The following is a 55155-nucleotide window of genomic DNA, read 5'->3' as shown; positions in this document are numbered from 1 at the left end:
CAGTCGTCCCAGTCGTCCTCTGCAGGGCAGCAGGCTCCCGCAGCATCAGTGCCTTCCCGCGACGCCGCACCTGCCCCGCAGGGCCAAGCCCCGCAAACCCGTGAGGGTGTGGCACCGTCCGGGGCTCCCGCGGCAGCTTCCCAGCCGGGCACTGCAGCAGCAGGTCAGCCCGGCCAGGCAGCCGCACCTCAGCCGGGTCAGGCAGCAGCAGGTCAGCCCGGCCAGCCCGGTCAGCCTGCTCCGCAGGAGGCCAGCCGCACCGGCGGCGGCGGACAGATTGAAATGATCCGGCGGGCTTGGCCGGAGATCATGGATGCCCTCACCAGCATCCGCCGTGCGACCTGGCTGAACGTCAGCAAGAACGCCTCGCCGCGGGCCTTCGACGGCCGGGTCCTGGAACTCGCGTTCTCGAACCCCGGCGCGGCAACAAACTTCAACCGGCCCGATCACCTGGAGAATCTCCGCAAGGCCATCCACCAGGTCCTTGGAGTGGATTGCCAGGTCAACGCGGTCCACGACAGCACCGCGGCAGCGGGTGAACCCGGCCCAAAAGCTGGTAGCCGGCCTCACCAGCCGGCACAGGTTCCGGCACCGGCTCCCCAGCAGTCCGCGACAGGAGCCACCGCACCTGTGTCCGCAGGCGCGCCTGCGCCCACGTCCGAGGTGTCCCCGGCGCAGCGCGGCGCATCGTCTGCCCCTGTTCCGGCAGGCCACAGCAGCGCGCCTGCAGCTCAGGAGCGGCAGGAATCAGCCGACACATCCCGGGCTGCCGGGCAGACCGGTCAGCAGGGGGCGCAATCCCCGCAGGCTGAAACGGGCCAGCGCCCGCCTCAGTCCAGCGTTCCTGCCGATCACCCCACCCGGCAGACGGGTCGGGTGTCCAATCCGGGCACCCCATCCGTTCCCTCCTCACAGGAGACGGGTCAGCAGGTATCACAGCCCGGCTCCCCATCCGGCCAGCCCACGTCCCAGCCGGGACCGCCCCGGGGATCGAACGGACAGCCGGCGGCCGAAGCCGGTGCTGCGGCCAGCCGCGCTGCTGCACGCCCCGCCCAGTCACAGGCGGCGGATCGTCCCGACGTCCAGCGCGCGCCGGGTACCTCCAGCGCGCAGAGCGACCCGAGTGCTCCAGAAGCACAGCGCACGCCGGGTAGTTTCAGCGCGCCGAGCGCTCCGGCAGCGCAGCAGGCGCCGGACGTTTCCGCCGCACAGCCCGCCACAGTTTCTGCAACGGTTCAACCCGCCACAGCCCCGCCAGCCACGGAGCCGGCCCCGGCCCGCGCTGCTGCGGGGGGCCCCGCGGCATCCCGTCCCAAGGCAGCCCGCCCCGCGGCGCCGCTGCCCGATGATTGGCCGCAGGAGCCCTCCGATCCGGCGGATATGCCGGAGAGCAACGCCTGGGAGACTGCTGCACCGCCTGAGGACATCCACGTCAGCAGTGCAGTCAGCGACGATGAGTGGGCCAACACCAACTGGGCCGGAACCACTTCCACGCGTCCCGCGGCGCAGGCCGCCGGGTCCTGGGGACAGGCTTCAGCCCGCCCGGGGACCGGGCAAGGCGCTCCGGCGGGCTCTTCTGCCGGGACCCCCGCCGGGTCGCCCGGAAGCGCCGCGCCGGGATCCTCAGCGCAGGCGTCCTCAGCACAGGGATCCTCAGCGCAGGCGTCCTCAGCACAGGGATCCTCAGCACAGGGTTCCACAGCGCAGAGTTCCACAGCACAGGGTTCCACAGCACCGGGATCTTCAACACACCGATCCGGCGCGCAGACGATGCAGGCGCCCGCTCGGACAGCACCGCAGCCGGCCCGGGCCCAGACAGCAGAAGCACCGGCAGCTCCGGCCGGGAACCAAGGTAACCGCCCGCTCAGCCGGTACCAGAAACTGCTGAATGAAGCTGCCCAGCGCAATGGCACGGCGCAGCCTGCCGCAGGACGGGGCAACGTAGACTTGGGCTACATCGAAGACGTGCCAAGCGCCGACGATGTGACTCTCGAGGACTCGGGTTTGGTGGGCCGCAAGGCCATCGAACGCATCCTGGGCGGCCGGCTGATCGAGGAACGCAGCCTCGACGGACAAGACATGCGCCGCTGACCGGTCCAACAACTATTCCCTAAGAAGGCCAAGTGTACGAAGGTGCGGTTCAGGAACTGATCGACGAGTTGGGACGCCTCCCCGGCGTGGGTCCCAAGTCGGCGCAGCGGATCGCTTTCCACATTCTGGAATCGGATCCCGAGGATATGTCCCGGCTGGCTTCCGCGATCACCACGGTCAAGGAGAAGGTGAAGTTCTGCCAGGTGTGCGGCAACGTCACCGAGCAGGAGACCTGCAACATCTGCCGGGACCCGCGCCGCGATCCCACCATGATCTGCGTGGTGGAAGAGTCCAAGGACGTCATCGCCGTGGAACGGACCCGTTCCTTCCGGGGGCGGTACCACGTGCTCGGCGGGGCCATTAACCCGATTGCCGGCATCGGTCCGGACCAGCTGCGTATCCGCGAACTGCTCAGCCGGCTCTCCGACGAGAAGATCGCCGAAATCATCATCGCCACGGACCCCAACCTCGAAGGGGAAGCCACAGCGACGTACCTGGTGCGCATGCTCAAGACCCTGGGCATCAACGTCACCCGCCTTGCCTCCGGGCTCCCGGTGGGAGGCGACCTCGAATACGCCGACGAAATTACCCTCGGCCGCGCCTTCGAAGGCCGCCGCAGCCTCACCTAAGGCTCAGCCCGCCCAGGCGCAACTCACCTAAGCAGCAGCCGCCCCGACGGTGAAGGCGCTCCCCGGCGCCGCGTAGTCAATGACGCCGTCGTACCGGTCCGCCGCCCGCGCCACCGCCTCGGCCGGGCTGAGGAACGGGCCAAGGTGCGTAAGGATCAACCGTCCAGCGCCGCCTGCGAGCGCAGTGGCACCGGCGTCCTCGGGCGTGTGGTGCACCTTCTCCCCGTCCCCGGGAGCGCCGGCGCTGTCCGCCTCGCAGAGCAGCGCATCACAGCCGCGGGCAAGCTGCGCCAACGCCGGGCACGGAGCGGTGTCCCCGGAATAGACCAGCGAGCCGCCGTCGGCTTCCACCCGCAGGGCGAACGCCGGCATACCGTGCTCCACGGCCCGGCTGGTCAGCCGCAGCGAACCGACACCCGCCTGGTGCCCGTCGTACAGTTCCGTGATCTGGAACGCGGACTCAACCGGGCTGCGGTGCGCGGGCTGGGTGGAAGAGGCGTTGGTCAGGAATCCGGCCAGCCGCCCGGCAGCGCCCACGGGCGCAAACAGCGGCAGCGGGGTGGAGCGCCGAACGTCCGCAAACAGCAGGCCGTAATACGCAGTCAAAAGGTCAGCGCAGTGATCGGCGTGCAGATGCGAAATCCAGACGGCGTCCAGTTCCGCCAGCCCGACGTGCTGCTGCAGCGGCCCCAGCGTGCCGCTGCCCGCATCCACCCAAATCCGGGTACCGCGGTGGGACACCAGATAGCCGGAGCACGGATTCTCCGCACTGGGATACGGGGAAGCGGAACCCAGGACGGTCAACCGAAGCGGCTCAGCCGTCACTACGCGATCCGCGTACCCGAGGCGAGCCGGCGGGCCGGGGTCACCAGCCGCCGTCGTGCCAGGGCCAGCAGCAGTGCGGCACCGGCGAACTGCACACCCAGGCCCAGCGGCCAGATGGGGAACGACGCCGGGAGCTCACGGTCTTCCCGCACCTCACCGTTGATGCACTGCGGTCCGCTGAACTCCGGCCCGGCCTGTGCATACCTGACGGACGAGCTGATGCCTTCCATCGGCCCGCCGGCACCTTCCCGCGGACCGTACGGCAGGGCGTCAGCCAGGACCACGAAGGGATTGGCGGCCAGCAGCCACGCTGAGCGTTCGGTATGGCTGACCTCCATTTCCATCAGCGGTCCGGTGCATGTGTAGCTGCTGTTGAAGGTTTCGTCCGGCGCCGTGTAGGGCTGGTACGGCTCATACTGCGCGAAATTCGCCTGCACCGTCCCCTTGACCAGCGGCATGCTCAGCGCAAAAGCGATCAGCGTTCCGATGGAGAGCAGCGCCACCAGCATGTAGGTCACCACAATGGAGAAAAGCGGGCGGTTCGCCAGCGCGGACACCGCGACGCCCAGGGCACAGACCACGCCCAGTTCAATGCCCAGCATCAGTAGGGACACCACAGCCACACCCGGGCGGACACCGCCCAGGGCAAGCGCCCACAGCAGGAAGGGCACGCTGGCCACCAGGAACCCCAGCGACGCCACCCAGGAGGCCAGCCATTTGCCGGCCAGGAGCTGTCCGGGGCGCAGCAGGGTCACCTGCAGCACCGCCAGGGTGCCGGCCGAACGGTCCCCGTTAATGGCATTGGCAGACAACGCCGGGGCCAGCAGGAGGCCGAAGAACAGCACAAAGCTGATCATCAGCTCGAAGAGGGCCTGCCCGGCGTCGGGCGTCTCACCGGACACCCACGTGGTGAACGCTGCCACCAGCCCGATCACCACGAACCACACACCGAGCAGCACGTACCAGCCGCGTGAACGTACCCGTTGCCTCATCTCCAGCGCGAAGACCGTACTGATGCCCTTCCAGTACCCCAGGCGGGCCGTCCGCGGAGAAGCTTCTGCCACACTCATGACTTGTCCGCCTCCAGGCTCATGTAGGTTTCTTCGAGCGCCCCGGTGGCCGGTGCGAAGGCCGAGACGTCGACGCCGCCCAGCACCAGGTCCCGCAGCAGGGCCGCCGCCTGGTCTTCGCCGGCGAGCTGGACCCGCACCTGGCCGCGGCGTGGACCGTCGCCGGCCTGATGTGAAAGCCCGTGGGCGTCGAGGGCACGCAGGAGGTCACCCGTGCGTCCAGCCCGGATGGCATACCACCGCAGCTGGCTCCCGGCCTCGTCCAGGGTTTGGGTTTTGACCGTCTTCCCGCCGGAAACAAACACCGCGCGGTCGGCCATTTCGTCCAGTTCGGACAGCACGTGGGAGGAGACCAGGATGGTTTTGCCGTCCGCGGCCAGGCGGCGCAGGAGCAGGCGCAGCTCCACCCGGGAGCCCGGATCCAGGCCGGAGGCCGGTTCATCGAGCAGCAGCACGGACGGGTCGTGGATCAGTGCCCGGGCCAGGCTCAGGCGCTGCTGCTGTCCCCGGGAAAGCACCCGGGCCGGCTGCTCAGCGAACGCGGAGAGCCGGACCTCGGCCAGCAGCTCAGCGGCCCGGGCAGCTGCTGCCGCCGGGGCCATACCGTACAGCTTTCCCACGGTGACCAGGATTTCAGTGGCCGTCAGCGAATCCCAGACACCTAGTGTGTCCGGCATCCAGCCGACGGCGCGGCGGACGGCCTGCGGCTGGGTCAGCGGGTCGGCACCGTTGATCCGGACCGTGCCAGCATCCGGTGCCAGCAGGGACGCGAGAATCAGCAGCAGGGTGGTCTTGCCGGAACCGTTGGGCCCTATCAGGGCAGTGACAGAACCGGGCGGAGCGGTGAAATCCATTCCCCGGACGGCCTGGACCGTTCCAAAACTGCGCTGCACGCCCTCCGCGGTAATACCGCCCGGCTCTGTTGTCCCCATGCGGCCAGACTATACGGGCGGGCCAGGCCAACCGGTGTTTCCGCCTCAGCACTGCCCCGGTGAGTTGCGGCCGGAACATGCCTGCACGGTTAGCCGGCAGCATGAGATCGTTAAGGAGAGATTGAGCGGCATTTCGGTGGCATTTCGGCGCCGCCGCAGGGCCGCTATAGACTTTTGAACATCGGCCGCCCGGGGCGGCCTTTTCCACGGATAGTGCCGTTGCGGCGCAGCGCCGCCGGGCAGCAACGAAGAAGAGTTCCAGAGAGCGTGTACGCATGAGCCTGATAGTGCAGAAATTCGGCGGTTCCTCCGTTTCGGACGCCGAAGGCATTAAGCGCGTCGCCAAGCGCGTCGTGGACACCCAAAGCGCAGGGAACGACGTCGTCGTTGTCGTTTCCGCCATGGGCGACAGCACCGATGAGCTGCTGGACCTGGCCGGCCAGATCACCACCGGCACCCACCCGCGTGAAATGGACATGCTGCTCAGCTCGGGCGAACGCATCTCCATGGCGCTGCTGGCCATGGCCATCAACGAGCTCGGTGCCTCCGCGCAGTCCTTCACCGGCAGCCAGGCCGGCATGATTACCGATGCCATCCACGGCCGCGCCAGGATCATCGACGTCTCCCCGCACCGCATTAAGACCGCGATCGACAAGGGCGACGTCGCCATTGTTGCCGGCTTCCAGGGCATGAGCCGGGACAGCCACGACATCACCACCCTGGGCCGCGGCGGCTCCGACACCACCGCCGTCGCCCTCGCGGCAGCCCTCGACGCCGATGTCTGCGAGATCTACACGGACGTAGACGGCATTTACACGGCCGACCCCCGCGTGGCGCACAACGCGCAGAAGATCGACAAGATCTCCAGCGAGGAAATGCTGGAAATGGCAGCCTCCGGCGCCAAGATCCTGCACCTGCGCTGCGTGGAATACGCCCGGCGCTTCGGCGTTCCGCTGCATGTGCGGTCCTCTTTCAGCCAGCACGAAGGGACCTGGGTACTGCCCAGCCCGGACGACAAGATCAAGATTCAAGAGGGAGAACCCTTGGAACAGCCCATCATCTCCGGCGTTGCACATGACCGCTCCGAAGCGAAGCTCACGGTTGTGGGTGTCCCGGACATTCCCGGCAAGGCTGCGGAGATCTTCGGGATCGTCGCCGGTGCGAACACCAACATCGACATGATCGTCCAGAACGTCTCCACCCAGGGGTCCGGGAAGACGGACATCTCCTTCACCCTGCCGATGGTGGACGGGCAGGCCGCCATGGATGTGCTCAACGCCGCCAAGGCCACCATTGGCTTCGACGCCATCGACTACGACGAGCAGATCGGCAAGCTCTCGCTGATCGGCGCGGGCATGCGTTCCAACCCGGGCGTCTCGCACAAGTTCTTCGAGGCGCTGCACCTGGCGGGCGTGAACATCGACATGATTTCGACGTCGGAAATCCGCATCTCCGTCGTCACCAGCGCAGCACTGCTGGATGACGCGGTCCGCGCGGTGCATGCCGCGTTCGGGCTCGACGGCGAGGCCGAGGCTACCGTGTACGGCGGCACCGGCCGCTAAGCAGCAGGCTCAAACCAGAGGGGGCGTCCGGCGGGCCGGGCGCCCTTTGCTGTGCCCTGCTGGGCCCTAACGGGCCTAGTACACGTGTTCGCGGAAAACCGGGGCGTGGAAGTAGTCCTGGTAGATCACCGGCTCGGCCGGTTCACGGTGCGGCTTGCCCTCGACAAACTCGCGGTCCACTCCGTAATGGTGTCCCTCGCTGTCGGTTTCGACGACGATCTCTGACTCGTCGAACTCCGGCACTTCCGGGATTTCGCCGCTGGGCAGACGAGGCTCACCGCCGTCGCCCGGGTCCGGCACGATTGTTGCCATGGGAACCCCTCCTTAGAGGCAAAGGTGTCCCTTAAGGATAAAATTCCGCGGCCGCGGGGGAACCCCTGGACGCAAAAAACCGTGCGGATTCAGTCCGGCTTGCGGGGCAGGATGTAGCTGCTGCCGTCGGCCCGCGTGACGGTCTCCCACTTGGCCTTTTCTTCTGCCTGTTGGGCCTCGAGCAGCCGCTTGTTTTCCTCGGTCATGGCATGGTTCAGCGAAGAACTCTGCGCGGGGCCGAAAATCAGCCGGGCTTTGCCCGTTGTCCGCATAAACCGCGCGGTTAAGCTTTCCTTGCCTGCCATTTGACGTCCCTTCCGAGGTGTATCAGTAACCTACTGTACGCTAATTGTTAGTGCACTAAGGATCGGAGAACCGTGACGAACCCCGTGAACCAGGCAGAGGATCTGCTGCTGGAACACCAGCTCTGCTTTGCCCTGTCCGTGGCCTCCCGATCCGTCGTCGGGGCCTACCGCCCCGTCCTGGAAGACCTGGGCATCACCCATCCGCAGTACCTGGTGCTGCTGGCCCTGTGGGAGGACAGCCCGCGCACGGTCCGCAACCTCAGTGACACCCTGCTGATGGAACCTGCCACACTCTCCCCCATGCTCAAGCGGCTGGAAGCGGCCGGGCTCCTGACCCGGGACCGCGCGCCGGGCAATGACCGGGCCCTGGCGGTGAACCTGACCAGCGCCGGCCTGGCCCTGCGGGACAAGGCCGTGGAGGTGCCCGGCGCCATGATGGCGCGCCTGCAGCTCACCCGTGAACAGGTGCTCGAACTCAATGCCGCTATGCGCCGGCTCATCGAAGCCACCCAGCAGCCGCAGCTGGGATAATGGGCGGTGTGCAGCACTCTCCCGCCGTAACGGTCCTTGCCGAGGACCAGTGGCTCCCCCGGCAGGCGGCCTACGAAAAACGTGTCCGCCCCTTTACGGACGGCTACCTGCAGCGCCGGTCGGCCGGCCGGAAACATCCGGTCGAGGACTTCCTCTTCACCTACTACTCGCAGAAACCGGGGCAGCTGCTGCGCTGGCACCCGGGCGCCGGCGTCGTCCTCACCGGAGCCGCAGCGGCACAGCGGCTCGATTGGAAGTTCTACCGCCCGCTGGCGGACGGGGAACTCGCCGCTGCCGGGCTGAGCCCGGGCGGCACCGCTGTCACCGTGGACCTCGGTGCCTTCGCCGACGCCCGCGGACCGGCACTGGAGTTCACCCGGATGCTGCTTTCCCGGACCGCTGGCCGGAAAGCGTCGCTGGGCTGCTTCGGAATGCACGAGTGGGCCATGGCCTATAAATCCGACGTCAACGGCGTCCGCCACGAGTACCTGGGGCTGCGCCTGGGCGCCGAGGGCACCGATGCCCTGGTGGAACAAAGCCGGATCCGCTGCACGCATTTCGACGCCTTCCGGTTCTACGCGCCGCAGGCCGTAGAACTGAACGAGCTCACCCCCAGCCGCGAGAACCAGCGGGACCTCGAGCAGCCCGGCTGCCTGCACGCCAACATGGACCTGTACAAATGGGCCTACAAGCTGGTGCCGGTGCTTCCCGGTGAACTGGTGATGGACTGCTTTGAACTCGCCTGGCGGATCCGCGAAATGGACATGCGCGCCTCCCCCTACGATCTGCAGGACTGGGGATATGAGCCGATTCCCGTGGAGACGCCGGCCGGACGGGCGCAGTACGCTTCCGCTCAGCGGGCGTTCTCCGAGGAATCCCAGCAGCTGCGCGCCCGCATCCTGGACCTGCTGGGACCGCTCCAGGAACAGCTCTGCGGCTAGGCTGTACGCAACCAACCGGGAGGTCTCACCGATGCCGCACACGATCCGCCTGTCCCGCACTGCCCTTTTGCTTGCCGCCGCAGGCCTTGCCCTGGCCGGCTGCGGAGACGCAAACCCCGGAACCAGCCCGGAATCGCCGTCGTCATCTGCTGCTTCGCCCGGCAGCTCAGCCCCGGCTGCGGGCGCAACCTCGCTGACCGTGGAGCTGATGGCGGAGGGCGAAGCGGTCACTGACACCTGGACCCTGGAGTGCGACGGCGCCGCGCCGGTGGGTCATTCCGGCGCCCCCGATCCGGCGGCCGCCTGCGCGGCACTGGCCGAGCGTGGCACGGCGCTGATGGCTGAACCCGGCCCGGACGTTGCCTGCACCATGCAGTACGGTGGCCCGCAGCGGGCCACAGTCACCGGAACGGTGGACGGCGAAAACGTTGACGCCGCCTTCGCCTATAGCGACGGCTGCCAGATCAGCCGCTGGGACGCGCTTAGCGGGCTGCTCGGCCCGGCGGGAATGCAGTAGCGGCGGCCTTCACCGGGGTTTCCCGCTTGCGCCGGAGGTAAACCTGCTTGCGCACCCGGGCGACGACGTCGCCATCGGCATCCACGACCTCCACGGTGAACCACTCCAGGACCTTCGCCCCTCCGGCGGCTTCGTCCCGGAGCCGAACCAGGTCCTCCTCGGTGATGCGGAACCGGGCGTAAACATCGCCCTTGCCTGGTTTCACGAAGTCCACCTCGGCCGCGCGGTCCCAGATGATGTGCTCCTTACCCAGGTGGCGGAGCAGCAGCATCATCCAAAACGGGTCCGTCATCGCGAACAGCGATCCGCCGAAGTGCACTCCGGCCACATTGCGGTTCCACCAGTGCAGCCGCAGCCGCACGGTGACCGACATAAAGTCCGGCGGCAGGTCCGTGATCCGGATACCGGAAAAGGCAAAGGGCGGCCAGAGGTTCATGGACCGGCGCACAGCAGCGGGCTTGGCAGCAAGGAGTTTCACCGCTTCACCCTACAGAATGTGAGCTGCATCATTCTAAGTTCCAAGTTTCCGTTGGCGTGTTCTATTATTGAATCAGCTTGCTTACTATCCACGACACGGACCGCGCCCCTGCTGGAGCGCCGGAAATACCGGAGGAACCTAGATTGTCGATCGAAGCAACACCCGAACACCCGCAGCTGCCCGCTGCGGAAGCTCCCGCCGAGCTGGCGCCATGGTGCACCTACTGCGGAACAGATGAGTACCTGATCATCGAGTCGGTTGAACCCTCGACGACGGCGGATGCAGCTGAGTTCCTGGAAGTCAGCTACACCTGCGGCGAATGCGACCGCTTCTACGGCCACCCGGTCCGGCACTCTCCGCTCTGGGCCCGCAGGGTGGTTTCCGAGCCGGGCGAGGCGGAGTACCTGCACTGCGGCGAACCCATGCAGCCCAAGGACAGCCGGACCATCTCGCTCTTCGAGCCGCTCAGCACCGAGCAGGCTGACACCCCGCCGGAGGTCCGGCTGGAAACCACCATCCTGCGCTGCTCCTGCGGATTCCAGATCGAGCTTCCCGCCTAGGACTCCCCCGCCGGGCCCCGTACCCGAAGACGCTCAGAAGGTGCCCTTTTCGACTCCGAAGGGGGCACCTTGCTGCGTCTTCATCAGGGCGCCGCCGATGCGCCGTTACGTGGTGCTTAGCCTTAGAATGAAACGGCAAGCTCGCGGAGCGCTGGATCAGCGTGAGACGGCACATCCGCGGCCACACCCCTCTTTACTCACAGGAGTCACCGGATGCCCCGGATCGTTGTTGATGTTATGCCCAAGCCCGAAATCCTGGATCCGCAGGGCAAAGCCATTGCCGGCGCCCTTCCCCGCCTGGGCCTGACCGGCTTCACCGGTGTCCGCCAGGGCAAGCGCTTCGAGCTGACCGTGGACGGAGATGTCACTCCGGAAATCCTGGAGCAGGCCCGCACCGCGGCCGCCACGCTGCTCTCCAACCCCGTTATCGAAGACGTCACCCGCGTCGAAGTTATCTCGGAGGCCTGATTTTGAGCACCCCGCTGATCGGCGACTACTCCGCCGCGCCGGAAAACCCCGCCCTGCGCGCGGTCCGCGTCGGCGTGATCACCTTCCCCGGCACCCTCGATGACCGCGACGCCGCCCGGGCCGTGCGCCTGGCCGGCGGCACCGCCGTCGAGCTCTGGCACGGCGACGCAGACCTGCACGACGTCGACGCCGTGATCATCCCCGGCGGCTTCTCCTACGGCGATTACCTGCGCGCCGGCGCCATCTCCCGTTTCGCTCCGCTGATGGAGAAGGTGGTGGATGCCTCCAAGGGCGGTATGCCCGTGCTGGGCATCTGCAACGGTTTCCAGATCCTCACCGAGGCGCACCTGCTGCCCGGCTCGATGATCAAGAACGATCACCTGAAGTTCATGTGCCGCGACCAGCTGCTGCGCGTGGAGAACAACTCCACCGCGTGGACCTCGGCCTACGGCCAGGGCTCCGGCATGGTCATCCCGCTGAAGAACCAGGACGGCCAGTACGTCGCCGATGAAAAGACCCTGGACGAGCTGGAGGGCGAAGGCCGCGTGGTGTTCCGCTACGACGGCTTCAACCCCAACGGCTCCCGCCGCGATATCGCCGGCATCTCCAACGCCGCCGGAAACGTCGTCGGCCTGATGCCGCACCCCGAGCACGCCATCGAAGCCGGCTTCGGCCCGGACTCCTCCGCGTACGGTGACGTTGCCCTGGGCGGCGGCACCGACGGGATCGGCATCTTCACCTCAGTACTCACCTCGCTCGTTGCCGGAGGCAAATAATGACCGTTTCCGCAGGCTCCACCGCCGAGCAGAAGAAGTTCAACATCGACACCGTCGACCACGCGGCGTCCACCCCGGACACCCCGCTGCCCTGGGCTGAACTGGGACTCAAGGAAGACGAGTTCAACCGCGTCGTCGAAATCCTGGGCCGCCGCCCCACCGCAGCGGAACTGGCCATGTACTCGGTCATGTGGTCCGAGCACTGCTCCTACAAGTCCTCCAAGGTGCACCTCTCGCAGTTCGGCGAGAAGGTCACCGAGAAGATGAAGGAACACCTGCTGGTCGGCATCGGCGAGAACGCCGGCGTCGTCGACATCGGTGACGGCTGGGCCGTGACCTTCAAGGTCGAGTCCCACAACCACCCGTCCTTCGTGGAGCCCTACCAGGGTGCCGCGACCGGCGTCGGCGGCATTGTCCGCGACATTATTTCCATGGGTGCCCGCCCGGTTGCCGTGATGGACCCGCTGCGCTTCGGCGCGATCGACCACCCGGACACTGCCCGCCTGGTGCACGGCATCGTTTCCGGCATCGGCGGCTACGGCAACTCCCTGGGCCTGCCGAACATCGGCGGCGAAGTGGTCTTCGACTCCGTTTACCAGGGCAACCCGCTGGTCAACGCACTGGCAGTCGGCGTGATGCGGCATGAGGACATCCGCCTGGCCAACGCCTCCGGCACCGGCAACAAGGTGGTCCTTTTCGGCGCCCGCACCGGCGGCGACGGCATTGGCGGCGCCTCCGTGCTGGCCTCGGAATCCTTCGACGCCACCAAGCCCTCCAAGCGCCCCGCCGTGCAGGTCGGCGATCCGTTCGCCGAAAAGGTGCTCATCGAGTGCTGCCTGGAACTGTTCAAGGCCTCCGTGGTCGAGGGCATCCAGGACCTCGGTGCCGCCGGCATCTCCTGCGCGACGTCGGAGCTGGCCTCCAACGGCGACGGCGGCATGCACGTGGAGCTGACCAAGGTCCTGCTGCGCGATCCGACCCTGACCCCGGGCGAAATCCTGATGTCCGAGTCGCAGGAACGCATGATGGCCGTGGTCACCCCCGAGAACGTTGAGGCGTTCGAGGCGATCATGGACAAGTGGAACGTCGAGTACTCCTGGCTGGGCGAAGTCACCGGCACCGGCCGCCTGGTCATCGACTGGGACGGCGAGACGATCGTCGACGTCGACCCGCGCACCGTCGCCCACGAAGGCCCGGTCTACCACCGTCCGTTCCACCGCCCCGAGTGGCAGGACGGCGTGCAGGCTGACACCTTCCCGGCGGACGGCCGTCCGGTCGGCAGCGAAGCCATCAAGCAGGCCATCCTGGAACTCATGGCCTCCCCGAACATGTGCGACAAGTCCTGGGTCACCAACCAGTTCGACCGCTATGTGCAGGGCAACACTGCCCTGGCCATGCCGGACGACGCCGGTGTGATCCGGGTGGACGAGGAAACCGGACTGGGCGTGGCGATCTCCACCGATGCCAACGGCCGGTACACCTACCTGAACCCGTACGAGGGTGCCAAGCTGGCCCTCGCCGAGTCCTACCGCAACGTCGCCACCTCCGGCGCCCGCCCGATGGCCGTCACCGACTGCCTGAACTTCGGCTCCCCCGAGGATCCCGAGGTGATGTGGCAGTTCGCCGAGGCCGTCCGCGGCCTCGCCGACGGCTGCCAGGAACTCGGCGTGCCCGTCACCGGCGGCAACGTCTCGCTCTACAACCAGACCGGTGGCGTCGCCATCCACCCCACCCCCGTGGTGGGCGTGCTGGGTGTGTTCGACGACGTCGCCCGCCGCACGCCGTCGGGCTGGCGCGAAGACGGCCAGGCGATCTACCTGATGGGCGTCACCCGGGACGAGCTGAACGGATCCGAGTTTGCGAACCTGCGCGGCCACCTGGGCGGACAGCCGCCGAAGGTGGACCTGCAGGCGGAGAAGCTGCTCGGCGACCTGCTGATCAACGCCTCCCGCGACGGCATGATCGACTCCGCGCACGACCTTTCCGAAGGCGGCCTCGCGGCGGCCCTGGCCGAAATGGCGCTGCGCTTCGGCGTCGGCGCCCGGATTGGTCTGGACGAAGTGGCAGAACGCGACGGGGTGGACATCTTCACCCTGCTCTTCTCCGAGTCGCAGGCCCGCGCCGTGGTCTCCGTGGCCCGCAGCGAAGAGGTCCGGTTCAAGGACATGTGCTCGGCCCGCGGCTTCGCACACTCGCGCATCGGCGTCGTCGACACCGAGGTTGGGGCACTGGACTTCCAGGGCCACTTCACGCTGCCGCTGGATGAGCTGAAGGAAGCCCACGAGGGGACCCTGCCGAAGCATTTCGGCTAGTCCTTCCTGCGCTTCTGCGAAAACACCCGCCCGGGATTCCCGGGCGGGTGTTTTGCGTTGCGTGCGCGGCGGCGCCGGCTATCCCGGCTGCGGCCCGCCGGCTTCTGACTGGTCCGCTTCGCCGACGCCCCAGATGAACGGTGGTTCAGTCCCGTTGACTTCCCAGTCCCCCACGATCCGGGCCTTGTAAATGAACGGATTGTGGGTGGCGGCCGTGCGGGCATTGCGCCAGTGCCGGTCCAGGGCCTTGCCGGCACTGGTGGAGGACGCGCCGAGGGCATTGAAGACCGCTCCCGCGGCGTCCGGCACCAGCGTGCTGAGCACGGTCTGGGCCCGCGCTGACTCCAGTTCGGCAGCAATGTTGGCGGCCTTCTCGACGGCGCCGTCCTGCTCCCGGGCCGCGAAGGCACGGTCCAGGCTGCTGGCCACGCTGAGGGCGGCAGCGCGGGCAACGTAGGCCTTTGCGCTGATTTCCCCCACCACCTGCAGGATTTGGGGATCGTGCCGGACCAGCGGTGCGTTGCCGTGGCCGAAGACCCGTTTGCGCTCCCGCACCTGGGTACCGGCGTCCTCAACGGCCGCCTGCGCGATTCCGGCGAGCACCACCAGCAGGACGTGCTGGTAGAGGGCGGTCTGGTAAGGAAAACGGTCGGTGAAGGCAAAAACGTTGACCGGGTCCACAGGGGCACCGGTGAAGATGGTGGTGCCGCTGCCGGTGAGCCGCTGGCCGAAGCCGTCCCAGTCGTCGTAGGTCTCGACGCCGGCCGCCCGGGTGGAGATGATCACCGACACCTGCGAACCGTCCGGCCGTTTCGCCGTGACATCGATCCAGTCGGCGAAGATGGTGCCCGTGGTGTAGAACTTCCGCCCGTCGAGCACCAGCCCTTCCTGCGTTTCAGCCAGCAGGGTTGCCGTGCCGCCGGCCCCGGGTTCGGTCCAGGCGTTGCCTGCCAGCTCACCGGCGGCGAAGCGCCGGAGCCAGCCGCTGCGGTCCGCGCCCCGGCCGTGGTGGTACAGGCTGTCCTCCACCAGGGCGAAGTGTCCGCGCAGGGCCTGCGGAATATTGCTGTCCGCCGCGGCCAGCTCAATCAGCAGACCGGTGAACTCCACCCAGTCCAGGCCGTCCCCGCCGAACTCGGCCGGAATGCGGGCGGCGCCAAAGCCTGCCTCCCGCAGCCAGCCGATCTGTTCAAACGGAAGCTCCCGGGCGAGTTCGCGGCCCAGCGCGCCGGCGGCAATGCGTTCAAACACCGGACGGTACTTGGCGGCGGCCCGTTCATAGGCCGTGGGGGTGTCGGTGAGGATCTCAGTCATAGTGGTGCTCCTGGGTTCGCCCATCCGGGCAGGGTGGAAGTGGCTCCGTCGCAGCCCGGGCTCAGGTGTAGAGCGAAATCGGCTGGACCTCGCCGAGCAGGTAGCTGGCACCCACCTCGACCTTTTTGTAGTCAACCGGATCATGCAGGCTGTGGGTGCGGACGTTGCGCCAGAACAGGTCCAGTCCCACCTCTGACTTAGCCGAGGATGAGCCAGTCACCTCGAAGATGCGGTTGGCCGTGTCCACGCCCACCTCGCTGGAGACAACTTTCAGCCGGGCGATCTCGATGGCATGTTCCGCGCGTGCTTCGGCGGTGAGCTGGCCGCCGGCGGCAATCACGCCGTCGAACCTGCGGTTTGTCCGGTCCGCCAGTGCTTCCACCGCCGCGATCCGGGAGTCCAGTTCCCCGTAGACCCGCTGGGTCAGCGGGTCCTGGGCGTAGGTTTCGGCACTGGAAAGGAACCAGGAATTCCTGCGTCCCAGCGTGATTTCACGTCCGCGGGCCAGGGCTCCCTGGGCAATACCGAGATAGAGGTTGCCGAAGGCCAGCTGAATGTAGGGCGTGACCAGTGTGGAGAAGGGTTCCTCCCCCACCTCTCCGATGATGTCCTCGGCGGTGATCCGGACCCCGGTGTACTTCACCGAACCGCTGGCAGAAAGGCGCTGGCCGAGCGCGTCCCAGTTGCCAAGGTATTCGATGCCGGCCCGGTCGTGGTCGACGGCGAGTGCCAGGAATTTCCCCTGGTCTTCGCCGGCGGAGACCACCGCGTTGACCAGGATGGCGTTGCCCACGGAGGCACCGGTGGAAAAGTGCTTGATGCCCTCCAGCCGGTAACCATCGCCGTCGGGAATGAGTTCCAGGTTGGGGTCCACCGGGTTCACCGAATCGCCCCAGGACCAGCCGGCCTGGGCCGAGCGGCGGAAGAGCCGCTCCTGCACCGATGCACTGCCGTAGAACACGACGGCGCCAAGGTTGGCGTAGTGATAGGCCAGGATCTGCGCGATCGACGCGTCGGTGCGCGCCAGGATGCGCACGGCGTGCAGTGCGCTTTCCCAATGTCCGCCCCGGCCGCCCCACTCCGCTGGGATGATCAGGTTGAGCAGTCCCGAGCGCCGCAGCAGGTCCACCTCGGCGTGCGGATCAGCGTTCCGGCGGTCCCGTTCCAGGACATCCGCAGCCAGTGCGGCGGCAACGTCCTCGGCGGTCCTGCGCCAGTGGTCCAGCTCCTCTGCGGAAGCGTGTCCGTTCCAGGGCGAGCGGGCTGCCCGCAGGTTTACTTCGGTGTCGACGATGGTCATATCGCGTCCTTCAGTCAAGGCACCCGCTGCCGGCGCGCAGAACCACTCGGTTGGTGAATGCTGCCGTCGAAGGGGGCCGTACTTGCCTGGCACGGTTTCTGTGCGCGGCCGGATCCTCATCTGGGGCACCCCGCTACGGGAGAGGGTTGCCGCCCAACCAGCCAGAGCTTGCCGTTGGGACTCTTGATCTTGGAGACGAGTATGCCCCTGGGGTTGCCGCAACGGGTAGGAAGTGAAGGTCAATGACGTTCCGCTGCCCCGTGTTACGCGGGCGGGCATAACGTCCGGGACCGGCCTGGCGTCCCTGGCCCCGGCCCGCCGGGCCCGGGCGGCGGTTCGGGCGCAGGAACCCGCGGATTCCAGGGGCTTGCAGAAACTGCGGACTCTGGATATTTTTGCCGCAGAATGAGCGTTTCCACGCGTATCGATGGGGAAGAATATTCATCGTGACCATGATTTCTGAGGAGCAGGTGCCTGCGGGCAGCCTGCAGTCCGACCGGCTGGAGCTGGCGGAGATGTCAGCGGCAGACGTTGATGCTTTGATTGCCGGTATCCGCTGTCCGTCCTGGGCTGATGACTTTCCGCAGGCCATGGATGAGGACGCGGCTCAGCAGTACTTCCAGGCGGGGCTGCTCGGCCCGCAGGCCGGGACCTTCGGTGCCCGGCTGATCCGTGAGCGCGGCGGGACAGCGGTCGGCACCATCGGCTTCCTTGGCCCTCCGGTCGACGGCGCCGTGGAGGTCACCTACAACATCGTGCCGTCACGGCAGGGTCTCGGATACGCGACTGAGGCATTGATAGCCCTCAGCCGGTTCGCGCTCGCCCAGCCGGGCGTCGAACGGGTGACCGCGTACACCGACGAGCAGAACGAGGCATCGCAGGCGCTCCTGCTGACTTCAGGGTTTATGCCGGTGGAATCCTCGGGTCCGGACCTGGCCTTTGTGCTGCACCGCAAGAGCCAGCTGCCCGACGCCGAGGGGTGAGCTGGTAGGGTCGCCCGTAACTTTCAGGGGGACAGACGTGAACACCAGGACAGATGCACGGACGAAGCGGGCGAAGTTTCTTGCCGGGTTGCTGCTAGTGGTCATGGGACTGGTGTCCATCAGCGTGACTCTTCCATACCTGTCCGGCGGCAGCGGGTGGGACGCCGGAGTGCCGTGGGTCGCCACCGGCTGCGGCGTTCTGGCCACCGCCGGCGGGCTCTGGTGGCTTGCGCAGTCCCGGCGGAATCCAAGTTCCTCACCTCGTGCCAAGGAACGGGTGCTGCGCGGCCGGGGCGGAAGCTTCAACTTCAGCGTTGCCCTGCTCGGCGTGTGCGTTCTCATGCTGGTCGTGGCAGTTCTGTTTCTGGAGCAGCCCACGGTAAGCACCGGGCTCCCTTCGCTACTGGCGTTCAGCCTGGTCAACGGTCTCTTTGTTGTCCCGCCCGAGGACGTTACGCCTTCCCCAATGCCAGACGGCGGGCCGTCCGGAAATACCGGTTCGTAAACATCTCCTGGGTGCGCCGGTTCAGCGGCCCGCCGGCGGCGATGAGCAGGTTGGCGGGACGGCTGAAGGCGGCGACGCGGAAGAACAGCTGCCCGTCCTCGCTGAGCTCGACGTAGAACCCTTCCTCCCCTGCCTCGGGATGTCCGCGCAGGGTGCCGTAGCCGAAACCGGCCCGCTGGCCAGGCACCGGGCGGCCGGCGTCGTCGACCACCGGTTCAGTGCTCCACAGGACCCGGCACGGCGCGTGCCAGCGCAGCTGCCCAATACCCACACCGGAGGACATCTCCAATCCCGGACGGGCCCGGGGAGTACCGGCATCCACCCGCAGCCCGCTGCCGCGGTGCAGGTCCCAGCCCAGCACACCATCCACCAGGCGCAGGAATCCCTTGCCCGGATCCGGCACCCGCACGCGTTCTTCGCGCAGCACCAGGCGGTAGTGCCGGGGCCAGCCGCCCTCCAGCGGCATCGGGTACGGGCGCTCGGTCCGGCCGGGGTCCGCATAGGTCAGTTTCCGCTGTGTCATCCCCCGGCCAGGCCCTTCCAGGCCAGGGATTCCCGGTCCCGGCGGGGCAGGGAAGCCACCACCAGGTCATAGGAGTCCTCCACGAGGTTCCGCACCAGCTCATCCTCCAGGCTCCCGGAGAGATCCAGCTGGTTCCAGTGGGTTTTGTTCATATGCCAGGCTCCGGTGATTTCCGGGTGCACGGACCGCAGCTGCTGGGCAAGGTCCGGTTCACACTTGAGGCTGATCATCAGGGGGTCTCCGGAAAGCGCCGAGAGAGCGAACATTTTGGCCGCCCGTCCGGCACCTGCGGCCCGGACCTTAAACACGGAGGACTCGGGCCCGAAGGGGAAGTCCTCGAATGTTCCGGTCAGGGACAGGCAGTACTGCCTCAGGGTTGCGGCGTCCATGAATCGACCTTAGCGCCGCGTAGGTCCCGCGCACCACAGATGGCAGGATGGAGAAACCACTAAGCACACGCACTACTTCGGCGGCCCCACAAGGCGCCGGCAACCTTTGGAGGACGGATTGGGCAAGGACCGGACGAACGCCGGCGGGAGCAGGATGACGCACGCCGCGGAGCGTGCTGCCGACTCCAAGTCATTTGAGCGGGCCGCGCGCATGGGCTACGTGGCCAGCGGCTTGCTGCACGCCCTGATTGGCCTCATCGCACTGCAGATCGCCTTCGGTGACGGCGGCAGCGCCGACTCCTCGGGTGCGATGTCCGCTCTCGCTTCCCGGCCGGGCGGCATCTTCCTGATCTGGGCCTGTTTCCTCGGCTGCCTCGCGCTGGCGTTCTTCCAGATCACCCGCACCTTCCTCGATTCAGCCGGCAGCCGGAAGGACGTCTGGAAGAAACGTGCCACCGATGCCGGCTCAGCCGTGGTCTACGGCGCGATCGGCGTCAGCTTCGGCGTTTTCGCGCTCGGCGGTTCAAGCGACAGCGGGCAGAACCAGGCCACCTGGACGGCCCGGCTCCTCAGCCAGCCCTCCGGCCAGATCCTGGTGGGCCTGATCGGAGCGGTGGTCGCCGGCATCGGAATCTACTTCGTCTACAAGGGCGTGATGCGGACGTTCCGGAAGGACCTTGGACCGGTTCCGGGCGGGACCTGGCGGCGCGCCGTAACCATCACCGGGATCACGGGCTTCACTGCCAAGGGCATCTCACTGCTCATCCTGGGCGGCCTGGTCATTACGGCCGCCGCCACTGCTGACCCGCAGAAGTCCAGCGGCCTCGACGGCGCCCTGCACGCCTTGAAGGAGGCGCCCCAGGGTTGGCTGGCGCTGGGCGCCGTCGGGGTGGGACTGATCTGCTACGGCTTGTACCTGGGCATCATGCGGGCCCGGTTCGGCAAGCTCTAGGCCTGCCACCAGGCGTCGAGTTCCGCCAGCGGGTCAGCGTCCCACGGCGTGGGCAGCACCCCGCCCATGTAGCCGGCGAACCATTCCTTGACCTCGGGTGACTGGTACGCCTCCTTGAGCGCCGCGGCCTTTTCGGATTCGGCGAACTCCGCGGTTCCGGCGACGACGCAGCGGAAGGGAATCTGGTCGGCTTCCTTTTCGAACGCCAGGGCGTCCTCCGGCGTGTGCCCGATTTCCGCGGCCAGGCGCACGAACAGGAACCCGGCGTCCACGTCCGGCAGTGTCTTGGAGAGCGACTGCTGGTCCACTTCCACGAAGGTCAGGTTCTTCGGGTTGGCGGTGATGGTCTCCTGCGACGTGTGGATCACACCCACACCGTCCTTCAGTTCCAGCAGTCCGGCGTCGCGCAGCAGCAGCAGGGCGCGGCCGTTGTTCGAGGGGTCCACGGGCAAGGCGATACGTGCGCCGTCGGGCAGTTCCTGCAGGCTGGAGTAGCGCTCGGACCAGATGCCGCCGGGTGAGCCGTAGACGTAGAACAGCGGCTGCACTTCCAGGTTCTGGTCCACATTGAACTGCTGCAGGTACGCGCCGTGCTGGAAGTAGTTGGCATCGAATTCGCCGTTGGAGACGGCCAGGTTCGGCTGCACGATGTCGGTGACGTAAGTGGGTTCCAGCGTCCAGCCCTTGGCCTTGAGCAGCTCGACGGCGATCTTCGTCGGCTCCTGGTAGGGGGCGGACTCGGTGACGATGATCTTGATGGTCTTGTCATTCGCGGCAGACGCTCCGCCGGTGAGGCCGCAGCCGGTGGCGGCGGTGAGCGAGGCGGCGCCTGCGCCGGCCAGGGCCAGCTTGAGAAAATTCCTGCGTTCCATGGTTGTCCTTCGTATGGGGTGGGTGACGTGCGTGATGGTTACCGGTAGGCGGAGGGAACGGGTTCGGTGCCGTTGAGGAAGTAGCGGCCGAGTTCGTTGTATTTGTAGGCCACCGGATCGTGGAGGGTGTGGGTGCGCACGTCCCGCCAGTAGCGGTCGAAGCCGTATTTGCTGCCCGCGGCCCGGGCTCCGGTGACGTCGAAAATCCGTGCCGTGACGTCCAGGGAGACTTCGTGCGCGGTGATCTTCGCGGCGGCGATCTGCTCCGCCACTCCGGCGCGGTCCGCGGCGGTCAGCGCCTCCCCGGCGTCCCAGGCCCACTGCAGGGCAGTGGTGGCCTGGTCGACGACGGCGGCCAGGGACTGGACCCGGGCGGCGAAGGAGCCGTAGTGGTTCTGGATAAACGGATCCTCCGCTGCGGTCTCCACCTCGGCGTGGAACCAGGGCCGCGCGCCGGCGAGTGTGTAGTCCCGGGCCGCCAGGACGGCACCCTCAGCGGCCGCCAGGTAGGCGTGTGCGAAGAGCAGCTGGAAGGCGGGGGTGGTGAGGACCTGGTGCGGCTGCCTCTCGCCGTCGTGCGCTCCCAGGTTGGTGATCACGTCCGTGTCCGGCACAAACACATCCCGGAATTCGATGGTGTTCGTGGCCGTGAGCCGGGAGCCGAGCACGTCCCAGTCATCGTGCCGGATCACACCCTCGGAGGCGGTGTCGATGACCAGCGCCAGCCGGTCACCACCGTCCACAACCGCCCGGCCGTAAATCCGCTCGGCCACCCGGCTGCCGGTTGAGAACGGCTTTTTACCGGTGACAAGGTAGCCGCCGTCGACGCGGCGGGCGGTGGCCTGCGGTCCCTGCGGCGTGCCGGTGGAGGACCAGAGCCACTGCTGGGCCAGGCATTCATCCGCGAGTGCCTGGCCGCGTTCCGCGTCCAGGTCGATGTACGGGAAGGACTGGAAGATGTAGTGGTATCCGAGCAGCTGGCCAAGGGAGTTATCCGCCCGCGCGATCCGCTGCACAATCTCGAACGCCGTTTCCCAGTCGATTCCGGCCCCGCCGAAGCGGGTGGGAATGGTCAGCGGCAGCAGCCCGGACCGGCGCAGGACTTCCACTTCGGTGAAGGGCGGCTTGTTCGCCAGGTCCCGTTCCAGGGCATCGGCCCCGAGGATGGCGGCGGCCTCGTCGGCCAGCGCGAACCAGTGCTCCTGGCCGGCGCTGGTGCTGCGGCCGTAACGGTGGAGCAGGCTGGCGGTCATCGGGTTTCTCCTGCGGGTACAAGGCCGGGGTGTTCGGGAGCGGCGGCGGTGAAGGCGCCCCGGAACCGGGCGGCCGGGTGGCGCTCGTTCAGCAGCGGTCCGGAACCGGCGCCGAAGAGCTTTTCCCGCAGGGTTCCCGGCGCGTACCCGCTCTGGGCCAGTCCGCGGCGGCGCAGCTCCGGCAGTACGCCGTCGACGAAGTCGGTGTAGGAGCCCGGCAGGATGGCGTTGATGATGTTGATGCCATCCACTCCGGAGTCCTGCCAGCGCTCCAGCTCATCGGCAATCTGCTCCGGGGTGCCGGTGATCTGCTGCGCTTCGGTCCGGTAACGGGCCACATCGGCCAGGGTCGGGTTGCCGCCGGGGGTGGAGTCGATGATGGCCTGCAGCACGCCGCGCCCGCCCTCCGTCTGCACGTCGCCGAGCGGGGTCTGCAGGTCCAGCCCGCCCAGATCAATCCCCAGGCCGCCGCCGATGTGCGCGATCACGGCGTCCAGATCAAGGTATTCGTCCAGCTCGGCCTTCTTCCGCTGCGCTTCGGCTTCGGTGCCGCCCACCACGAAGGAGAGTCCGGTGAACACCAGGACGTCCTCCGGCAGGCGCCCGGCGTCGACGGCGCGGGACCGGACACCGGCAGCCACCTTGGCGGCGTGGGCGGGGTTGGGCGCGAAAATGAAGGTGGCTTCGGCGTTGGCGGCCGCGAACTGCTGGCCGCGGCCGGAACTGCCGGCCTGGAAGAGCACGGGGGTGCGCTGCGCCGAGGGTGCGCTCAGGTGCGGTCCGTCGATGGAGTAGCGCTCGCCGCGGTGGTGGATCTTATGGACCTTCTCCGGGTCCGCGTGCACACCGCTGGCCTTGTCCTGGATCAGCGCGCCGTCGTCCCAGGAGCCTTCCCACAGCTTGTACACGGCGGCGGTGTATTCGTCCGCCCAGTCATACCGGCGGTCGTGTTCCGTGAGCCCGGCGCCGTCGAAATTGCGGTGTGCGTTCTCCAGCACCGAGGTGACGATGTTCCAGCCGGCGCGGCCGTTTGTGAGGTGGTCCAGTGTGGACATCTGCCGGGCGAACTGGAAGGGGTGGCTTTGAACCACCGACGATGTCGCGGCCAGCCCGATGTCCTTGGTGGCTCCGGCCAGCGCGGCGAGCAGCAGCACCGGATCGTTGGCCGGCACCTGCAGGCCGCGGCGCACATGGGAGGCCCAGCCGCCGTCGTGGTTTCCATACAGGCCTACGACGTCGGCGAAAAAGAGAGCGTCGAACTTCGCCGCTTCGAGCTGCCGGGCCAGGTCCGTCCAGAAGCCGAGTTCGTTGAAGCGGTGCTGCTCGGCCTCGGGGTGGCGCCACTGGCCGCCGCGGATGTGGCTGGTGGTGTTCATCAGGAACGCGTTGAGCAGCAGGCGCGGCCGCGGCCCGGAAAAACGGGTGCTGGGGATAGGCATGGTGGTTCTTTCGGTTGAAGGCTAAAGACGCTTGTCTGCGCGCCGGGAAATCCAGGAGCCGCCCAGCTGGACGGCCTGTACCAGCAGGATCATCAGGATGATGGCGGTGATCATCAGCCCGGTCTCATAGCGGTAGTAGCCGTAGCGGATGGCGAAGTCGCCGATTCCGCCGCCGCCCACGAGCCCGGCCATCGCGGAATAGGAGATGAAGCTGACCGTCATGATGGTCACGGAGCTGATCAGTCCCGGCCGGGCTTCCACGAGCAGGACGTCGCGGACAATCTGGCTCCGGGTCGCGCCCATGGACCGCGCTGCTTCCACCACTCCCCCGCCGAGGGAGGTGATGTTCTGCTCCACGAACCGGGCAAAGTACGGGATCGCGTTGATGGTCAGCGGCACGATCACCGCCGCGGTGCCGATGGTGGTGCCCACGACGAACCGGGTGAACGGGATGATGGCGATCAGCAGGATCAGGAACGGGAAGGACCGGACCAGGTTGACCAGCGAGTCCAGGATCCGGTGCAGCTTGGGTTTGTGGACCAGCCCGTTGGGGCCAAGCGCATACAGCAGCACACCCAGCGGGGTGCCGATCAGCACCGCCAGCGGAATGGCCACCAGGAGCATGATGCCGGTCTGGCCCAGCGCGGCGAGCAGTTCCGGCCAGACTTCGATGATGCGCTCAAGCATGGTGGGCTCCTTCGAGCCGGCCGGCGGCGGTTCTTTCGGCACGGTCCAGGCTGATTTCATCCGAGATGAGGTAGCGTCCGATCGAGGTGGCGGGGCTGAACCCCGGCCGCTGCAGCTCGGTGAGCGCGAACTGTTCCACCACGCGCCCGTCCTCCATCACCGCCACGTTGTCCGCGATCGCCTTGATGACATTCATTTCGTGGGTCACCACCACGATCGTGATGCCGAAGCGGGCGTTCACGTCGCTGAGGTACTGCAGCACGGAGGCGGTGGTCCGCGGGTCGACGGCGGAAGTGGGCTCATCACACAGCAGCACCTTCGGTTCAGTGGCCAGGGCCCGGGCGATGGCCACCCGCTGCTTCTGCCCGCCGGAAAGCTTGGCCGGGTACGCTCCCGCTTTTTCGGACAGGTCGACGACGGCGAGCGCCTCGAGTGCCCGGCGGCGGCGCTCCGCAGCGTTCCTGACGCCGGAGAACTTCAGGGAAAGCTCCACGTTCTGCGCCGCGGTGCGGTTGTTAAGCAGGTTGAAGTGCTGGAAGATCATGCCGATCCCGTGCCGGGTGGCGCGCAGGGCTGTGTCATCCAGTGCCGTCACGTCCACGCCGTCCACCAGGACCCGGCCGGAGGTGGGACGCTCCAGCAGGTTGATATTGCGCAGCAGCGTGGATTTTCCGGCCCCGGAGAAGCCGATGATTCCCTGGATGCTGCCGCGCGGGATCTCCAGTGACACGTCATCCACGGCGGTGAAGCTGGATTCTCCGGTGCCAAAAACGTTCGAAACATTCTCGATCCGAATCATGCCGTCCTCCTTCGGTCATTGCCCGGCAAGAGGTGAGCACCGCACGGCATCCCCATGGGTGCGCTGAGGCGAACCCATGGGGGACCAAAAGAAAGCGGGTGCTTCTCCATCGGTCCTGGCGGTAGCACCCCTGTCCTCCGCAGGATTACGGAAGGGGTTGCTGCGGCGTCATGGAGCCAGGTCTCTCAGCCGCTCTGGATGGTTATGGGTCCATAAAAGCCGGGGATGACCCGGATGGACAAGAAGATTTCCGTGTATGGCCCGGTGCGTCGCTCTGTGACGCACCCGGCGTCACACTACGGCTTTGTGACGTCACGGGAGCGGCGGGCCTTTCCTGCGCTCCGGGGCGGCATCCCGCCGGATGCCGCAGGTAGGGCAGGATGGTTTTGTGTCGTTTTCCGAACTTTCTCCCGGCCCTTCCCGGGCGGATTCCCGGGCAGCATCCGCCGCTGCCGGTCCGGGCCCCGCATGAGGGGCTGGCTTTTCCTTGGGTGTGCCATCGTGCTGGAGGTTGCCGGTTCCCTCTCGCTGAAAGGCGCGCTCTCCGCACCCGGCTGGTACGCCGTCGTGGTGACCGGCTATGTGGGCGCCTTCGTGCTGCTTTGGGCCACGCTGCGGACCGGAATGCCGCTGGGCGTGGCCTACGGAATCTGGGGAGCTGCCGGCGTCGCGCTGACCGCCGTGATGTCCTTCTTCCTGTTCGCGGAGCCGGTGACGCCCCTGATGGCCCTGGGCATCCTGGCCATCATGGCCGGCGTCCTCTGCGTGGAGCTGGGACGGCAGGCGGCAGAGAAGCGGTCAGGAGGAGAGGCGTAATGGCGTGGCTCTTCCTCTGCACGGCCATCGTCTTCGAGGTGGGCGGCACCCTGTGCCTGCGGATGTCCCTGGACAACAAGCGCTGGTACGCCGGTGTTCTCACGGGCTACCTGGTGGCCTTCACCATGCTGGCCCTCACCCTGGCCGATGGGATGGCCCTGGGAGTTGCCTACGGAATCTGGGCCGCTGCCGGCGTGGCGCTGACCGCGGTCCTGGGACGGATCCTCTTCAAGGAACCCCTGACCTGGCTGATGGGGCTGGGCATCGTCCTGATCATCGGCGGTGTGCTCCTCGTGGAGATCGGTGCGGGAGGATAGGAGGCGTGACTCTTCCCGAACGCCCCGCGCTCACCCCCGCTCTGAGCGGGGCAGAGTTCCGCCGCTGGTACTGGCTCAAGGAGGAGCTGCAGGCCTTTGCCCGAAGCCAGGGGTTGCCCGCTTCGGGGTCCAAGGAGATTCTGGCCGGGCGGACCGCGGCGTTCCTGGACGGCAAGCCCCTTCCGGCCATGCCGGCCCAGGCCGCCAGGAAGGACCGGGTCCGCCGCCTGCTGCCCCCGCTGACCATCCACACCGTGATCCCGGCCGGGCACCCCTGCAGCCAGGTCCTGCGCGAGTTCTTCGTTAACGCCCTTGGCCCCGGGTTCCGGTTCGACGCGCCCATGCGGGAATTCTTCGCCGGCAATGACGGCACGGCGACAATGGGCGCTGCGCTCGACCACTGGCATGCCACCCGGGACAGCGCTGCCCGCCCGATTGGGGCGCAGTTTGAGCTGAACCGTTTCTCCCGCGGCTGGCACACCCGCAATCCGGGCGGTACCCGGCAGCAGATGCTTGCGGCCTGGAAGGCCCACCGCTCCCTGCCTGTAGACCAGCGGCTGCCCTAGAGTCCGTAGCGCCCGGCTTCGATCACCGGGCAGGTATCCATCACGACGTCGAGCCCGGCATTGTGCGCGCGCTGGGCTGCCGCTTCATCCACCACACGCAGCTGCAGCCAGACGGCCTTGGCACCGGCTTCGATGGCCTGGTCCACAATGCTGCCCACCCTCGCGGAGTTCACAAAACAGTCAACGACGTCGATCTGGCCGGGGATTTCGGCGAGGCGGGTGTATCCCTTGTTTCCGTGGACGTCCTCACCCTTGAGGTTGACCGGGATGATCTCCATCCCCAGCGTCTCCTGAATGAACCGGGAGACGCCCACGGCAGGGCGCATCGGGTTGTTGGACAACCCCACCACGGCCCATCGCCCCCGGGCGGAGAGTAGCCGGGAAATGACCTCGGGATCGTTACGGTGCGTCATGTGGCCGCTTCCTCCGGTCGGTCGGGCTGAAGACATTCTTACCTTACGCGCCGGCAGCGCCGGCGGTGGAGGGGCAGCGTGGCGCCCTAGGCGAGGAACGCCTCGACGGCGGCGGCCAGCTCGGCGTCTTCGATGCCGTGCCATCCGCCCGCCAGGAGCTGGAAGGATCCTTCGGGGAGCAGCTCCGCGGTATTCCGCGCCCAGTTCTTCAGCCGTTCGTCGCTGCCGCTGCTGGCCAGGACCAGCACCGGAACCCGGACTCCGGTCAGGCTGCGGACATCGGTATCGATCATCAGCGTGAGGTCGTAGGAAATGGTGTGCGCGGCAGGTTCAAACGGGCTGGGTTCGGAGGACCGGATCACCTCATCGGGGACCCCGATGGACTCCTGGAAAAGCCGGATCGCGCCGGCCCGGTCATCGGCTTCGATGAGTGCTGCGAGCTGGGGACGGATGTCCGCTCCGGGGCTGCCGTCACTGGCCAGCGGCGGTTCCACGGCCACGACACTGGAGATCACTGCGGATTCCGATGCCGCACGCAGCGCCAGGATCGCTCCGGAGGAGGTGCCCAGCAGATCCGCTGTTCCGCCGGCCGTTTCCACGACGGCCAGAAGATCGTCGACTTCGGATTCGGCCGTGTATTCCTCTCCGTCCCCGCTTTCGCCCTTTCCCCTCCGGTCATAGGTGTAGACGGTGTGGCCCGCGGCAAGCCGCTCGGCGACACCGGCCATGCCCGAGGTGGTCCGGTCCATCATGATCGGGTCCACCACCACCAGGGGAGGACCTTCCCCGTGCCGCTCCCAGGCGATCGGTGTTCCATCGGCGGACAGCACGCGCCCCGAGGCGCCGGCTGAGGGGTCCATGGCTTCTCCTTCACTGGAGTTGGGGCCGCTGGCGGCCGTCATTCCACGGTAGGAGTGCCTCCGGGCAGGGTCAATGGGCTGGTGCCTCCGGCTGCCAGTGAGCGCGGAGCGCGGCCAGTGACTCTTCCACCAGTGCGCTGCGGGTCACTCCGGCGGGCAGCGCGGCCATCACGGAGTTGGCCGGGGTGTTCCCGGCCAGCGGCAGGAACACCAGCGGCCGTCCCTCCGGGCTGGCCGGAGCCGGCTGCATCAGCAGGGCGTACGCCAGGTTCCGGCCGACCACGTTGTGAATGGCCTGGACACTCGCCGAGCGCCAGCGGACATTCGGCTCCACGCCCGCCCGGGCGAATTCGGCGATGGTCCGCTGGAGCGCCGGCTCCTCGTCCATGAGGATTGCGGGGTAGGAGGCCAGCTCCGCCAGGCTCACCGCAGACTGTCCGGCCAGGGGGTGGTCCGGGCTGAGAACGGCTTGCCGGCGGGTCTCCTTGAGCAGCTCGGCCGAGCAGTCGGGCAGCACCTGCGCCTCGTACACCACGCACAGCTGGAGCCGCCCGGCCAGCATGGCCTCCTGGATATCGGGGCCGCTGCCTTCCACAAAGTCCAGCTCGACCTGCGGATGCCGCGTGGTGAACCAGTCAACCAGCGCCGGAATGACATGCATGGCCAGCGTCCTGAACACCCCGATGACCAGCCGGCCGGACAACTGGCCGTGCACCTGATCGAGCGCCGCCGCCAGATCCGTGACCTGGTCCGTCATCTGCCGGGCCCGGGTGGCGGCCACCTGCCCTTCCGGGGTCAGGGCCACACCCTTGCCCCGCCGCCGGATGGCCAGGGTCACGCCGAGTGCCTGCTCCAGCTGGGACAGTGCCAGGCTCACCGCCGCCTGCGAAACATGGCAGCGGCGTGCCGCCTCAGTGATGGACTGGGTTTCCGCCACCGCCGCGAAGTACTCGAGCTGGCGGAGTGTGATTTCGCTCATAAGATCACCTTATGGGTCTAGCCAGTAATTATAGCTAGGTAAATGTGATGCAGGACACCATCCTTGAGGAAACCCGCAAACCAGCGACCCCACGGAGCACCCCTTATGGCTGTAGACGCTTCACTCCCGCATGTGATCACCCTTGGCACCGCGGGCGGACCCCGCTGGTGGAAGGACCACCAGGGCACCCCGCGCTTCGGAATCGCGACGGCGGTGGTCGTCAACGGCACCTGGTACCTCGTGGACTGCGGCCAGGGCGCGGGCCGCCAGGCCAACGCCGCCGGTCTGGACATGGCCAACCTCGGAGGAATCTTCATCACCCACATGCACTCCGACCACACTGTGGACCTGCCCTCCCTGCTGCTGTTCGGTGCCTTCGAACTGAAAAACACACCGCGGGGCCCGATCCCCGTGATCGGTCCGGGTGACCGGGGCAAGCTGCCGCCGCTGTCGCCGCGGGCCACCGGGGTACCGGTCCCCGTTGCACCGGAACGGCCGACGCCGGGAGTCGCCGGACTGGTCGAGGGCCTGCTGGCCGCCTACGCCACCGACTGCAACGACAGGATCTTCGATTCCCTGGCCAAAAGTCCGGCGGAGCAGTTCCAGCCCCGCGAAATCAACCTGCCGGCCAGCCTCGGGTTTGATCCGGACACCAACGTCACTCCGGACATGGAACCGCTCGAAATCTTCCGGGACAGCAACGTCACCGTGACCGCGGTCCTGGTCGATCACCATCCCACCGCCCCGGCCTTTGCCTTCCGGTTCGACACCGGGTCCGGCTCGGTAACCATTTCCGGAGACACCGCACCGTGCCCCAACATGGTGCGGCTGGCCAGCGGCACGGACCTGCTGCTGCACGAGGCCATCAACCTGGATCTCCTGGCCCGCCAGTACACAGACTCACAGATGCTCCAGGCCACCATGGACCACCACCGCCGCGCCCACACCACCGCTGCGGAGGCCGGCCGGATTGCGGCCGAAGCCGGAGTGCGGCACCTCGCGCTGCACCACCTGGTGCCGAGCTACTCCCCTCCCGAAGCCTGGACCGAAGCCCGCACAACCTTCGCCGGAAACCTCAGCATCCCCGATGACCTGGCGGTCATCCCCTTCGGCAGCGGCAAGGGTGCCGCCTGCCCATCCGTCTCCGGCGCCCCAGCCGCCACCCTCTAGGATTCGAGAAAAATACCATGAGCACCCAGCCCAGCATCCCAGCCACCCAGGCCGGCAGCTACCATGCCTCCCCGCGTGAAATGCGCCGGATCCTGCTTTCAAGCTTCCTTGGCACCGCCGTCGAATACTACGACTTCATCCTCTATGCCACCGCCGCCGGCATCGTCTTTAACCAGGTCTTCTTCGCCGGCATGGACCCGCAGGCCGCCATCTTTGTCTCCTTCGGCACCCTCGCCGTCGGATATGTCGCACGGCCCCTGGGCGGCATCATCTTCGGTCACCTCGGCGACCGGGTCGGACGCAAAACCATCCTGGTCACCACAGTGCTCATGATGGGCATCGCCTCCACCCTGATCGGGCTGCTGCCCACCAGTGAACAGGTGGGCGTATGGGCGCCGATCCTGCTGGTGACCCTGCGCCTCTTCCAGGGCATCGCCGTCGGCGGGGAGTGGGGCGGGGCCATGCTGCTGGCCTTCGAGAACGCCAAGAAGGAATCCCGCGGGTTCGCCTCCGCCTTCGCCTACATGGGCGCCCCGGCCGGCACCATCCTCGGCACCCTGATGCTTTCGGCCATGTCCACCCTGCCGCAGGAGCAGTTCCTATCCTGGGGCTGGCGTATCCCCTTCCTGCTCTCCGCCGTCCTGATGGGCCTCGCCATTTTCATCCGCATGAAGGTCTCCGAATCCCGGATCTTCAGCGAGCTTTCGGCCAAGGCCGAGGCGAAGAAGCGCCGCGTTCCCGCCGCCGAGCTGTTCCGGGAGCACCCCAAGGCCCTGTTCATCGCCGTCGGCGCCGGCCTGTCCGGGCAGATGGCCCAGGGCCTGATGGGAGCCTGGGCCATCTCCTATGCCGTCCAGCAGGCAGTCCTGGCCCAGACCGAAGTGCTCAATATCAAGGCCCTCGGCGGAGTCAGCACCATCCTCGTGATCATTGTGGCGTCCAAGCTCTCGGACCGGATGGGCCGCCGCCGCGTACTCATCTGGGGCAACATCGGGGCCATGATCCTGGCCTTCCCCGTGATGGCACTGCTGGACATGGGCTCCACCGTGGCCTTTATGCTGGCCATTTTCCTGGGGCTTTCGGTGGTGCAGGGCTTCACCTCGGGACCCTACGGCGCCTTTGCCGGCGAACTGTTCCCCACCTCCGTACGCTATTCCGGCGCCTCGATCGGCTACCAGCTGGCGGCGACCCTCGGAGCCGGATTCACCCCCATGATCGCCACCGCCCTGGTGATCGCCGGCGGGGGCTCCCTGTGGCTGGTCGCCGGGCTGTGGACGGCGTTCTCCGCGGTGTCGCTGATCTCGCTCCTGGCCACCAAGGACCGTTCCGGAGAGGACATCCAGGAACTCGACCGTCCGGGTGCCGTCCCTGCTCCCGGGGCGGAGCCAGAGCCCGCCCCGGCGTCCGCTGAACCTGTGCGTACACCGTAAACAAGAGAGGTATACACTGTAAACACCGACGTTTACGAAAGGGGTGCCGATGGCCCGGTCCCTCCCGCTGCACCCCGATACCATTGCCGCTGCCGCCGTCCGGATAGCCGACGCGGAGGGCCTGGACGCCGTCAGCATGCGCCGGGTGGCGGGGACCCTCGGCGTCTCGGCGATGGCCCTCTACCGCCATGTCGCGGACCGCCGCGCCCTCCTGCTGCTGATGGCCGACGCCGCCAAGGACTTCGCACTCCTGCCTCCCGGCGTGGCTACCTGGCAGGCAACGCTTGAACACATGGCCGACGCCCAGTGGCAGGCATTCCAGGCCCATCCCTGGCTGCTGCACATCGTGCTGACCCCCCGCCGGCTGGTGAACCTGGCGACACCGGGTGAGGTGGAGCTGCTGCTCTCCCGGCTGCGGGGCGCCGGGCTCACCGAGGAGCAGGGGTTCGACTGCCTGCTGGGGATCTCCGCGGCTGTTATCGGCGCAGCCTCAATCACAGCGGCGGCGCAGTCCGGCCCCGAACAGGCCGGACCTAACGACCATGCGCAGTGGAACTCCGGGGCCGTGGCACGGTTCCCGCTGGCGGCCCGGTTCCAGGACCAGGGCATCAGCTCCGCAGCTTCCCGCCGCTCCCTGGACTTCGTCGTCGCCAACTTCATCCGCGGCGTCGAACAGGCCCTTGGCCAATTCTCCGGCTCCGCAAGGCGCCCGGTTTCATGGAAGGAAGAAAATGCAACTGAAGGATAAGACTGCAATCATCACCGGCGGTGCCGGCGGAATCGGACGCGGAATTGTCCGCCGGTTCCTGTCCGAGGGCGCGAAGGTGGCCGTGGTCGACATCGACCAGGCCCAGGGCGACCAGCTCCTGGCTGACCTCAAAGGTCTGGGCGATGTCATCTTTATCGCCAAAGACATCTCCAAGGAAGAGAATGCCGCCGCGATCGTGGCCGAAACCGTGGAGCATTTCGGCGCCCTGGACATCCTGGTCAACAACGCCCATGCCTCCAAGCAGGCGCCGATCATGGAGACCACCCAGGAAATGTGGGACCTCTCCTTCGGCACGGGCACCATGGCAACGTTCCACCTGATGCGCGCCGCGTACCCGGAGCTGAAGAAGACCCGTGGCAGCATCGTCAACTTCGCTTCGGGCGCCGGCATGAAGGGCCTGCCGAACCAGGCAACCTACGCCGCGGCGAAGGAAGCCATCCGTGCCATCTCCCGGACCGCTGCCAATGAGTGGGCTGCGGACGGCATCCGCGTCAACGTGGTCTCCCCCATTGCCCTGACCCCGGGAATCGTCCAGTGGAGCCAGGCCTTCCCCGAGGCCTACCAGGAAGTCGTGGATGCCGTCCCGCTGGGCCGCCTCGGCGATCCCGAAACGGACATCGCACCGATCGTTGTGTTCCTGGCCAGCGAACAGTCCAAGTACATGACCGGACAGACACTGATGGCCGACGGCGGTTCCATCAAGCTGTACTAGCCTGCCCTAGCCGTTGACCGCCGGGGCGAAGCGGTACCTGGCGCCCCGGTGGGTTTCGGGCAGTTTATCGCCGGCACCGAAGAGCTTGTTCCGCAGCGTTCCGGGCGCGTACCCGGAGGGGTAGGCGCCGCGCTGCTGCAGCTCCGGCACCACGAACTCCACCACATCCTCGAACGTCCCGGGGGTGACGGCGTAGGCCAGGTTGAACCCGTCGACGTCGGTTTCCTCGACCCAGCGGATCAGCTCCTCGGCAACTTCGGCACCGGAACCCACCAGCCGCGGGCCCAGCCCGCCGATCCCGGCGGATTCGGCGATGTCCCGCACGGTCCAGGGCTCGCCGTCGTCCTTCACCTTCTGGAAGTTCGCGGCGGCGGACTGGATGGCGTTGGATTCCACATTGCCCAGCGGCTCATCCAGGTTGTAGGTGGAGAGGTCCACCCCCATCCACCCGGACATCAGGGCGAGTGCGCCCTCGTCGCTGGTGTAGCGCTGGTAGTCCTCATGCTTGGCCTGGGCCTCTTCGGGGGTCGCGGCCGTGATGATGGTCAGCAGCGTGTAGATCCGGATCGAGTAGCGGTCCCGGCCGGCCGCTTCGGCGGCGTCGCGGATCTTGGTGACGGTGGCCTTCAGCTTCTCCACGGTCGGGGCTCCCACGAACACCGCCTCGGCGTTCCCGGCCGCGAACGCGATGCCGCGCGGCGAAGCACCGGCCTGGAAGATCACCGGGGTCCGCTGCGGGGAGGGCTCGGAAATGTGGATGCCGGGGACCTTGAAGTACTTGCCCTCATGGTTGATGTCATGGACCTTGGAGGGGTCGGTGAAGACACCCGTTTCGCGGTCCCGGACCACGGCGTCGTCTTCCCAGGAGCCTTCGAGCAGCTTGTAGACCACTTCCAGGTATTCGTCGGCGTGGTTGTACCGCTCGTCGTGCTCCAGCTGGTCTTCCTGGCCCATGTTCCGTGCGGCGGAGGGCAGGTAGCCCGTGACCACGTTCCACCCGACCCGGCCGTTCGTAATGTGGTCCAGGGTGGAGAGCCGGCGGGCAAACGGGTACGGGTGTTCGTACGCGGTGCCGGCGGTGACGCCGAAGCCCAGGTTCTCGGTGACCAGGGCCATGGCGGAGACCAGCAGCAGCGGATCGTTGACCGGCACCTGGGTGCCCTGGCGCAGCGTGGCCTCGTTGGAGGAACCGTAAACGTCGTAGGTGCCCAGCACGTCGGCGATGAAAATGCCGTCGAAAAGCCCGCGTTCGCAGGTCTTGGCCAGCTCGGTCCAGTAGCGGATGTCGTTGTACCGGGAGGACTGGTCCTCGGGGTGGCGCCACAGGCCGGGCGACTGGTGGCCCACGCAGTTCATGTCGAAGGCGTTGAAACGGATCTGTCGGGGTGCGGGCGAATTGGCCATTGAAGTCCTTTTCCGGTTTGACGCACCGTCAAGGGAGCGCCGTACTTGCCGCCGGCTGATGCGCCTGCGACCGGATCGTCATCTGGGGCACCCCGCCACGGGAGAGGGTTGCCGCCCAACCAGCCAGAGCTTCGCGTTGGGACTCATGATCCTGCCCGCCCAGTATGGAACACCGCCCCCGGTGGCGCGCAAGCTGCGGGGTGTCACGCGGCGTAATGCCCGGGTTTGGAAAGAGCGCGGGCCGGGTATTGCCACAAACGGCATTATGCGTCTAAGATCACATTTATCAGGGCAAGAATAGAGACTTCCTGTTGGAGGTCTTTTCTTGCCCTTTTTGCGTTTCTATTGGGCCGTGGTCTCTGACAGGAGCAATCCCGACAGAGAGGTCGGCCATAATGTCGAGTTTTACACTCCGCGGCGTGCACGACGTAGTTTCTTACATTGACGCCCGCCCCAAGATAGCGGGCCGGGCCGGGGTCATTTGGTGGCTCGCGCTGGGCGGCCTGTTCCTGGACGCCTTTTCCAACTCTGCGCTGAGCGCCGGCCTTGGGCCCATGACCAGGGACCTGGAGCTGAGCGCCACGCAGGTTGCCATCCTGACGTCCCTCGCATCCTGGGTCGCCATCGTGTTCAATCCGATTGGCGGCTGGATGGCGGACCGCTGGGGCCGCATTCCTCCACTGGTTTTCGCTAAGTTCCTGGCGCTGATCGGCGCCGGCCTGGCCGCCTTTGCACCCGCTTTCGAGCTGGTGCTGGTCGGACGCTTCTTCGTGGGTGCCGCCTACGGCATCGACTTTGCGATCGCCATGGCCCTGTTGGCAGAATTTACCCCCGCCCGGTTCAAGAGCCGCCTGAACACCTGGCAGGGCATCTGGTACACCGCGGTGAGCTCCAACCTGATTCTCGCCATCCTGTTCTACAACATGGGTGTCGGAGAATCGATCTGGCGCTACGCCGTCGGCTCAGCGGGCATCGTGGCCCTGGCACTCTTTGTCGCCCAGCTCGCTTTTATGGTCGAAAGCCCCACCTGGGCAGCCCGGAAGGGCCTGCTTGAAAAGGCGGCCGCCTCCATGACGAAGATCTATGGTGAGCCGTTCACGGCAGCGCCTGTCGAAGACCGCTCCCCGATCCTGAACCAGGCGACCAAGGGTTTCGCCAACATCGCGCTGATTTTCCGCGGAATCTACCTTCCACGGACGATCCTCGCTGCGACCATCCAGATGGGGCAGTCCATCCAGTATTTCGCCGTCGGCTGGTACCTGCCGATTATTAGCCTCACCCTGTTCGGTGAAGACTTCGTGGTGGCCACTTTGGGCGCGCTTGTCTTCAACCTCTTCGGTATCGTCGGCGGCTTCCTCTCGCCGGTGATCGGCAGGAAAATCGGCCTGCGCAAGGCCTCGGCAGTCGGCTTCGGCGCCGTCTTCATCATGCTGGTGATACTGGGAGCCTTCTACGAGAGCCTGCCGATCTTCCTGGCCTTCCTGATCCCGTCCCTGTTCATCCTGTTCCACTCCGGCGGGCCCGGCGCCAACGGCAAGAGCATCTCCACCCTGTCCTTCCGCAGCGAACTGCGAGCGGGAGCCAACGGTGTCATCGGGGCGCTTGGCAGCACCGGAGCAGCCCTGGGCCTGCTCGTCTTCCCCATCCTCAAGCAGGACCTTGGCCTCGGCCCCACCTTCCTGATCCTTTCCGCCGTGCCGCTGATCGCCTGCATCGTTTGCTCGGTGATCAAATGGGATCCCACCCGTGCAGCGGTCAGCCCGGATGAAGAAGAGAATGCTCCGCAGTTCCGGAGTGACCAGGCCCGGAACGAAACGGCACGGGTCTAGATGGCACGGATGCAGCCGGCGATCCTGTCCATCGACGAAGGCACCACGGGGACCAGGGCAGCCTGGGTCACCGCGGACGGGACGGTCCACGGCGAGGAGTACCGGCGCCTCCAGGTCTCCACTCCCCGTGCCGGGGTAGTGGAACAGGATGCCGGGGAAATCCTGGCCAAGACGCTGGAAGTATGCCGCATCGTCGTCCAGCGTGCCGCGGAAGCGGGCTACGAGCTCAAGGCAGCTGCCATCGCCACCCAGCGGGCGACGGCGGTGCTTTGGGATACCGTCTCCGGCCATCCCCTGGTCCCGGCCATGGTGTGGCAGGACACCCGCCACGCGGCGGGGCTCGAAGCTCTGGGCAGCACCTGGAACGAACACCTGATCCAGACGGTCGGCCGCCCCGCTGGAGTTCGCTCCCCGTACCTGTGGGCAGCCCATCACCTGCGGGACAGCCCGGCCGTGGCCGAGGCCTACGCGGCAAAACGGCTCGGTTTCGGCACCATGGAAACCTGGCTCCTGTGGAACCTCACCAGGGAACGTGCCTACGTGGCCACGTCCACCAATGCCACCTCCGCCGGTGCCTATGTGCTCGCTGAGCACCGGTATGAAATCCCCTGGATCGAAGCCCTGGAATTCCCGGTGGAGATCCTCCCGGAACTCCGCCAGGACGCCGAAGAGCTCGGACATACCGATCCGCGGCTCCTCGGACTCGAGCTGCCCATCCGGGCAGCGGTGGGTGACCAGCATGCCGGCACCGTGGGACTGGGCTGCCTGGATGCCGGCCAGGCCATGTGCGTTCACGGCACCGGCAGCTTCGTTGACCTGGTCACCGGGCCCCGTCTGCCGGAAAACCCCGGCCTCTATGACGGGACACTGACCCTCACTGGGTGGCGCCGCAACCATCGCAGCGTTTACGCGGTGGAGACTTTCACTGCCACCACTGGGTCAGCGCTCGACTGGCTTTGCGGTTCCTTGGGCTGGTTCGAGTCCGCCGTGCAGATCAGCGAGCTGGCTGCCCTGGCCAGCGGGGCTAACGGCGTGATGTTTGTTCCCGCGCTGACGGGTATCCGGGTCCCGGTCGTCGAGCCGAGGGTCCGGGCGTCCCTGAGCGGACTATCCATGGCAACCAGCCGGTCCGAGGTGGCGTACGCCGTCCTGGAAGGCATTGCCCACTCCGTGGCGAGCAGCGTTCACGCCAACGAAGAAGTCGCCGGGGTATCGGTCACCGAGATCCGGGTCGGCGGCGGAATGTCCGGCAGCGATCCGCTCATCCAGATGCAGGCTGACCTCACCGGGATTCCGATGCGGCGGATGCCCGCCACCGGCACGGCAAGCCTGCGCGGCGCTGCGTTCCTGGCCGGTGCCGACGGACTCCTGTGGGATTCGCTCGAAACAGCGGCCCGCGCCCTGGGACCGGGCGAACGGTTCGAACCGGCCATCTCCGCATCCGAGCGGGAAGAACGGCGAAGCATGTGGGCCAGGCACATTGACCGGGAACTTGAGCAGGTTGCGCACTAAGCCGCCCCCGGCGCCGTAAAAGCCCATTTTGTTTGCACTAATTGCACTAAATTGCACCAGAAAGAAATATATCCATGATCTCTTTTCCCGCACGTAAACCAAAGACAAACCGGACCCGAATGGTCTCCGAAACCCCGCTGAAGCTGGAACGAAAAGAACAGCTGGCAGCACTTGAAACCGGGCATTTTGACATCGTTATTGTGGGCGGCGGTGTAACGGGTGCTTACACCGCCATGGACGCAGCACTGCGGGGCTACCGTGTAGCCCTTCTGGAAAAGGACGATTTCGCCTCCGGGACCTCCTCCAAATCCTCCAAGATGATCCATGGCGGGCTCCGCTACATCGAGCAGGGAAACCTGCCCCTGGTCCGGCATTCCCTGCTGGAGCGCCAGCGGCTCCGGAAAAATGCTCCCCATTTGGTTCAGCGGCTGCCGTTCCTGTTTCCGGTGCTTTCCGAAGAGGGGATCTTCGACCGGCGCCTCGCAGCCGGTTTTGAAAGCCTGCTCTGGACCTACGATCTGGCCGGAGGGTGGCGGGAAGGAGTCCTGCACCAGAAGCTCAGCAAGGCAGAAGTCCTCTCCCACTGCCCCACGTTCAAGGGGGAAAAGCTGGACGGTGGGTTCATGTACTACGACGCCAGGGCCGATGACGCCCGGCTGACCCTGGCACTGGCCCGGACCGCTGCGTTCCATGGGGCAACCGTTCTCAACGGGGCCAAGGTCACGGATGTGACCCGCAGTGGAGGGAGGGTCGACGGCGTGACGGTGGCAGTGGACCAGCGTGAGGTCCGGGTGCGTGCCTCGGTGGTCGTCATCGCAACCGGCGCGTGGCTCAGGGACTGGAACGGCGCGGGCAAGGACGCCGACGCCCCGAGTATCCGCCCCGCCAAGGGCGTGCATATTGCTGTGCCGTGGAGCAAGATCCGCAACGACTGCACCGTGACGATTCCGGTCCCCGGGCGCACCAGGCGGGCCACGATCACCCGCTGGGGCAACACCGCCTATCTGGGGACCACGGATGAGGACTACGCCGGAGACCTCGACGATGTGAACTGCACCCGGGAGGAAATGGATTTCCTGCTCGACGGTGCCCGCAGCGCCCTGAACCTTGACCTCGAAGCCGAGGATGTCCTGGGCAGCATCGGCGGATGCCGTCCGCTGGTGGCTCCGCCGGGAGGAAAAACGGTCGAAGTAAAGCGCAATCATGAGATCCGCACCGACCAGGACGGCCTGGTGACAGTCGTCGGCGGCAAGCTGACGACATCCCGGCACATGGCTGAGCAGACAGTGGACGCAGCCCAGAAGGTCCTGGGCCAGCGGCGGCGCTGCCGCACAACCGGCGCCCCGCTGCTGGGCGGAGCCGGATATGACGCCGAGGCCGTCGTGGCATCCGGCGGCCTGGCTGCTCATCTGGGCGAGCGCTACGGGACGGAGTCCAGGTTTGTCACGGACATCCTGGCCGGCGATCCTTCCCTCGACCGTCCCATCGTCGAAGGCCTGCCCTACCTGGAAGCCGAAGTTGTCTACGCGGCCCGCCATGAGATGGCCCGGAGCGTTGATGACATCCTCTCCCGGCGTACACGCGCACGCATTATGGCCCGTGACGCTTCCGCTGCCGCTGCGCCCAGGGTGGGCGCCCTGCTGATGAAGGAACTCGACCTTCCCGCCAGCGTCGTCGACGCCCAGGTAGCCGACTACAAGAACCAGACCACACATGAACGAGCAATCCTGATGGGAGCCAAGTAAATGATCAGCAAGGAAGCAGTCAAGCGGGGGTACAACCGGGGAAACTACACGGTGGGTGCGCCCAGCCAGCCGGGCTACGCGGCAGGCCTCGACGGGGCCGGACTCTCGGGGGAACCGTATTTCTCTTCGCCCGCGCCGGCCGTCGTTGATGCGCAGACACTGGAGCTCCTCGCAGCAGCAGCTGACAAGGTGGTCAGCGATCCCGGGCTGGTCCGGGACGGCACCCGTGATTGGTGGGCCGGAACGATGATCGCCGAAACCGGCGGCCGCCCGGCCACCCCTGAATCGGTGATCGTTCACGTTTCCAGTACCGAGCAGGTCCAGGCCGTTATGCGGATCGCCGGACAAGCATCCCTGCCGGTCACCGTCTCAGCCGGGCGGAGCAACGTTACGGGCGCAGCACTGCCCGTCGCCGGCGGAATCGTCCTGGATGTGTGCGGGCTGGACAAGTTCGTGTCCTTTGACGAGGCCAGCCAGATCATCGAGGTCGAAGCCGGCGTTTTCGGCGACATCTTCGAGGAAACCATCCAGCGGGACTACGGCATGACGATGGGGCACTGGCCCTCCTCGTACGCCATCAGCACGGTTGGCGGCTGGGTCGCCTGCCGTGGAGCCGGGCAGCTCTCCACCCGGTACGGCAAGATCGAGGACATGGTCTACGGGATGGACGTGGTTCTTGCCAGCGGTGAACTGGTCACCCTGGGCGAGAGTGCACGCGCAGCAGTCGGACCAGATCTGCTGCAGCTCTTCATCGGTTCTGAAGGCACCCTGGGCGTGATTACCCGGGTCCGTTTCAAATTGCACCGCCTCCCCGGGTTCGGCCGGGCCACCGCCTATGGGTTCGCGTCCTTTGCCGACGGGCTCGAAGCCTGCCGGCAGATTATGCAGGCCGGTGCCACCCCCGCAGCGCTCCGGCTCTACGACGAGCTCGAAAGCGGACTCCAGTTCGGGCTCCCGGAGACCAACGTACTGCTGATCGCGGATGAAGGAACCCGGGAGTTGGTCGACGCCGGGCTCACCATCGCCGACCGGATCTGCGCAGAGTCCGGCACCGAACTGGACTCAGACGCCATCTTTGAACGCTGGCTCGACACCCGCTACCTCACCGGAAAGAGCGCCGAGGGATTCAAGCGCAGTCCCGGGCTGGTTGCGGACACCCTGGAAATGGTCGGTCCGTGGGCCGTCCTCCCGGCCGTGTACGACGACGTGGTTGCCGCCATTAACGCCGTTCCGGGAACCCTCGCCGGGTCCGCCCACCAATCCCATGCCTATGTCGACGGCGCATGCCTCTACTTCTCCCTGCGCGGCGACGTGGATGTAGCCGAGCGTGGGGTCTGGTACCGGCAGGCCTGGGACGCGGCCAACGAAGTGATCCTTCGGCACAATGCCACCCTGAGCCACCACCACGGTGTCGGGCTGCTCCGCGCTCCCTACATGGAGCGTTCGCTGGGCACCGGATTTGAGGTCCTGCGCGCGGTCAAGGCTGCACTCGACCCGCAGAATCTGCTGAACCCCGGCAAGCTCGGCCTCTAGCCACCGTGCAGGCATCGTGGACGAGGATAGAGCAATGATCGATTTCCCTCCGGAGCTTGAACTCCATTTGGCACGAAACCCCGTGATCGCCTCCGTGTTCGGCATCGAGGCGGTTCCCGGGTTCCTTGCATCCGATTGCAGGACCTGCATCCTGGCGCACCTGGAGCTGCATCAGCTCGAAGGCGCACTGCGGATACTGGACCAGGCGGGAAAGTTCACCTTCGTCAACATCGATGCCTGCTCGGGCCTGGGCCAGGACAAAGGCGCCCTTGAGTACCTAAAGAAGATCGGCACAAAAGCAATCGTCAGCACCCGGACAGCGCAGATCCAGCGCGCCAACCAAATGGGGATGGTGACAATGCAAAAAGTCTTCGTCACGGACCGGTCCAACCTGCCGCGCAGCCGCAGCGCCATCGAACAAAGCAAACCGCATCTGGTCCAGCTGATGCCATGGCCTGTGGTGTCACACCTCTCCGCGGGCGAGCTGGCCGGTTTGTCACCCTTCATCGCCGCCGGATTCGTGCTGACCGCCGGAGACGTAGCCACTGCTTTGAAGGAAGGCGCCAAGGGAATTTCCACCAGCGCAGCCGAACTCTGGGACCTGGCGGTCCGCCGGGCTCCCAACGCCAAGTCCCTGACATCCGCAACGAACACCGCCAAGGAGCACACCCTATGACCCGCACGTTTTTCCAGGTTATTGCCCACTACCAGACGCACCCCGGCGAGGAGGAGGCGGTGGCCGGGCTGCTGGGCTCCCTCGCAGCTGCCAGCCGCACTGAACCCGCGAACCTGTCCTATGAGTTCTTCCAGAACCTCGAGGACCCCAGCCACTTCGTCATCCTGGAGCAGTACACCGATGCTGCAGGTTTCGCCGCGCACCGGGAGACAAACCATTTCCAGGAGATCGGAGCAGCGCAGATCATCCCCAAGCTGGCCGACCGCAGAATCCAGAGCTTCGAGGACACAGCAGATGCTTAGCGCCGTCCTCCACGAATCAGGTGCTGACCGGCCCTACGCCGCCAGCACTCCGCTGGCTTTGGAGAACCTCCCGGTTCCCGCCCCGCGGCGGGGTGAGGTCCTGGTGAAAATCGAACGTTCCAGCCTCTGCCACTCCGACCTCTCGGTCATTAACGGGTCCCGGCAGCGGCCCCTCCCCATGGCGCTCGGGCATGAAGCTGCCGGCACCGTCGTCCAACCGGGCGAAGGCGTGCAGGACCTGCCGGAGGGCACCCGGGTAGTGCTGGTCTTCGTACCGGCCTGCGGCTCGTGCCGCAGCTGCCGGTCCGGACGTCCGGCTTTGTGCAGCCGGGGGGCCGAAGCCAACGCGGAGGGACGGCTCCTGCACGGCGAACCGCTCCTGCGGTCAGCGTCCGGGACAAGGATCAACCATCACCTCGGTGTTTCCGCTTTTTCGGAGTATGCAGTGGTGGCACGGGAATCCCTGGTTCGCATTGAGGACGACGTCCCGTGGGATGTTGCCGCCATGTTCGGCTGCGCCGCGCTCACCGGCATCGGCGCGGTCCTCAACACCGCACAGCTCCGGGCCGGCCAGAGCATCGTCGTCTTCGGTCTGGGCGCCGTGGGGCTAATGGCGGTGATGGCAGCCGCGCAGGTTTCAGAGACCACTGTCCTGGCCATCGATCCCCTGCCGGCCAAGCGTGAGCTGGCCCTAAAGTGCGGCGCCCACTTTGTGGGGTCTCCCGCAGAAGCTGCCGCCCTTGCTGCCGCCCACACCGAATCCGGAGTGGACGTGGCGGTGGAAGCCGTCGGAAACGCCGCCGTGATGGAGGCCTGCCTGCCGCTGCTGGACCGGGGCGGAGCACTGGTTTCCGTGGGGCTGCCCCACCCCGACCAGGAGCTGTCGGTTCCTGCCCTCCAGTTCGCCGGAAAAGGCCTGCGCCTCCTGGGTTCCTATATGGGCGATTGCGTGCCCATCCGCGATATTCCGGCCTACCTTGACCTCTGGCGTAACGGCCGTCTGCCCGTGGAACTGCTGCATACGGACACCCGTCCGCTGCTGGAAATCAATGAAGGGCTCGATGCCCTCGCCGAGGGCAGGGTGGTGCGCCGCCTGTTCACCGCCTGAGGAAGCCGCCGCGGCGAATTGTTACGCCGGGACTTGCCCGCGGGCAGCCAGAGGGCGTTTAGTTGTGCCTTGACCATCCCGAGCGGCTGAGAGACCTGGATCAGTGAAGCCGCAGCAACCCTGGTCGGCGCGTTTCCTCCTTGAGGCGCGGCGATAACGAGGTGGACGTCGCAGGAGGCCGGTAAGCCGGCCCAGGACGTTTTCCGTAGGGTGCTACTGCCAGGACCGATGGAGTGTTCAATGACTGCAGTACTTTCCTCCGGGTCCCATGCCGTGTCCGCCACCGCGGGCACCGCACCAGACACCGCCCTGTCCGTAACCTTCGACGGCGTTGGCCGCAGCTTCGGCTCCGGTGCCGGAACCCATGTGGTGCTCCGGGACGTCAACTTTGAGGTCCGTCCCGGCGAGGTCCTCGCCATCCTCGGTTCCAGCGGCTGCGGCAAGTCCACCCTGCTGCGTGCCACCGCAGGGCTCGACGCCGCCTCGACCGGCAGCGTGCGGATCGACGGCACTGCCGTCCGCGGCATCGATGACCGCTGTGCCGTGGCGTTCCAGGAGCCCCGGCTGCTGCCCTGGCAGACCCTGCAGGCCAACGTGGCGATCGGCCTGCCCAAAGGCACCAGCGCCAGCGAAGGCAAGGCCAAGGTTGCCGAGCTGCTGAAGCTGGTGGAACTGGACAGTTTCGCCAAGCACCAGCCCCGCGCAGTGTCCGGCGGCATGGCTCAGCGCGCCTCCCTGGCACGGGCCCTGGCCCGCAGGCCCGGGGTGCTGCTGCTGGATGAACCGTTCGGCGCCCTGGACGCGCTGACCCGCCTGAAGATGCAGGACCTGCTGCTGGACGTGCACCGCGCCGCCCCGGCCACCGTCCTGCTGGTGACCCACGACGTCGACGAGGCGCTGCAGCTCGCGGACCGCATCATCGTCCTCGGCCGCGAACCGGGCAAACCCGGCGCCACCATCACCCAGACCATCACCGTTCCGGGCGCCCGTCCCCGGGACCGTGCCTCGGCCGAACTGGCGCGAATGCGCGGCGAGCTCCTGGCGAGCCTCGGCGTCGACCGCCACTAGCGGACCACCCCGTTTCCCCTCCCGCCGGCACCCACCGGCGGGATTCCGCGGGTCCTCCGTATCCGCACGCAGCCCCAACCCGCAGCATCCTCCTGTCTCACACATCAGCATTTCTCCATCCGAAGGAATCCCCATGAACAGCCGTTCCCGCTTCTCCCGCCGTCCGCTCGCGGTGCTCGCCGCCACCGCCGCCGCACTTTCGCTGGCCCTGACCGGCTGCGTTGCCGGTGAGGACTCCTCCGCGGGTGCCGACAATTCAGCGGCCGACGGCGGCACCCTGAACATCGACTTCGCCACCTACAACCCGCTGAGCCTGGTCATCAAGGACCAGGGCTGGCTGGAGGCAACGCTCGCCGAGCAGGGCGTGGACGTGAACTGGGTGCAGTCCGCCGGCTCCAACAAGGCGAACGAGGCGCTGCGCGCCGGAGCGATCGACGTCGGCTCCACCGCCGGATCCGCCGCCCTGCTGGCCCGTGCGAACGGCTCGGAGATCAAGACCATCAGCATCTTCTCCCAGCCCGAGTGGGCGGCCCTGGTGGTCGGCCCGGACTCGAACATCACCTCGGTGGCGGACCTCGCGGGCAAGTCGGTCGCCGCCACCAAGGGCACCGACCCCTACTTCTTCCTGGTCCAGGCCCTGGAGGAAGCGGGCCTGAGCACTTCCGACGTGACGGTGGAGAACCTGCAGCACGCCGACGGCCGGACCGCACTGGAAAACGGTGCCGTGGACGCGTGGGCCGGACTGGACCCGATCATGGCAGGCGCCGAGCAGGGCGGAGCAAAACTGGTCTACCGCAACCTGGACTTCAACACCTACGGCTTCCTGAACGCCACCGAGTCCTTCCTCGAGGAAAAGCCCGAACTCGCGCAGGCTGTCGTGAACGCCTACGAAAAGGCCCGCACCTGGGCCGCTGAAAACCCGGAGGAAACCGCGCAGATCCTGGCCGACGTCGCCGGCCTGGACCTCGAGGTCGCCAAGACCGTGATCCTGGAGCGCAGCAACCTGGACGTGAACGCCGTTCCGGGCGACGCACAGCGTTCGGTCCTGGAAAAGATCGGCCCCACCTTCGTCGAGACCGGTGACGTCGCGCAGCAGTCCACGATCGACGACGCCATTGCCAGCCTGCTGGACGATTCCTTCGCGAAGCAGGCCGATCCGGAAGCCATCAAGGAATCCTAATGAGCGATTCGTACCTCACCGTAGGATCGGTCGTATCCGGCGGCGTCCAGGGCCCGCCGGCGGCTCTTCCCCCGAAGCCTTCCGGGCCGGAACGCAAGGCCGGCCCCGCCGGACCGCTGGCTAAAGGTTGGGTCCGGGTGGTCCTTGGCCTCGTCGTACCCGTGCTGATCCTGGCCCTCTGGCAGCTGGTTTCGGCGCTGGGGGTTTTCAGCGCCGTGCAGCTGCCCTCGCCGGGAGCGGTGCTGAGCTCCGCAACCGACCTGCTGGAACGCGGGGAGCTGGGGACGCACATCGCCATCTCCACCCAGCGCGTGCTGACCGGCTTCGCCGCCGGCGCCGCGCTGGGCCTGGTGCTCGGCGCCCTGCTGGGTCTGTCCAAACTGGCCGATGTCCTGCTCGGCCCGCTGTTCGGCGCCATCCGCGCCGTCCCGTCGCTGGCCCTGGTGCCGCTGCTCATCCTCTGGATGGGCATCGGCGAGGATTCCAAGGTCACGCTGATCACCATCGGCGCGTTCTTCCCGGTCTTCACCACCGTGTCCCTGGCACTGCGCCACGTGGACAAGAACCTGGTGGAAGCGGCGCGGGCCTTCGGCCTGAACGGAGTCAAGCTGCTCACCACGGTGCAGCTGCCCGCCGTCGTACCCGCCGTGTTCTCCGGCCTGCGGCTGGCGCTGGCGCAGTCCTGGCTGTTCCTGGTGGCGGCCGAGCTGATCGCCTCCTCCATGGGGCTCGGCTTCCTGCTCACGGACTCGCAGAACAACGGCCGCACCGACCGCATGTTCCTGGCGATCGTGCTGCTGGCAGTGATTGGCAAGACAACGGATGCCCTGCTGGGCGTCGCAGAAAAGTGGGCAGTAAAGAAGTGGGCGTAACAACAGCAATCCAGCCGGCCACTGAACCGGAGTTCGGCACCGAAGCAGAGCGGATCGCGTTCTGGGAGGAAGCCGCCCGGCGGCTGCAGTGGGAGGAACCATGGCACACCGCGCACCGGTTCTCCCCACCGCAGCGCCTCAGCCCGCCTGAGGTTCCTGAAGCCGACGCGGAGTACACCGTCCCGGAGATCGAGTGGTTCGCCGGCGGCAAGCTCAACGTCGCGGTGAACTGCGTGGACCGGCACGTTGCCGCCGGCCGCGGGGACAAGGCTGCCCTGCACTTTGAGGGCGAGCCCGGCGACCGGCGCACACTGACCTACGCGGACCTGCAGCGGGAAGTCTCCCGCGCCGCCAACGCACTGCTGGCGCTTGGCATCGAAAAAGGCGACCGGGTGGTCATCTACCTGCCCGTCATCGCCGAGACCATCATCATCACCCTGGCCTGCGCCCGGATCGGGGCCGTGCACTCGCTCGTGTTCGGCGGCTTCTCCGCTGAAGCGCTGAAGTTCCGGGTGGAAGACACCCGGGCCAAACTGCTGGTCACCACCGACGGGCAGTACCGCCGCGGGGCAGCCGTTCCGGTCAAGGACAACGCGGACCAGGCCGTCTCCGGCACCAACGCGATCGAGCACGTCCTGGTGGTCAAGCGCACCGGCTGCGACATCGCCTGGACCGAGGGCCGCGACGTCTGGTGGCATGACGCCGTGGACACGGCCTCCGAAGTGCACGAGCCGGAGTCCTTCGACGCGGAAACCCCGCTGTTCATCATGTACACCTCCGGCACCACCGGAAAGCCCAAGGGCCTGGTGCACACCATGGGCGGCTACCTCACCCAGGCGTCCTGGAGCTACGAATTCCTCTTCGCCAACCCGGACGAATCCGCCCGCGCCGACGACGTCCACTGGTGCACCGCGGACCTTGCCTGGGTCACCGCGCACACCTACGAAATCTATGGACCGCTCTCCAACGGCGTCACCGAGGTGATCTTCGAAGGCACCCCGAACACCCCGCATCCAGGCCGGCACTTCGAAATCATCGAACGCTACCAGGTCACCAGCTACTACACCGCGCCCACCCTGGTCCGCTCCCTGATGGGTTGGTTCCCCGACGGCGTTCCGGATACCTGGGACCTCTCCTCAATCCGACTGCTCGGCACCGTGGGCGAGGCCGTGAACCCGGAGGCCTGGCGCTGGCTGCGGCAGAACCTCGGCCGCGGCGAGGTCCCGGTGATCGACACCTGGTGGCAGTCCGAAACCGGTGCCACCATCCTCTCCCCGCGCCAGACCGACACCACGTTTAAGCCCGGCTGCGCCTCCCGCGCGCTGCCCGGCGTCTCCACCCGGATCGTCGACGGCGACGGCAATGACGTTCCGCCGAATGTGCAGGGCTTCATCGTGGTGGATCGGACCGGTCCGTCGATGGCCCGCACCTGCTGGGGCGACCCGCAGCGCTACCTGTCCTCCTACTGGCGGCAGTACGCGAAGCAGGGCTGGTTCCTGGCCGGCGACGGCGCCCGGTACGACGACGACGGCGACACCTGGATCCTGGGCCGGGTGGACGACGTCCTGAACGTCTCCGGCCACCGGCTCTCCACGATCGAAATCGAGTCCGCCCTGGTCTCCCACCCCTGGGTCGTTGAAGCCGGGGTCTGCCCCGTCGCCGATCCGAAGACCGGGCATGCGATCGCCGCATTCGTAGTCCTGACCGAGGCCGCGGCCAAGGATGTGGACGCGGTGACCAAGGAGCTGCGGAACCACGTCGCCAAGGAAATCGGGCCGATCGCCAAGCCCGCCGCCGTCGTGGTGGTTCCCGATGTGCCCAAAACCCGGTCCGGCAAGATCATGCGCCGGCTGCTGACCCAGCTGTTCGAGGGCAGCACGCTGGGCGACACCACCAGCCTGCAGAACGAACCGTGCATTCCGGCGATTCACGCCGCGTGCGAGGCCCGGCGCTCCGGGAGCACTGACTAATGCACCCGCGCGAGCGTCACCCGGTCCAGTTCCACCGCCCCGCCCATGGCGCGGTGCAGCCGGATGAACTCAACCGGGGAGACCTCCAGGATCGAGGTGTCCTTTTTCTCCGGCAGCAGGTCGGGATGCCCGTTCTCCATCAGTTCAAGGAACAGCCGCTGCGCGTCCATCCGGTCCATGGGATCCGTGGGGGTGATCTTGTGGTTGGCGGAAGCCAGCTTGTAACCGGTTTCGACGACGATCACGTACTGTTCCATGCCCACTCCCGGTGTGTGGGGTTCAGGCTCCGGCCGGAGTAAGAACCCGCTCAGCGCAACTGTCCTCAACATTGTTGGTTTCCACCACCCAATAAAGCAACCATTGCCTTACCGCTTCGCAGCGGTCCCCCTAAGGAAGGAGCACTCAGTCCCATGAGTGATCGCCAGTTCGGATTCCGTACCCGCGCCCTGCACGCGGGCGGCACGCCCGACGCCATCCACGGTGCGCGCGCCGTTCCCATCTACCAGACCACGTCCTTTGTCTTCAAGGACACCGACGACGCCGCCAACCTCTTCTCGCTGCAGAAGTACGGGAACATCTACTCCCGCATCGGCAACCCCACGGTGGCCGCATTCGAGGAGCGCATCGCCTCCCTGGAGGGTGGCATCGGTGCGGTGGCGACGGCGTCGGGCATGTCTGCCGAGTTCGTCACGTTCGCGGCACTCTGCCAGGCCGGGGACCACATCGTGGCCGCGTCCCAGCTTTACGGCGGCACGGTCACCCAGCTGGACGTCACGCTGCGCCGCTTCGGCATCGACACCACCTTCGTGCCCGGCACGGACCCCGCGGACTACGCGGCAGCCATCCAGGAAAACACCAAGGCCGTGTACGCCGAGGTCGTGGCCAACCCGAGCGGTGAAGTCACCGATATCGAGGGCCTGGCCAAGGTGGCGCACGACGCCGGTGTGCCGCTGATCCTCGACGCCACCCTGAGCACGCCTTACCTGGTCCAGCCGTTCAAGCACGGCGCGGACATTGTGATCCATTCCGCCACCAAGTTCATTGGCGGGCACGGCACCACCCTGGGCGGCGTCGTCGTCGAGGCCGGCACCTTTAACTGGGGCAACGGCAAGTTCCCGGCCATGACCGAACCGGTGCCCTCTTACGGCAACATCTCCTGGTGGGGGAACTTCGGGGAGTACGGTTTCCTGACCAAGCTGCGCTCCGAGCAGCTGCGCGACATCGGGCCCACGCTCTCCGCGCAGTCCGCGTTCCAGCTGCTGCAGGGTGTGGAGACCCTGGCCCAGCGCGTGGACGAGCACCTGCGCAACGCCCAGGCCGTGGCCGAGTGGCTGGAGGCTGACGAGCGCGTCGCCTGGGTGTCCTACGCCGGCCTGGAATCTCATCCGCACCATGAGCGGGCGCAGAAGTACCTGCCCAAGGGCCCCGGCTCCGTCTTCAGCTTCGGGGTGAAGGGCGGCCGCGCAGCCGGACAGGTGTTCATCGAATCGCTGCAGCTCGCCTCACACCTGGCGAACATCGGGGATTCCCGCACCCTGGTGATCCACCCCGGTTCCACCACCCATCAGCAGCTTTCCCCCGAGCAGATGGCCGCGGCCGGCGTTCCGGAGGACCTCGTGCGGATTTCCGTGGGCCTGGAGGACCTGGAGGACATTCTCTGGGACCTGGACCAGGGCCTCACCGCGGCAGCTGCCGCGGCATCCGGCACTGCAGCTTCCGCCGCCGGGACCGCCGCAGCTGCCGCCGCCGGGACCGCAGCAGCTGCCGCGTCCTGCACCGTGCCCGCCCCGGCCGCCGTCGAAACCGAGGAGTCCGCCAATGTCTGAGATCAACACTGAGACCCGGAGCTGGGCCGGCCCCAGCGCCCCCGAACGCCTCGCCCTGCTCCGCTCGGCCAAGTCGATCGCCATCGTGGGCGCCTCGGACAAACCGTCCCGGGCCTCCTACTTCGTTGCCACCTATCTGCTCTCCTCCTCGCCGTACAAGGTCTACTTTGTGAACCCGGTGGCTAAGGAGATCCTGGGTCAGCCGGTCTATGCCTCGCTGGCGGACCTGCCGGAGACCCCGGACATTGTGGACGTTTTCCGCCGGCACGATGATCTGCCGAGTGTCCTGGAAGAGGCGAAGGCCGTGGGTGCGAAGACGCTCTGGCTGCAGCTGGGCTCCTGGCATGAGGAAGTGGCCCGGAATGCCGAAGCCGCCGGAATGAACGTGGTGATGGACCGCTGCGTGAAGATCGAGCATGCCCGCTTCCACGGCGGCCTGAACCTGGCCGGCTTCAACACCGGGGTCATTTCCTCGAAGCGCCAGCTCACGGCGTAGCCGTCCGGCCCTGCCCCGGAACCAGGCCAGGCCCGGAACGAAGGCCTAGCGGGAGCCGGAACCCCAGGCGGAATCTCCGCCGTGGTTCCGGCTGCCGCCGCCGGGCTGGGTCTGGTGGGACGCGCCGCGGCTGTTGTCCCCGGATGACCAGCCCTTGCCCTGGTCCTGCTGCCACCCGCCGGGCTGCCCGGTGTGCTGCCGGCCGCGGAGCCAGTCTTCATCGTCATCATCGTCGTCGTCCCACTGGTTCCCGGGACGTTCCGCACGGCCGTGTCCGTCCCCGCGGTCACCGGTGGACCAGCCGCGGTTCGCACCGGAACCGGGCTCCGTTTTATCGGTGGTCTCCTCAGCGGCGGTTTGCTCAGCGGCAGGGGCCGGCGCGGCCGGGACAGGATCAGCGGCGGCCTCCTCCACGGGCTCCGGCTGTGCCGTCCCGTCCGGGGCCGGGACGGCTGCCGGGTCATTGGGAGGTTCCGGCATGGGGGCCGGAACCTCCTGAAAGCTGAAGGGAGCAGGTGCTTCGTGCAACGTCTCGGCCGTAACCCAGAAGTCATGGTTGGTTGCGGCCACACCGGTGGTGCCCGCCGCCATCGCGGCAATCACCGCACCGCCGAGCAGGAAGCCCCGCCGGCGGGTGGATTTCCGCAGGGGCGTGACCCCGGCGGTGAAGAGGGCTTCGAGTTCGGCGCAGGGCACCGGTGCCGGTTCCCCTCCGGTTTCCCGCAGGCGCAGAAGAGCATCGGTGAGCTCCTGGGTGGCTTCCACACCTGATTCTGCCAAGAGGTGCCGGACTGCTTCCGCGTCATTGGGGTTGCTGGACGTACCGTTCATGCTCGGCTGCCTCCTTTCCTGCGATGCGTTCCTTCAGTGCGATGAGCGCCCGCCGCTGAAGTTGTTTGACGGAGTTGGCCGTCTTCCCCATGATCTCGGCGGAATCCTCGAGAGACAGATCTGCCACGACCCGCAGCAGCAGAACCTCGCGCTGCTGCTCCGTGAGTCCTGCCAAAAGAGGCTCCGCCGCCAGAACGGAGTCCAGGACGGCAGCTTCGGCCGACTGGGTGTACCGGGGATCCGCCAGCGGGTCATAGGCTGCTGCCGCCGGCTGGCGTTCCCGCCGGCGGTGATCGTCGACCATCCTGGCGTGGGCCACCGAAAAGGCGAAGGTCCTCAGCCCGGCGGCGCCGCCCTTAATGCTCTGCAGCTTGGAAAAGACGGTCAGGAAAACCTCCTGCGCCAGCGCTTCGGGATCCTCGCAGCCCTTGGACCTCAGATACCCAAGGACCCCGGGGGCCAGCGCCTGGTAGACCGACCGCAGGGCCACCGGGTTGTTCGCGCGCGCCTCGGAGACCATCTGCTCTGTCAGCGGGTCAGCCAAGGCGGGGTCTTTCGATCTGGGACGTTGGGGCGAACCAAATCGTACCCCGCCTAGGCAGGTCCTGCAGGGAAATAGCCACGCCGAAGCTCGTTGGGGGGATAAGCCCCGGCGCGGCCATTACACAGGGGTAATCGCACCGGAGGCCGAAAAGGTTACGCGGCAGCCGGAATTTCTTTTTCCGGCGCCGGCGGTGACCCCAGCAGGCCCTCCCGGCCAGGCACCGCCGGCAGGGAATGTGGGAGACTTAATGGGGCTCCGCCTTACCAACGGCGGACGCGGCGCGGCCGGCCGGGATCAAAAACGCCAGCTCCGCGCCGGACCAGCAACCCGCGGCCAAGCCCCGCGGCACAGGATATTGATGACCCTCAGCAACTCCACCACGCACCACGACACAGAGCTCAAACGCAGTCTTTCACTGCGGCATATCCGTTTCATCGCCCTCGGCTCCGCAATCGGCACCGGCCTCTTCTACGGCTCCTCCGAGACCATCCAGGCCGCCGGACCCGCTGTGCTCATTGCCTACATCATCGCCGGCTGCGCCGTGTTCCTGGTGATGCGTGCGCTCGGCGAGATGGCGGTCCGCCACCCTGTCGCGGGTTCTTTTGCCCAGTACGCCGGCCGCTATCTCGGTCCCCGGATGGGGTTCCTGACCGGCTGGACCTTTGCGTTCGAAATGATCATCGTTGCCATCGCGGACATGACCGCGGTCAGCATGTATATGGGCCTCTGGTTCCCGGACACTCCGGGCTGGCTCTGGATGATTGCGGCCATGCTGTTGATCGGCGGGCTGAACCTGATGCGGGTCAGCGTCTTCGGCGAACTGGAGTTTTGGTTCACCCTGATCAAGGTTTCCACCATCGTCGCCATGATTGCCGGCGGCATCTACCTGATTGTGTTCGGGGTCAGCACCGGCGGGTACGAGCCCGGAGTCAACCACCTGGTGGACCACGGCGGGTTTGCGCCGTTCGGGGTATGGGGCATCGTGATGAGCCTGGGAATCGTGGTGTTCTCCTTTGGCGGCGTCGAAACCCTGGGTGTGACCGCCGGTGAAACCGGTGACCCTTCGCGGGCGATCCCCAAGGCCGTTAATACCGTTCCCGTGCGGATCCTGCTCTTCTACGTGCTTTCACTGGGTGTCATGCTCTGCCTCCTGCCCTGGGACAGGATCGGTTCCGAAGGCAGCCCCTTCGTACAGGTTTTCGCCGGGCTGGGCATTCCCTTCGCCGAGCACCTGATCAACGCCGTTGTCCTCACGGCGGCTCTCTCCGCCATGAACTCGATTTTCTATGCCGCTTCCCGCACCATGTACGGCCTGGCGGAGCAGGGGCACGCTCCGCAGGGATTCACCCGCGTCTCGCGGTTCGGCGTTCCTGTCTGGCCGGTCGCCATCATCATGGCCAGCCTTGTCTGCGGCCTGGGTCTGTACCTGTGGATCCCCGAGCAGTTGTTCCTGGTGGTCGCTTCCACCGCCACCTTTGCCACCATTTTCACGTGGTCCTCCATCCTGCTCAGCCACCACCGCATGCGCCGCCAGATGCGCCGGGAGGGAACCCCGTCAGCGGGCTTCCCTTTCCCGGGATGGCCGCTGCTGAACTACGTCACGCTGGCGTTTTTGGGCCTGGTGACCGTCATCCTCGCCTTCACCGGTCCCGGCCGGACGGCGCTGGCCGTGGGCGTGGTGTGGCTTCTGCTGATGCTGGCCGCCTACCAGTTCCTGGTTAAGGGCAAGGGCCGGGAGCCGATCGAGCTGCCCACACCTTCCGCCCGGAGCTAGTTGGCCGCTTCGATCTGCTCGTTGACGGCGAACCGGCGGTTGCGCAGCACGGGCAGGAATTCCCGGACCTCCTCGATCCGGTTCCGTGTCACTTCCGCGGTGGCCACCCCGGCGGTCTCATCGGCCAGGAAGACCTGCGGCACACCCATCGGATCCAGGATGGCCGAGTGTCCGATGGTGTGCCCGCTGGACGTACCCGCGGCTGCGACCCAGACGGTGTTTTCGATCGCCCGGGCCTTGAGCAGCGTTTCCCAGTGCTCGATTTTGTGTTCGCCCTTGAACCAGGCCGCCGGGACGGCAATCAGGTCCGCTCCCTGAACGGCCAGGGCCCGGGCCAGTTCCGGGAACCGGAGGTCATAGCAGGTCATCAGGCCCACCCGCAGGCCGCCGATTTCCACCACCTGGATTCCACGGTCGCCGGCCTTGATCCGGGTGGACTCGGAATAGCTGAACGCGTCGTAGAGGTGCAGTTTCCGGTAGGTCGCCGCGATCCGGCCGTCCGCCTCGATCGCCACCAGGGTGTTGTAGGGGCGTTCCTCGCCGGAGGACTCGTAGCCGCCGGCAATCACGGCGATTTCCAGTTCCGCCGCCAGGAGGGACAGCCGCTGGACGAAGGTGCTCCAGCCGGCGTCGACCGCTTCTGCCAGGGTTCCTTCGACCTTGCCGATGCTGAACATCGACTCTTCCGGGAACACAATCAGCGCCGAGCCCTCACTCTTGGCTTTCTCAGCCAGCGAGCGCATCTCCGTCAGGTTTTCCGCTACGTCCCCGGTGGGGCTGAACTGACCTACGCTGACCAACATTGGGCTACCGCCTTGCCTTGAGGACCGGACTTTCCTCCAGCCTAGTGCAGGTCCTCAAAGTGGAGCACAGGTTTCAGGACCTCGCCCGCCTTGGCCGCAGCTGCGGCGTCGTTGATCTCGTTGAACCCGTACCGGGTGATCATCTTCTGCAGCGGGAAACGGCCCTGCTGCACCAGCTCCACGAGCGCGGGCAGGAAAATCTGCGGCGTGGAGTCGCCTTCCGTGATGCCGATGACCTGCCGGCCGTTGAGCATGAAGTTCACGTCCAGTTCCACGGTTGACCCGGCCGCCGGGGCGCCGATCAGTCCGAGCTTCCCCAGCGGTG

Annotated in this window: 57 protein-coding genes and 3 riboswitches (2 of these 60 cut by a window edge); of the genes, 33 read left to right on the top strand and 24 right to left on the bottom strand. The window is 66.9% G+C overall.

The features are described from left to right. Window positions 1-2091, top strand: partial view of a DNA polymerase III subunit gamma and tau gene (locus tag AL3_RS11865; protein ID WP_066300996.1) — the 3' portion only. Its footprint begins 1605 nt before the window's first position; 2091 of the gene's 3696 nt are visible here — the last part of the coding sequence; its start codon lies beyond the left edge, outside the window; the stop codon is at window positions 2089-2091. Between the two features lie 32 nt (window positions 2092-2123). Continuing rightward, window positions 2124-2720, top strand: coding sequence for a recombination mediator RecR (gene recR / locus AL3_RS11860; protein WP_066300994.1), 597 nt, complete (start codon window positions 2124-2126; stop codon window positions 2718-2720). A 27-nt stretch (window positions 2721-2747) separates the two neighbouring features. Here the strand turns inward: recR and AL3_RS11855 are convergent, their stop codons facing one another. The 3 genes from AL3_RS11855 to AL3_RS11845 are packed head-to-tail and all read right to left on the bottom strand — an operon-like array spanning window position 2748 to window position 5547. Next, the gene (locus AL3_RS11855; protein WP_066300991.1) at window positions 2748-3545 is read right to left on the bottom strand and encodes an MBL fold metallo-hydrolase; all 798 of its coding nucleotides are present in this window, start codon (window positions 3543-3545) and stop codon (window positions 2748-2750) included. Next, window positions 3545-4615: an ABC transporter permease gene (locus tag AL3_RS11850; protein ID WP_066300988.1), complete on the bottom strand. Its 1071-nt coding sequence runs from the start codon at window positions 4613-4615 to the stop codon at window positions 3545-3547. Before AL3_RS11850 ends, AL3_RS11855 begins: the two co-directional genes overlap by 1 nt. Further along, window positions 4612-5547 (bottom strand): ABC transporter ATP-binding protein, encoded by a 936-nt coding sequence (locus AL3_RS11845; protein ID WP_066300985.1) that lies wholly within the window; start codon window positions 5545-5547, stop codon window positions 4612-4614. Before AL3_RS11845 ends, AL3_RS11850 begins: the two co-directional genes overlap by 4 nt. A 275-nt stretch (window positions 5548-5822) precedes the next feature. Between AL3_RS11845 and AL3_RS11840 the strand changes: the two genes are divergently transcribed. Then, window positions 5823-7109, top strand: a complete 1287-nt coding sequence (locus AL3_RS11840; protein ID WP_066300983.1) for an aspartate kinase — start codon at window positions 5823-5825, stop codon at window positions 7107-7109. Window positions 7110-7184: 75 nt separating this feature from the next. On the opposite strand, the gene AL3_RS11835 is transcribed toward AL3_RS11840, so the two are convergent. Together AL3_RS11835 and AL3_RS11830 are read right to left on the bottom strand one after the other, a co-directional pair. Next, window positions 7185-7421 (bottom strand): hypothetical protein, encoded by a 237-nt coding sequence (locus AL3_RS11835; RefSeq protein ID WP_066300981.1) that lies wholly within the window; start codon window positions 7419-7421, stop codon window positions 7185-7187. Between the two features lie 89 nt (window positions 7422-7510). Further along, window positions 7511-7726, bottom strand: coding sequence for a hypothetical protein (locus tag AL3_RS11830; RefSeq protein WP_066300979.1), 216 nt, complete (start codon window positions 7724-7726; stop codon window positions 7511-7513). A gap of 72 nt (window positions 7727-7798) precedes the next feature. Between AL3_RS11830 and AL3_RS11825 the strand changes: the two genes are divergently transcribed. Genes AL3_RS11825 through AL3_RS11815 form a run of 3 tightly spaced genes read left to right on the top strand, consistent with a single transcriptional unit; the run spans window position 7799 to window position 9715 of the window. Continuing rightward, complete coding sequence (locus tag AL3_RS11825; protein WP_066300977.1) at window positions 7799-8257, top strand: MarR family winged helix-turn-helix transcriptional regulator; 459 nt, start codon at window positions 7799-7801, stop codon at window positions 8255-8257. Further along, window positions 8257-9198: a 3-methyladenine DNA glycosylase gene (locus AL3_RS11820; protein WP_066300975.1), complete on the top strand. Its 942-nt coding sequence runs from the start codon at window positions 8257-8259 to the stop codon at window positions 9196-9198. The genes AL3_RS11825 and AL3_RS11820 overlap by 1 nt, the downstream gene beginning before the upstream one ends. 31 nt (window positions 9199-9229) lie before the next feature. After that, on the top strand, window positions 9230-9715 hold the full coding sequence (locus tag AL3_RS11815; RefSeq protein ID WP_066300971.1) for an SSI family serine proteinase inhibitor: 486 nt from the start codon (window positions 9230-9232) through the stop codon (window positions 9713-9715). Here AL3_RS11815 and AL3_RS11810 read toward each other — a convergent pair. After that, window positions 9681-10193 carry a DUF4442 domain-containing protein gene (locus tag AL3_RS11810; protein ID WP_246168348.1) on the bottom strand — a complete coding sequence of 171 codons (513 nt, stop codon included), beginning with the start codon at window positions 10191-10193 and terminating at the stop codon, window positions 9681-9683. The two genes, AL3_RS11815 and AL3_RS11810, sit on opposite strands and share 35 nt — an antisense overlap. Before the next feature lie 143 nt (window positions 10194-10336). On the opposite strand from AL3_RS11810, the gene AL3_RS11805 reads away from it, so the two are divergent. The 4 genes from AL3_RS11805 to purL all read left to right on the top strand — a co-directional run bounded on the left by AL3_RS11805 (window position 10337) and on the right by purL (window position 14309). Continuing rightward, on the top strand, window positions 10337-10753 hold the full coding sequence (locus AL3_RS11805; RefSeq protein WP_066300969.1) for a hypothetical protein: 417 nt from the start codon (window positions 10337-10339) through the stop codon (window positions 10751-10753). Window positions 10754-10966: 213 nt separating this feature from the next. After that, window positions 10967-11221 (top strand): phosphoribosylformylglycinamidine synthase subunit PurS, encoded by a 255-nt coding sequence (gene purS, locus AL3_RS11800; protein ID WP_066300964.1) that lies wholly within the window; start codon window positions 10967-10969, stop codon window positions 11219-11221. Further along, entirely contained in the window at window positions 11221-11997 is a 777-nt protein-coding gene (gene purQ, locus AL3_RS11795; protein WP_066300962.1) for a phosphoribosylformylglycinamidine synthase subunit PurQ, read from the top strand. The genes purS and purQ overlap by 1 nt, the downstream gene beginning before the upstream one ends. Beyond that, complete coding sequence (gene purL, locus AL3_RS11790) at window positions 11997-14309, top strand: phosphoribosylformylglycinamidine synthase subunit PurL (RefSeq protein WP_066300959.1); 2313 nt, start codon at window positions 11997-11999, stop codon at window positions 14307-14309. Before purQ ends, purL begins: the two co-directional genes overlap by 1 nt. Window positions 14310-14387: 78 nt before the next feature. On the opposite strand, the gene AL3_RS11785 is transcribed toward purL, so the two are convergent. Both AL3_RS11785 and AL3_RS11780 read right to left on the bottom strand, forming a co-directional pair. Continuing rightward, on the bottom strand, window positions 14388-15623 hold the full coding sequence (locus AL3_RS11785; protein ID WP_066300955.1) for an acyl-CoA dehydrogenase family protein: 1236 nt from the start codon (window positions 15621-15623) through the stop codon (window positions 14388-14390). Between the two features lie 61 nt (window positions 15624-15684). Further along, on the bottom strand, window positions 15685-16923 hold the full coding sequence (locus AL3_RS11780) for an acyl-CoA dehydrogenase family protein (protein ID WP_066300951.1): 1239 nt from the start codon (window positions 16921-16923) through the stop codon (window positions 15685-15687). Between the two features lie 73 nt (window positions 16924-16996). Continuing rightward, window positions 16997-17112, bottom strand: a riboswitch (SAM riboswitch). Between the two features lie 263 nt (window positions 17113-17375). Between AL3_RS11780 and AL3_RS11775 the strand changes: the two genes are divergently transcribed. Beyond that, complete coding sequence (locus AL3_RS11775; RefSeq protein WP_246168445.1) at window positions 17376-17906, top strand: GNAT family N-acetyltransferase; 531 nt, start codon at window positions 17376-17378, stop codon at window positions 17904-17906. Window positions 17907-18358: 452 nt separating this feature from the next. On the opposite strand, the gene AL3_RS11770 is transcribed toward AL3_RS11775, so the two are convergent. Together AL3_RS11770 and AL3_RS11765 are read right to left on the bottom strand one after the other, a co-directional pair. Next, on the bottom strand, window positions 18359-18934 hold the full coding sequence (locus AL3_RS11770) for a DUF1990 domain-containing protein (protein ID WP_066300944.1): 576 nt from the start codon (window positions 18932-18934) through the stop codon (window positions 18359-18361). Beyond that, window positions 18931-19323: an MmcQ/YjbR family DNA-binding protein gene (locus AL3_RS11765; RefSeq protein WP_066300943.1), complete on the bottom strand. Its 393-nt coding sequence runs from the start codon at window positions 19321-19323 to the stop codon at window positions 18931-18933. The genes AL3_RS11770 and AL3_RS11765 overlap by 4 nt, the downstream gene beginning before the upstream one ends. A 118-nt stretch (window positions 19324-19441) precedes the next feature. On the opposite strand from AL3_RS11765, the gene AL3_RS11760 reads away from it, so the two are divergent. Next, window positions 19442-20275 (top strand): DUF1206 domain-containing protein, encoded by an 834-nt coding sequence (locus AL3_RS11760; protein WP_246168349.1) that lies wholly within the window; start codon window positions 19442-19444, stop codon window positions 20273-20275. On the opposite strand, the gene AL3_RS11755 is transcribed toward AL3_RS11760, so the two are convergent. From AL3_RS11755 to AL3_RS11735, 5 genes are read right to left on the bottom strand one after another with little or no spacing between them, the layout of a single operon-like run. Next, complete coding sequence (locus AL3_RS11755; RefSeq protein ID WP_066300940.1) at window positions 20272-21147, bottom strand: MetQ/NlpA family ABC transporter substrate-binding protein; 876 nt, start codon at window positions 21145-21147, stop codon at window positions 20272-20274. The genes AL3_RS11760 and AL3_RS11755 overlap by 4 nt on opposite strands. A gap of 38 nt (window positions 21148-21185) precedes the next feature. Then, window positions 21186-22400, bottom strand: a complete 1215-nt coding sequence (locus AL3_RS11750; RefSeq protein WP_066300937.1) for an acyl-CoA dehydrogenase family protein — start codon at window positions 22398-22400, stop codon at window positions 21186-21188. Then, window positions 22397-23839: an LLM class flavin-dependent oxidoreductase gene (locus AL3_RS11745; protein WP_066300935.1), complete on the bottom strand. Its 1443-nt coding sequence runs from the start codon at window positions 23837-23839 to the stop codon at window positions 22397-22399. Before AL3_RS11745 ends, AL3_RS11750 begins: the two co-directional genes overlap by 4 nt. A 21-nt stretch (window positions 23840-23860) precedes the next feature. Next, entirely contained in the window at window positions 23861-24526 is a 666-nt protein-coding gene (locus AL3_RS11740) for a methionine ABC transporter permease (RefSeq protein WP_066300930.1), read from the bottom strand. Further along, window positions 24519-25325: a methionine ABC transporter ATP-binding protein gene (locus AL3_RS11735; RefSeq protein WP_066300929.1), complete on the bottom strand. Its 807-nt coding sequence runs from the start codon at window positions 25323-25325 to the stop codon at window positions 24519-24521. Before AL3_RS11735 ends, AL3_RS11740 begins: the two co-directional genes overlap by 8 nt. A gap of 103 nt (window positions 25326-25428) precedes the next feature. Next, window positions 25429-25530, bottom strand: a riboswitch (SAM riboswitch). Window positions 25531-25793: 263 nt separating this feature from the next. Between AL3_RS11735 and AL3_RS11730 the strand changes: the two genes are divergently transcribed. From AL3_RS11730 to AL3_RS11720, 3 genes are read left to right on the top strand one after another with little or no spacing between them, the layout of a single operon-like run. Beyond that, window positions 25794-26141, top strand: coding sequence for a DMT family transporter (locus AL3_RS11730; RefSeq protein WP_066300928.1), 348 nt, complete (start codon window positions 25794-25796; stop codon window positions 26139-26141). Continuing rightward, window positions 26141-26458 carry a DMT family transporter gene (locus tag AL3_RS11725; protein ID WP_066300925.1) on the top strand — a complete coding sequence of 106 codons (318 nt, stop codon included), beginning with the start codon at window positions 26141-26143 and terminating at the stop codon, window positions 26456-26458. The genes AL3_RS11730 and AL3_RS11725 overlap by 1 nt, the downstream gene beginning before the upstream one ends. A gap of 5 nt (window positions 26459-26463) precedes the next feature. Continuing rightward, complete coding sequence (locus tag AL3_RS11720; RefSeq protein WP_246168350.1) at window positions 26464-27024, top strand: DUF6434 domain-containing protein; 561 nt, start codon at window positions 26464-26466, stop codon at window positions 27022-27024. On the opposite strand, the gene AL3_RS11715 is transcribed toward AL3_RS11720, so the two are convergent. From AL3_RS11715 to AL3_RS11705, 3 genes are all read right to left on the bottom strand, one after another. Beyond that, window positions 27021-27437: a CoA-binding protein gene (locus AL3_RS11715; protein ID WP_066300923.1), complete on the bottom strand. Its 417-nt coding sequence runs from the start codon at window positions 27435-27437 to the stop codon at window positions 27021-27023. The genes AL3_RS11720 and AL3_RS11715 overlap by 4 nt on opposite strands. Before the next feature lie 86 nt (window positions 27438-27523). Further along, a complete protein-coding gene (locus AL3_RS11710) occupies window positions 27524-28297 on the bottom strand; it encodes an alpha/beta fold hydrolase (protein WP_161599325.1) in 774 nt (257 codons plus the stop codon). A 70-nt stretch (window positions 28298-28367) separates the two neighbouring features. Continuing rightward, window positions 28368-29276, bottom strand: coding sequence for a LysR family transcriptional regulator (locus AL3_RS11705; RefSeq protein ID WP_066300918.1), 909 nt, complete (start codon window positions 29274-29276; stop codon window positions 28368-28370). 105 nt (window positions 29277-29381) lie between these two features. Here AL3_RS11705 and AL3_RS11700 point away from each other — a divergent pair, with 105 nt between their 5' ends. Genes AL3_RS11700 through AL3_RS11685 form a run of 4 tightly spaced genes read left to right on the top strand, consistent with a single transcriptional unit; the run spans window position 29382 to window position 33357 of the window. Beyond that, window positions 29382-30446, top strand: coding sequence for an MBL fold metallo-hydrolase (locus tag AL3_RS11700; protein ID WP_066300915.1), 1065 nt, complete (start codon window positions 29382-29384; stop codon window positions 30444-30446). Between the two features lie 17 nt (window positions 30447-30463). After that, a complete protein-coding gene (locus tag AL3_RS11695) occupies window positions 30464-31876 on the top strand; it encodes an MFS transporter (protein ID WP_066300913.1) in 1413 nt (470 codons plus the stop codon). Between the two features lie 49 nt (window positions 31877-31925). Next, window positions 31926-32624 carry a TetR/AcrR family transcriptional regulator C-terminal domain-containing protein gene (locus AL3_RS11690; RefSeq protein ID WP_066300911.1) on the top strand — a complete coding sequence of 233 codons (699 nt, stop codon included), beginning with the start codon at window positions 31926-31928 and terminating at the stop codon, window positions 32622-32624. Continuing rightward, entirely contained in the window at window positions 32608-33357 is a 750-nt protein-coding gene (locus AL3_RS11685; protein WP_066300908.1) for an SDR family NAD(P)-dependent oxidoreductase, read from the top strand. Before AL3_RS11690 ends, AL3_RS11685 begins: the two co-directional genes overlap by 17 nt. A 6-nt stretch (window positions 33358-33363) precedes the next feature. On the opposite strand, the gene AL3_RS11680 is transcribed toward AL3_RS11685, so the two are convergent. After that, window positions 33364-34761 (bottom strand): LLM class flavin-dependent oxidoreductase, encoded by a 1398-nt coding sequence (locus AL3_RS11680; protein WP_066300905.1) that lies wholly within the window; start codon window positions 34759-34761, stop codon window positions 33364-33366. A gap of 36 nt (window positions 34762-34797) precedes the next feature. Next, window positions 34798-34912: riboswitch (SAM riboswitch) on the bottom strand. A 244-nt stretch (window positions 34913-35156) separates the two neighbouring features. Here AL3_RS11680 and AL3_RS11675 point away from each other — a divergent pair. The 11 genes from AL3_RS11675 (at window position 35157) to acs (ending at window position 48556) form a co-directional block, all read left to right on the top strand. After that, entirely contained in the window at window positions 35157-36590 is a 1434-nt protein-coding gene (locus tag AL3_RS11675) for an MFS transporter (RefSeq protein ID WP_066300903.1), read from the top strand. Then, window positions 36591-38102 carry an FGGY family carbohydrate kinase gene (locus tag AL3_RS11670; protein WP_066300901.1) on the top strand — a complete coding sequence of 504 codons (1512 nt, stop codon included), beginning with the start codon at window positions 36591-36593 and terminating at the stop codon, window positions 38100-38102. It abuts the gene before it with no gap. Between the two features lie 119 nt (window positions 38103-38221). After that, entirely contained in the window at window positions 38222-39847 is a 1626-nt protein-coding gene (locus tag AL3_RS11665) for a glycerol-3-phosphate dehydrogenase/oxidase (RefSeq protein WP_246168351.1), read from the top strand. Continuing rightward, complete coding sequence (locus tag AL3_RS11660) at window positions 39848-41380, top strand: FAD-binding oxidoreductase (RefSeq protein WP_066300897.1); 1533 nt, start codon at window positions 39848-39850, stop codon at window positions 41378-41380. It abuts the gene before it with no gap. A gap of 34 nt (window positions 41381-41414) precedes the next feature. After that, on the top strand, window positions 41415-42056 hold the full coding sequence (locus AL3_RS11655) for a glycerol-3-phosphate responsive antiterminator (RefSeq protein WP_066300894.1): 642 nt from the start codon (window positions 41415-41417) through the stop codon (window positions 42054-42056). Then, entirely contained in the window at window positions 42053-42358 is a 306-nt protein-coding gene (locus AL3_RS11650; protein ID WP_066300891.1) for a putative quinol monooxygenase, read from the top strand. Before AL3_RS11655 ends, AL3_RS11650 begins: the two co-directional genes overlap by 4 nt. Then, window positions 42351-43466 (top strand): alcohol dehydrogenase catalytic domain-containing protein, encoded by a 1116-nt coding sequence (locus AL3_RS11645; protein WP_066300889.1) that lies wholly within the window; start codon window positions 42351-42353, stop codon window positions 43464-43466. The genes AL3_RS11650 and AL3_RS11645 overlap by 8 nt, the downstream gene beginning before the upstream one ends. 240 nt (window positions 43467-43706) lie before the next feature. Beyond that, window positions 43707-44534 (top strand): ABC transporter ATP-binding protein, encoded by an 828-nt coding sequence (locus AL3_RS11640; protein ID WP_066300881.1) that lies wholly within the window; start codon window positions 43707-43709, stop codon window positions 44532-44534. A gap of 133 nt (window positions 44535-44667) precedes the next feature. Continuing rightward, on the top strand, window positions 44668-45714 hold the full coding sequence (locus tag AL3_RS11635; RefSeq protein ID WP_066300879.1) for an aliphatic sulfonate ABC transporter substrate-binding protein: 1047 nt from the start codon (window positions 44668-44670) through the stop codon (window positions 45712-45714). Continuing rightward, complete coding sequence (locus AL3_RS11630) at window positions 45714-46586, top strand: ABC transporter permease (RefSeq protein WP_083521684.1); 873 nt, start codon at window positions 45714-45716, stop codon at window positions 46584-46586. The genes AL3_RS11635 and AL3_RS11630 overlap by 1 nt, the downstream gene beginning before the upstream one ends. Then, window positions 46577-48556, top strand: coding sequence for an acetate--CoA ligase (gene acs / locus AL3_RS11625; RefSeq protein ID WP_066300878.1), 1980 nt, complete (start codon window positions 46577-46579; stop codon window positions 48554-48556). The genes AL3_RS11630 and acs overlap by 10 nt, the downstream gene beginning before the upstream one ends. On the opposite strand, the gene AL3_RS11620 is transcribed toward acs, so the two are convergent. Next, window positions 48553-48813 carry a hypothetical protein gene (locus AL3_RS11620; RefSeq protein ID WP_066300876.1) on the bottom strand — a complete coding sequence of 87 codons (261 nt, stop codon included), beginning with the start codon at window positions 48811-48813 and terminating at the stop codon, window positions 48553-48555. The genes acs and AL3_RS11620 overlap by 4 nt on opposite strands. Window positions 48814-48966: 153 nt before the next feature. On the opposite strand from AL3_RS11620, the gene AL3_RS11615 reads away from it, so the two are divergent. Both AL3_RS11615 and AL3_RS11610 read left to right on the top strand, forming a co-directional pair. After that, entirely contained in the window at window positions 48967-50382 is a 1416-nt protein-coding gene (locus AL3_RS11615) for an O-acetylhomoserine aminocarboxypropyltransferase/cysteine synthase family protein (protein ID WP_066300874.1), read from the top strand. Next, a complete protein-coding gene (locus tag AL3_RS11610) occupies window positions 50375-50878 on the top strand; it encodes a CoA-binding protein (RefSeq protein ID WP_174522140.1) in 504 nt (167 codons plus the stop codon). Before AL3_RS11615 ends, AL3_RS11610 begins: the two co-directional genes overlap by 8 nt. Window positions 50879-50923: 45 nt before the next feature. Here AL3_RS11610 and AL3_RS11605 read toward each other — a convergent pair whose 3' ends face one another. Both AL3_RS11605 and AL3_RS11600 read right to left on the bottom strand, forming a co-directional pair. Next, a complete protein-coding gene (locus tag AL3_RS11605) occupies window positions 50924-51709 on the bottom strand; it encodes a hypothetical protein (RefSeq protein WP_066300872.1) in 786 nt (261 codons plus the stop codon). Continuing rightward, window positions 51681-52253, bottom strand: coding sequence for an RNA polymerase sigma factor (locus AL3_RS11600; protein WP_066300871.1), 573 nt, complete (start codon window positions 52251-52253; stop codon window positions 51681-51683). Before AL3_RS11600 ends, AL3_RS11605 begins: the two co-directional genes overlap by 29 nt. A 358-nt stretch (window positions 52254-52611) precedes the next feature. Here AL3_RS11600 and AL3_RS11595 point away from each other — a divergent pair, with 358 nt between their 5' ends. Next, window positions 52612-54027 carry an amino acid permease gene (locus AL3_RS11595; protein ID WP_066300868.1) on the top strand — a complete coding sequence of 472 codons (1416 nt, stop codon included), beginning with the start codon at window positions 52612-52614 and terminating at the stop codon, window positions 54025-54027. On the opposite strand, the gene AL3_RS11590 is transcribed toward AL3_RS11595, so the two are convergent. Further along, window positions 54024-54830, bottom strand: coding sequence for a carbon-nitrogen hydrolase family protein (locus tag AL3_RS11590; protein ID WP_066300866.1), 807 nt, complete (start codon window positions 54828-54830; stop codon window positions 54024-54026). The two genes, AL3_RS11595 and AL3_RS11590, sit on opposite strands and share 4 nt — an antisense overlap. Window positions 54831-54871: 41 nt before the next feature. After that, window positions 54872-55155 carry the 3' portion of an NAD(P)-dependent alcohol dehydrogenase gene (locus tag AL3_RS11585; protein ID WP_066300862.1) on the bottom strand. 835 nt of this gene lie beyond the right edge of the window, so only the last 284 of its 1119 coding nucleotides appear in the window; its start codon lies off the right edge, out of view — the gene reads right to left on this strand; the stop codon is at window positions 54872-54874.

The organism is Arthrobacter luteolus NBRC 107841 (assembly GCF_001552075.1).
Classification (GTDB): Bacteria; Actinomycetota; Actinomycetes; order Actinomycetales; family Micrococcaceae; genus Arthrobacter_B; species Arthrobacter_B luteolus.
This window is presented reverse-complemented; position numbering and strand designations above follow the sequence as displayed.

Bases quoted from the DNA above. Each gene is read 5' to 3' on its own strand.
- AL3_RS11850 (WP_066300988.1), bottom strand. From the start codon at position 4,615: ATGAGTGTGGCAGAAGCTTCTCCGCGGACGGCCCGCCTGGGGTACTGG.
- AL3_RS11845 (WP_066300985.1), bottom strand. From the start codon at position 5,547: ATGGGGACAACAGAGCCGGGCGGTATTACCGCGGAGGGCGTGCAGCGC.
- AL3_RS11840 (WP_066300983.1), top strand. From the start codon at position 5,823: ATGAGCCTGATAGTGCAGAAATTCGGCGGTTCCTCCGTTTCGGACGCC.
- AL3_RS11835 (WP_066300981.1), bottom strand. From the start codon at position 7,421: ATGGCAACAATCGTGCCGGACCCGGGCGACGGCGGTGAGCCTCGTCTG.
- AL3_RS11830 (WP_066300979.1), bottom strand. From the start codon at position 7,726: ATGGCAGGCAAGGAAAGCTTAACCGCGCGGTTTATGCGGACAACGGGC.
- AL3_RS11820 (WP_066300975.1), top strand. From the start codon at position 8,257: ATGGGCGGTGTGCAGCACTCTCCCGCCGTAACGGTCCTTGCCGAGGAC.
- AL3_RS11815 (WP_066300971.1), top strand. From the start codon at position 9,230: ATGCCGCACACGATCCGCCTGTCCCGCACTGCCCTTTTGCTTGCCGCC.
- purS (WP_066300964.1), top strand. From the start codon at position 10,967: ATGCCCCGGATCGTTGTTGATGTTATGCCCAAGCCCGAAATCCTGGAT.
- purL (WP_066300959.1), top strand. From the start codon at position 11,997: ATGACCGTTTCCGCAGGCTCCACCGCCGAGCAGAAGAAGTTCAACATC.
- AL3_RS11785 (WP_066300955.1), bottom strand. From the start codon at position 15,623: ATGACTGAGATCCTCACCGACACCCCCACGGCCTATGAACGGGCCGCC.
- AL3_RS11780 (WP_066300951.1), bottom strand. From the start codon at position 16,923: ATGACCATCGTCGACACCGAAGTAAACCTGCGGGCAGCCCGCTCGCCC.
- AL3_RS11775 (WP_246168445.1), top strand. From the start codon at position 17,376: ATGATTTCTGAGGAGCAGGTGCCTGCGGGCAGCCTGCAGTCCGACCGG.
- AL3_RS11770 (WP_066300944.1), bottom strand. From the start codon at position 18,934: ATGACACAGCGGAAACTGACCTATGCGGACCCCGGCCGGACCGAGCGC.
- AL3_RS11765 (WP_066300943.1), bottom strand. From the start codon at position 19,323: ATGGACGCCGCAACCCTGAGGCAGTACTGCCTGTCCCTGACCGGAACA.
- AL3_RS11755 (WP_066300940.1), bottom strand. From the start codon at position 21,147: ATGGAACGCAGGAATTTTCTCAAGCTGGCCCTGGCCGGCGCAGGCGCC.
- AL3_RS11750 (WP_066300937.1), bottom strand. From the start codon at position 22,400: ATGACCGCCAGCCTGCTCCACCGTTACGGCCGCAGCACCAGCGCCGGC.
- AL3_RS11745 (WP_066300935.1), bottom strand. From the start codon at position 23,839: ATGCCTATCCCCAGCACCCGTTTTTCCGGGCCGCGGCCGCGCCTGCTG.
- AL3_RS11740 (WP_066300930.1), bottom strand. From the start codon at position 24,526: ATGCTTGAGCGCATCATCGAAGTCTGGCCGGAACTGCTCGCCGCGCTG.
- AL3_RS11735 (WP_066300929.1), bottom strand. From the start codon at position 25,325: ATGATTCGGATCGAGAATGTTTCGAACGTTTTTGGCACCGGAGAATCC.
- AL3_RS11730 (WP_066300928.1), top strand. From the start codon at position 25,794: ATGAGGGGCTGGCTTTTCCTTGGGTGTGCCATCGTGCTGGAGGTTGCC.
- AL3_RS11725 (WP_066300925.1), top strand. From the start codon at position 26,141: ATGGCGTGGCTCTTCCTCTGCACGGCCATCGTCTTCGAGGTGGGCGGC.
- AL3_RS11715 (WP_066300923.1), bottom strand. From the start codon at position 27,437: ATGACGCACCGTAACGATCCCGAGGTCATTTCCCGGCTACTCTCCGCC.
- AL3_RS11710 (WP_161599325.1), bottom strand. From the start codon at position 28,297: ATGGACCCCTCAGCCGGCGCCTCGGGGCGCGTGCTGTCCGCCGATGGA.
- AL3_RS11705 (WP_066300918.1), bottom strand. From the start codon at position 29,276: ATGAGCGAAATCACACTCCGCCAGCTCGAGTACTTCGCGGCGGTGGCG.
- AL3_RS11700 (WP_066300915.1), top strand. From the start codon at position 29,382: ATGGCTGTAGACGCTTCACTCCCGCATGTGATCACCCTTGGCACCGCG.
- AL3_RS11695 (WP_066300913.1), top strand. From the start codon at position 30,464: ATGAGCACCCAGCCCAGCATCCCAGCCACCCAGGCCGGCAGCTACCAT.
- AL3_RS11690 (WP_066300911.1), top strand. From the start codon at position 31,926: ATGGCCCGGTCCCTCCCGCTGCACCCCGATACCATTGCCGCTGCCGCC.
- AL3_RS11685 (WP_066300908.1), top strand. From the start codon at position 32,608: ATGCAACTGAAGGATAAGACTGCAATCATCACCGGCGGTGCCGGCGGA.
- AL3_RS11680 (WP_066300905.1), bottom strand. From the start codon at position 34,761: ATGGCCAATTCGCCCGCACCCCGACAGATCCGTTTCAACGCCTTCGAC.
- AL3_RS11675 (WP_066300903.1), top strand. From the start codon at position 35,157: ATGTCGAGTTTTACACTCCGCGGCGTGCACGACGTAGTTTCTTACATT.
- AL3_RS11670 (WP_066300901.1), top strand. From the start codon at position 36,591: ATGGCACGGATGCAGCCGGCGATCCTGTCCATCGACGAAGGCACCACG.
- AL3_RS11665 (WP_246168351.1), top strand. From the start codon at position 38,222: ATGGTCTCCGAAACCCCGCTGAAGCTGGAACGAAAAGAACAGCTGGCA.
- AL3_RS11660 (WP_066300897.1), top strand. From the start codon at position 39,848: ATGATCAGCAAGGAAGCAGTCAAGCGGGGGTACAACCGGGGAAACTAC.
- AL3_RS11655 (WP_066300894.1), top strand. From the start codon at position 41,415: ATGATCGATTTCCCTCCGGAGCTTGAACTCCATTTGGCACGAAACCCC.
- AL3_RS11650 (WP_066300891.1), top strand. From the start codon at position 42,053: ATGACCCGCACGTTTTTCCAGGTTATTGCCCACTACCAGACGCACCCC.
- AL3_RS11645 (WP_066300889.1), top strand. From the start codon at position 42,351: ATGCTTAGCGCCGTCCTCCACGAATCAGGTGCTGACCGGCCCTACGCC.
- AL3_RS11640 (WP_066300881.1), top strand. From the start codon at position 43,707: ATGACTGCAGTACTTTCCTCCGGGTCCCATGCCGTGTCCGCCACCGCG.
- AL3_RS11635 (WP_066300879.1), top strand. From the start codon at position 44,668: ATGAACAGCCGTTCCCGCTTCTCCCGCCGTCCGCTCGCGGTGCTCGCC.
- AL3_RS11630 (WP_083521684.1), top strand. From the start codon at position 45,714: ATGAGCGATTCGTACCTCACCGTAGGATCGGTCGTATCCGGCGGCGTC.
- AL3_RS11620 (WP_066300876.1), bottom strand. From the start codon at position 48,813: ATGGAACAGTACGTGATCGTCGTCGAAACCGGTTACAAGCTGGCTTCC.
- AL3_RS11615 (WP_066300874.1), top strand. From the start codon at position 48,967: ATGAGTGATCGCCAGTTCGGATTCCGTACCCGCGCCCTGCACGCGGGC.
- AL3_RS11610 (WP_174522140.1), top strand. From the start codon at position 50,375: ATGTCTGAGATCAACACTGAGACCCGGAGCTGGGCCGGCCCCAGCGCC.
- AL3_RS11605 (WP_066300872.1), bottom strand. From the start codon at position 51,709: ATGAACGGTACGTCCAGCAACCCCAATGACGCGGAAGCAGTCCGGCAC.
- AL3_RS11595 (WP_066300868.1), top strand. From the start codon at position 52,612: ATGACCCTCAGCAACTCCACCACGCACCACGACACAGAGCTCAAACGC.
- AL3_RS11590 (WP_066300866.1), bottom strand. From the start codon at position 54,830: ATGTTGGTCAGCGTAGGTCAGTTCAGCCCCACCGGGGACGTAGCGGAA.